General features: G+C 66.4%; 49 protein-coding genes and 1 riboswitch (1 of these 50 cut by a window edge). Of the genes, 21 read left to right on the top strand and 28 right to left on the bottom strand.

What is annotated here, in order from left to right; all coding sequences use genetic code 11:
* Positions 1–106: 106 nt before the first annotated feature.
* Both LDO41_RS03765 and LDO41_RS03760 read right to left on the bottom strand, forming a co-directional pair.
* The gene (locus LDO41_RS03765; protein WP_223982027.1) at positions 107–967 is read right to left on the bottom strand and encodes a response regulator transcription factor; all 861 of its coding nucleotides are present in this window, start codon (positions 965–967) and stop codon (positions 107–109) included.
* Positions 951–4,316, bottom strand: a complete 3,366-nt coding sequence (locus LDO41_RS03760) for a hybrid sensor histidine kinase/response regulator (RefSeq protein WP_223982025.1) — start codon at positions 4,314–4,316, stop codon at positions 951–953. Before LDO41_RS03760 ends, LDO41_RS03765 begins: the two co-directional genes overlap by 17 nt.
* A gap of 227 nt (positions 4,317–4,543) precedes the next feature.
* On the opposite strand from LDO41_RS03760, the gene urtA reads away from it, so the two are divergent.
* The 7 genes from urtA to LDO41_RS03725 are packed head-to-tail and all read left to right on the top strand — an operon-like array spanning position 4,544 to position 11,067.
* On the top strand, positions 4,544–5,833 hold the full coding sequence (gene urtA / locus LDO41_RS03755; protein WP_223982023.1) for an urea ABC transporter substrate-binding protein: 1,290 nt from the start codon (positions 4,544–4,546) through the stop codon (positions 5,831–5,833).
* A 40-nt stretch (positions 5,834–5,873) separates the two neighbouring features.
* Positions 5,874–6,788, top strand: coding sequence for an urea ABC transporter permease subunit UrtB (gene urtB, locus LDO41_RS03750; protein ID WP_223982021.1), 915 nt, complete (start codon positions 5,874–5,876; stop codon positions 6,786–6,788).
* 30 nt (positions 6,789–6,818) lie between these two features.
* Complete coding sequence (gene urtC / locus LDO41_RS03745; RefSeq protein ID WP_223982018.1) at positions 6,819–7,952, top strand: urea ABC transporter permease subunit UrtC; 1,134 nt, start codon at positions 6,819–6,821, stop codon at positions 7,950–7,952.
* 25 nt (positions 7,953–7,977) lie between these two features.
* A complete protein-coding gene (gene urtD, locus LDO41_RS03740) occupies positions 7,978–8,721 on the top strand; it encodes an urea ABC transporter ATP-binding protein UrtD (RefSeq protein ID WP_223982015.1) in 744 nt (247 codons plus the stop codon).
* A gap of 24 nt (positions 8,722–8,745) precedes the next feature.
* Positions 8,746–9,435 (top strand): urea ABC transporter ATP-binding subunit UrtE, encoded by a 690-nt coding sequence (gene urtE, locus LDO41_RS03735; protein WP_223982012.1) that lies wholly within the window; start codon positions 8,746–8,748, stop codon positions 9,433–9,435.
* 44 nt (positions 9,436–9,479) lie between these two features.
* The gene (fmdA, locus tag LDO41_RS03730; protein WP_223982009.1) at positions 9,480–10,712 is read left to right on the top strand and encodes a formamidase; all 1,233 of its coding nucleotides are present in this window, start codon (positions 9,480–9,482) and stop codon (positions 10,710–10,712) included.
* Positions 10,713–10,731: 19 nt separating this feature from the next.
* A complete protein-coding gene (locus LDO41_RS03725) occupies positions 10,732–11,067 on the top strand; it encodes an FmdB family zinc ribbon protein (protein ID WP_223982006.1) in 336 nt (111 codons plus the stop codon).
* Between the two features lie 153 nt (positions 11,068–11,220).
* Here the strand turns inward: LDO41_RS03725 and LDO41_RS03720 are convergent, their stop codons facing one another.
* From LDO41_RS03720 to LDO41_RS03695, 6 genes are all read right to left on the bottom strand, one after another.
* On the bottom strand, positions 11,221–12,021 hold the full coding sequence (locus LDO41_RS03720) for an IclR family transcriptional regulator (RefSeq protein ID WP_223982003.1): 801 nt from the start codon (positions 12,019–12,021) through the stop codon (positions 11,221–11,223).
* Between the two features lie 89 nt (positions 12,022–12,110).
* A complete protein-coding gene (locus LDO41_RS03715; RefSeq protein WP_223982000.1) occupies positions 12,111–13,007 on the bottom strand; it encodes an alpha/beta fold hydrolase in 897 nt (298 codons plus the stop codon).
* Positions 13,008–13,020: 13 nt separating this feature from the next.
* Positions 13,021–15,165, bottom strand: a complete 2,145-nt coding sequence (locus LDO41_RS03710) for an acetate--CoA ligase family protein (protein WP_223981997.1) — start codon at positions 15,163–15,165, stop codon at positions 13,021–13,023.
* A gap of 4 nt (positions 15,166–15,169) precedes the next feature.
* A complete protein-coding gene (locus LDO41_RS03705) occupies positions 15,170–15,979 on the bottom strand; it encodes an enoyl-CoA hydratase/isomerase family protein (RefSeq protein ID WP_223981994.1) in 810 nt (269 codons plus the stop codon).
* Positions 15,980–16,013: 34 nt separating this feature from the next.
* The gene (locus tag LDO41_RS03700) at positions 16,014–17,012 is read right to left on the bottom strand and encodes a tripartite tricarboxylate transporter substrate binding protein (protein ID WP_377740630.1); all 999 of its coding nucleotides are present in this window, start codon (positions 17,010–17,012) and stop codon (positions 16,014–16,016) included.
* Between the two features lie 166 nt (positions 17,013–17,178).
* Positions 17,179–18,156 carry a D-2-hydroxyacid dehydrogenase family protein gene (locus LDO41_RS03695; RefSeq protein ID WP_223981990.1) on the bottom strand — a complete coding sequence of 326 codons (978 nt, stop codon included), beginning with the start codon at positions 18,154–18,156 and terminating at the stop codon, positions 17,179–17,181.
* Between the two features lie 197 nt (positions 18,157–18,353).
* Here LDO41_RS03695 and LDO41_RS03690 point away from each other — a divergent pair, with 197 nt between their 5' ends.
* The 3 genes from LDO41_RS03690 to LDO41_RS03680 all read left to right on the top strand — a co-directional run bounded on the left by LDO41_RS03690 (position 18,354) and on the right by LDO41_RS03680 (position 22,644).
* Positions 18,354–18,827 (top strand): (2Fe-2S)-binding protein, encoded by a 474-nt coding sequence (locus tag LDO41_RS03690; protein WP_223981987.1) that lies wholly within the window; start codon positions 18,354–18,356, stop codon positions 18,825–18,827.
* A gap of 1 nt (position 18,828) precedes the next feature.
* Complete coding sequence (locus LDO41_RS03685) at positions 18,829–21,075, top strand: xanthine dehydrogenase family protein molybdopterin-binding subunit (RefSeq protein WP_223981984.1); 2,247 nt, start codon at positions 18,829–18,831, stop codon at positions 21,073–21,075.
* A 219-nt stretch (positions 21,076–21,294) separates the two neighbouring features.
* A complete protein-coding gene (locus LDO41_RS03680) occupies positions 21,295–22,644 on the top strand; it encodes an Nramp family divalent metal transporter (protein ID WP_223981981.1) in 1,350 nt (449 codons plus the stop codon).
* On the opposite strand, the gene LDO41_RS03675 is transcribed toward LDO41_RS03680, so the two are convergent.
* From LDO41_RS03675 to LDO41_RS03660, 4 genes are all read right to left on the bottom strand, one after another.
* Positions 22,645–24,351, bottom strand: coding sequence for an EAL domain-containing protein (locus LDO41_RS03675; protein WP_223981977.1), 1,707 nt, complete (start codon positions 24,349–24,351; stop codon positions 22,645–22,647). It abuts the gene before it with no gap.
* Positions 24,352–24,481: 130 nt separating this feature from the next.
* Entirely contained in the window at positions 24,482–25,402 is a 921-nt protein-coding gene (locus LDO41_RS03670; protein WP_223981973.1) for a tetratricopeptide repeat protein, read from the bottom strand.
* Between the two features lie 41 nt (positions 25,403–25,443).
* A complete protein-coding gene (gene ku, locus LDO41_RS03665) occupies positions 25,444–26,379 on the bottom strand; it encodes a non-homologous end joining protein Ku (RefSeq protein ID WP_223981970.1) in 936 nt (311 codons plus the stop codon).
* A 156-nt stretch (positions 26,380–26,535) separates the two neighbouring features.
* Complete coding sequence (locus LDO41_RS03660) at positions 26,536–27,528, bottom strand: AraC family transcriptional regulator (RefSeq protein ID WP_223981967.1); 993 nt, start codon at positions 27,526–27,528, stop codon at positions 26,536–26,538.
* A 129-nt stretch (positions 27,529–27,657) separates the two neighbouring features.
* Between LDO41_RS03660 and LDO41_RS03655 the strand changes: the two genes are divergently transcribed.
* From LDO41_RS03655 to LDO41_RS03640, 4 genes are all read left to right on the top strand, one after another.
* On the top strand, positions 27,658–28,200 hold the full coding sequence (locus LDO41_RS03655) for a carboxymuconolactone decarboxylase family protein (protein ID WP_223981964.1): 543 nt from the start codon (positions 27,658–27,660) through the stop codon (positions 28,198–28,200).
* A gap of 395 nt (positions 28,201–28,595) precedes the next feature.
* Positions 28,596–29,036, top strand: a complete 441-nt coding sequence (locus LDO41_RS03650) for a MarR family winged helix-turn-helix transcriptional regulator (RefSeq protein WP_223981961.1) — start codon at positions 28,596–28,598, stop codon at positions 29,034–29,036.
* A gap of 177 nt (positions 29,037–29,213) precedes the next feature.
* Positions 29,214–29,506, top strand: a riboswitch (cobalamin riboswitch).
* A gap of 128 nt (positions 29,507–29,634) precedes the next feature.
* Positions 29,635–31,761: a TonB-dependent receptor gene (locus tag LDO41_RS03645; RefSeq protein ID WP_223981959.1), complete on the top strand. Its 2,127-nt coding sequence runs from the start codon at positions 29,635–29,637 to the stop codon at positions 31,759–31,761.
* A gap of 8 nt (positions 31,762–31,769) precedes the next feature.
* Entirely contained in the window at positions 31,770–33,239 is a 1,470-nt protein-coding gene (locus LDO41_RS03640; RefSeq protein WP_223981957.1) for a PepSY domain-containing protein, read from the top strand.
* 13 nt (positions 33,240–33,252) lie between these two features.
* Here LDO41_RS03640 and LDO41_RS03635 read toward each other — a convergent pair whose 3' ends face one another.
* The 4 genes from LDO41_RS03635 to LDO41_RS03620 form a co-directional block, all read right to left on the bottom strand.
* Positions 33,253–35,181 carry an NAD(P)-binding protein gene (locus tag LDO41_RS03635; protein WP_223981955.1) on the bottom strand — a complete coding sequence of 643 codons (1,929 nt, stop codon included), beginning with the start codon at positions 35,179–35,181 and terminating at the stop codon, positions 33,253–33,255.
* Between the two features lie 24 nt (positions 35,182–35,205).
* Complete coding sequence (locus LDO41_RS03630; protein ID WP_223982371.1) at positions 35,206–36,471, bottom strand: cytochrome c; 1,266 nt, start codon at positions 36,469–36,471, stop codon at positions 35,206–35,208.
* 165 nt (positions 36,472–36,636) lie between these two features.
* Positions 36,637–38,139, bottom strand: coding sequence for a glycine betaine ABC transporter substrate-binding protein (locus tag LDO41_RS03625; protein WP_223982369.1), 1,503 nt, complete (start codon positions 38,137–38,139; stop codon positions 36,637–36,639).
* A gap of 12 nt (positions 38,140–38,151) precedes the next feature.
* Entirely contained in the window at positions 38,152–41,955 is a 3,804-nt protein-coding gene (locus tag LDO41_RS03620) for a DNA translocase FtsK (protein ID WP_223981953.1), read from the bottom strand.
* Between the two features lie 207 nt (positions 41,956–42,162).
* On the opposite strand from LDO41_RS03620, the gene LDO41_RS03615 reads away from it, so the two are divergent.
* Entirely contained in the window at positions 42,163–43,449 is a 1,287-nt protein-coding gene (locus LDO41_RS03615; protein ID WP_223981951.1) for an EAL domain-containing response regulator, read from the top strand.
* Positions 43,450–43,461: 12 nt separating this feature from the next.
* Here the strand turns inward: LDO41_RS03615 and LDO41_RS03610 are convergent, their stop codons facing one another.
* The 3 genes from LDO41_RS03610 to LDO41_RS03600 all read right to left on the bottom strand — a co-directional run bounded on the left by LDO41_RS03610 (position 43,462) and on the right by LDO41_RS03600 (position 45,719).
* Positions 43,462–44,031 (bottom strand): DUF4136 domain-containing protein, encoded by a 570-nt coding sequence (locus LDO41_RS03610; protein WP_223981949.1) that lies wholly within the window; start codon positions 44,029–44,031, stop codon positions 43,462–43,464.
* 45 nt (positions 44,032–44,076) lie between these two features.
* A complete protein-coding gene (locus LDO41_RS03605; protein WP_223981947.1) occupies positions 44,077–44,490 on the bottom strand; it encodes a DoxX family protein in 414 nt (137 codons plus the stop codon).
* 242 nt (positions 44,491–44,732) lie between these two features.
* The gene (locus LDO41_RS03600; protein ID WP_223981944.1) at positions 44,733–45,719 is read right to left on the bottom strand and encodes a LysR substrate-binding domain-containing protein; all 987 of its coding nucleotides are present in this window, start codon (positions 45,717–45,719) and stop codon (positions 44,733–44,735) included.
* A gap of 124 nt (positions 45,720–45,843) precedes the next feature.
* On the opposite strand from LDO41_RS03600, the gene LDO41_RS03595 reads away from it, so the two are divergent.
* Both LDO41_RS03595 and egtB read left to right on the top strand, forming a co-directional pair.
* Positions 45,844–46,464, top strand: coding sequence for an FMN-dependent NADH-azoreductase (locus LDO41_RS03595; protein ID WP_223981941.1), 621 nt, complete (start codon positions 45,844–45,846; stop codon positions 46,462–46,464).
* Positions 46,465–46,616: 152 nt separating this feature from the next.
* Positions 46,617–47,930 (top strand): ergothioneine biosynthesis protein EgtB, encoded by a 1,314-nt coding sequence (gene egtB, locus LDO41_RS03590; RefSeq protein ID WP_223981938.1) that lies wholly within the window; start codon positions 46,617–46,619, stop codon positions 47,928–47,930.
* Positions 47,931–47,954: 24 nt separating this feature from the next.
* On the opposite strand, the gene LDO41_RS03585 is transcribed toward egtB, so the two are convergent.
* The 7 genes from LDO41_RS03585 to mltG all read right to left on the bottom strand — a co-directional run bounded on the left by LDO41_RS03585 (position 47,955) and on the right by mltG (position 53,295).
* A complete protein-coding gene (locus LDO41_RS03585) occupies positions 47,955–48,650 on the bottom strand; it encodes an ankyrin repeat domain-containing protein (RefSeq protein ID WP_223981934.1) in 696 nt (231 codons plus the stop codon).
* Entirely contained in the window at positions 48,643–49,437 is a 795-nt protein-coding gene (locus LDO41_RS03580) for a TatD family hydrolase (RefSeq protein WP_223981930.1), read from the bottom strand. Before LDO41_RS03580 ends, LDO41_RS03585 begins: the two co-directional genes overlap by 8 nt.
* A gap of 16 nt (positions 49,438–49,453) precedes the next feature.
* Positions 49,454–49,972: a GNAT family N-acetyltransferase gene (locus LDO41_RS03575; RefSeq protein ID WP_223981927.1), complete on the bottom strand. Its 519-nt coding sequence runs from the start codon at positions 49,970–49,972 to the stop codon at positions 49,454–49,456.
* Between the two features lie 36 nt (positions 49,973–50,008).
* Entirely contained in the window at positions 50,009–50,455 is a 447-nt protein-coding gene (locus tag LDO41_RS03570; RefSeq protein WP_377740643.1) for a PilZ domain-containing protein, read from the bottom strand.
* Positions 50,456–50,516: 61 nt separating this feature from the next.
* Entirely contained in the window at positions 50,517–51,548 is a 1,032-nt protein-coding gene (locus LDO41_RS03565; protein WP_223981924.1) for a DNA polymerase III subunit delta', read from the bottom strand.
* Positions 51,549–51,649: 101 nt separating this feature from the next.
* The gene (tmk, locus tag LDO41_RS03560) at positions 51,650–52,291 is read right to left on the bottom strand and encodes a dTMP kinase (protein ID WP_223981921.1); all 642 of its coding nucleotides are present in this window, start codon (positions 52,289–52,291) and stop codon (positions 51,650–51,652) included.
* An 8-nt stretch (positions 52,292–52,299) separates the two neighbouring features.
* Positions 52,300–53,295 carry an endolytic transglycosylase MltG gene (mltG, locus tag LDO41_RS03555; protein ID WP_223981918.1) on the bottom strand — a complete coding sequence of 332 codons (996 nt, stop codon included), beginning with the start codon at positions 53,293–53,295 and terminating at the stop codon, positions 52,300–52,302.
* A 221-nt stretch (positions 53,296–53,516) separates the two neighbouring features.
* Here mltG and ygfZ point away from each other — a divergent pair, with 221 nt between their 5' ends.
* The 3 genes from ygfZ to LDO41_RS03540 are packed head-to-tail and all read left to right on the top strand — an operon-like array spanning position 53,517 to position 55,731.
* The gene (ygfZ, locus tag LDO41_RS03550; protein ID WP_223981916.1) at positions 53,517–54,527 is read left to right on the top strand and encodes a CAF17-like 4Fe-4S cluster assembly/insertion protein YgfZ; all 1,011 of its coding nucleotides are present in this window, start codon (positions 53,517–53,519) and stop codon (positions 54,525–54,527) included.
* Positions 54,528–54,546: 19 nt separating this feature from the next.
* Entirely contained in the window at positions 54,547–54,837 is a 291-nt protein-coding gene (locus LDO41_RS03545; RefSeq protein ID WP_223981913.1) for a DUF4936 family protein, read from the top strand.
* A gap of 27 nt (positions 54,838–54,864) precedes the next feature.
* On the top strand, positions 54,865–55,731 hold the full coding sequence (locus LDO41_RS03540) for an NRDE family protein (RefSeq protein WP_223981912.1): 867 nt from the start codon (positions 54,865–54,867) through the stop codon (positions 55,729–55,731).
* A gap of 37 nt (positions 55,732–55,768) precedes the next feature.
* Here LDO41_RS03540 and LDO41_RS03535 read toward each other — a convergent pair whose 3' ends face one another.
* Entirely contained in the window at positions 55,769–56,194 is a 426-nt protein-coding gene (locus tag LDO41_RS03535) for a GNAT family N-acetyltransferase (protein WP_223981910.1), read from the bottom strand.
* Between the two features lie 86 nt (positions 56,195–56,280).
* On the opposite strand from LDO41_RS03535, the gene otnI reads away from it, so the two are divergent.
* Positions 56,281–57,066: a 2-oxo-tetronate isomerase gene (gene otnI / locus LDO41_RS03530; protein ID WP_223981907.1), complete on the top strand. Its 786-nt coding sequence runs from the start codon at positions 56,281–56,283 to the stop codon at positions 57,064–57,066.
* Here otnI and LDO41_RS03525 read toward each other — a convergent pair.
* Positions 57,053–57,408 carry the 3' end of a LysR family transcriptional regulator gene (locus tag LDO41_RS03525; protein ID WP_223981905.1) on the bottom strand. The gene runs 592 nt beyond the window's last position, so 356 of the gene's 948 nt are visible here — the last part of the coding sequence; its start codon lies off the right edge, out of view — the gene reads right to left on this strand; the stop codon is at positions 57,053–57,055. The two genes, otnI and LDO41_RS03525, sit on opposite strands and share 14 nt — an antisense overlap.

Here is a 57,408-nt window from a genome sequence, read left to right as displayed (position 1 = left end):
CCCTCTCCCAGCGGGAGAGGGGTCGGGGGAGAGGGAGATAGAAATACCTCTTGTTTGCTCCCCTCTCCCCCGGGGAGAGGGGCCGGGGGTGAGGGCGCGCGGCGTATCAACTGGCCAGCAAGCTTCGCTGTGCCGCCGCCACCGCCGCGGTGCGCGTTTCCACGCCGAGTTTCTCGTACACGTGCTCCAGGTGCTTGTTCACCGTGCGTGGGCTCATGCCTAAAATTTCCGCGACGTCGCGGTTGGTTTTGCCGCGCGCGACCCATAGCATGACTTCCGCCTCGCGCGGGGTTAGCGACGAAGCTTCGGTGACGCGTGTCGGCAGGTCCGCGCGGGCGAGTTCCACCACCATGACGTCGGCGGTCTCGGCCGTCAGCGCGCGCAGGCGCAGGCCGTGCCATGGCGCGCCCGGCTCCGTCAGCGCCAGCGACAACCCGGCTGGCAACGGATCGTTGGCCTTGCATGGCGGCCAGCCGACCGACTCGAGCAGTGCCACAGCGCTACCGTTGATCCACGCCACACGGCCGCCCGCCGCGGCCAGCATTGGTACCGTGCTGCCGAACACGGCCTCGCGCGCGCTGCGGGCCAACCGTGCCTTGCTGGCATGCGAACGCACGCGTGCCACCACCTCGGCGATCTCCACCGGTTTCGTCACGTAGTCGCACGCACCCACCTCGAAACCACGCACGATATGCCCCGTGTCGCCGAGCCCGGTCATGAAGATCACCGCGAGGTCGCCATGCCGGTCCATGATCGCCTCGCAGGTGGCAAAGCCGTCCATGCCGGGCATATCGACATCGAGCAGCACCGCGTCGGGCGCGAAATGCGCCAGCGCATCGAGCGCGGCGTTGCCGTCCGCGGCGGCATGCACGAGCATGGCCTCGCTGCCGAGCGCGCGGGTCAGGAAGCCTCGCGCGTCGGCATTGTCGTCGACGACAAGCACACGGGTTTCAGGATCGGGTCGCATGAAGAGCCTCGCCTAGGGAAACGTTGAGGGCATGGCCATCGCTGCGCGCCAGCGCGAGCATGCGAGATGCCCACGTCGCCAGCGCGCCGCCGCTTTCGGCCATTTCAGTCAGTTGCGCTTCGAGCGCGCGCCAGCGTCCGGTGGCGCTCATTTGCAGGAGTTCGCGCACGAGGTCGCGCCCCAACTCGGGGTGCGCGACGCCATCCCACGGCAGTGAAGGCGCGGACGTCGCAACCGTGGTCAACGCACGCCGCACGGTATCCAGTAGCTCGGCCTCGCGTACAGGCTTGCTGACAAAGCCGAAGTAACCATGCGTGGCGCGCGCTTCCTCGGTGTTCTCATGCGCATTGGCGGAGACGATCACCACGCGCGGCGCATCGTCCAGCGCGCGCAGATGCCGCAACAGATCCCACCCCGACGCATCGGGCAGGTTCAAATCCAGCAGCACCAGATGGGGCCGAATCCGCCGCACCGCCGGCATCACCTCCGCCCCCACGCCGACCTCGTGCACGTTCAACCCAAGCGGCCCGAGGAATCCGCGTAACACCGCGCGATGCGCGGCGCGGTCGTCCACCACCAGCACCCGCGCATCGTCAGGCAACGGCACCCTTTGCACCGCCGACGGCCGCGTCGCGGTCACCGACACCGCCGGCAGATACAGCCGCACCGTAAAGTCGCTGCCCTCGCCCGGCGCGCTGCGCACGCGAATCTCGCCACCCATCAGGTCCGCCAGCAACCGCACGATCGCCAGCCCCAGGCCGATCCCCTCCCGATCGTCATGCGGCGTGCCGCGCTCGAACGGATCGAAGATACGCGCCTGGTCTTCAGCCGAGATCCCCGGCCCGGTGTCCGACACCGAAATCGTCGCCAGCTCGCGCTGGTGCCGCACGCTCAGCGTCACCGCGCCCTGCTCCGTGAACTTGATCGCATTGCTGACGAGGTTGATCACGATCTGCCGCAACCGCTTGGAGTCGCCATGCACATGCGCGGGCAACGTACCGCTCACGCGATAGTGAAACGCCAGCCCGCGGGCGGCGGCCAGCGGCCGGAACATACGCACCAGATCGTCAAACAGGCCTTCCAACCCCACTGCCTCCTGCTCGAGCCGCAACTTGCCGGCCTCGATGCGCGACAGTTCGAGCAGCCCGTCGACGAGGCTCGACAGATGCTCACCAGCACGGCCGATCGTGCGAATATCCTCGCGACACACGGGCGGTAACGTCGGCGCGCGCAGCAGCAACTGCGAGTAACCGAGAATCGAATTGAGCCCCGCGCGCATCTCATGGCTCATGCCCGTGATAAACCGGCTCTTCGCCTGATTCGCCTTCTCGGCGACCTCCTTCGCGCTCTGCAGCAACGCATCGGTGTGCCGGTGCGCATCGATTTCCTTCTGCAGCAGCATGTTCTGCCGCTCCGACTCCTCCTGCGCTACCGCGCGGCTCTCGTTGGCCAGCACCAGCCACCACGCCGCCACCGCCGAAAACAGCATCAGCCCCGCGCCGATCTTGAGGAACAGCCCGCCGCGCGGCAACGCGGCCACCAGCGGACTCGACAGTTGCTCCTGCGTATAGAGCAGCCACAGCAACGTGCCGAACGCGAACACCATCCCCAGCAGCACCAGACAGAACTGCCCGAGCCGCCGCGCCATCACCGGCGGCGTGCCGGCCGGCAGCACACGCGTGAGCGCGGTGGCAATCTGCTCGGGCGCGCTCGCCCCCGGCTTGCAGCGATCGCCGCAGCGCGCATCGAGCGTGCAGCACAGCGAGCAGATCGGACCGCGATAGGCCGGGCACGCGGCCACGTCCTCGCGTTCGAACGGATTGCGGCAGATCGCGCAGCGAATCACCGCATGACGCGCGCCAAAGTCGACCGGCGTGCGCGCGATGAAGTAACGGCTCTGCGTGGCCCACGCAATCAGCGGCGGCAGCACGATCGCCAACAACAGCCCCACCGCCACCGACGCCGGCCGCAGCGTATCGCCAAACGCGCCCAGATGCACGAGCATCGACAGCGCCGACGCGATCATCATCGCGCCGAAACCGGATGGGTTGATATCGAACAGATAGGCGCGCCGGAACTCGATGTCGCGCGGCGACAGGCCCAGCGGCTTGCTGATGACGAGATCGCCGCAGATCGCACCGACCCACGCCACCGCCAGATGCGCGTACAGCGCCAGCACCTGCTCGAGCGCCTCGAATACGCCCATCGCCATCAGCATGACCGCGATCAGCACATTGAACGCCAGCCAGACCACACGCCCCGGATGGCTATGCGTGAGCCGCGCGAACACATTCGACCACGCCAGCGACCCCGCATAGGCGTTGGTGATGTTGATCTTGGTCTGCGATACCAGCACGAACACGCCCGTGAGCACCACGGCCAGCCACGCGGGCGAAGACGAGCCCAGCGCGCGCGCAAAGCCGGCCAGATACATCTGCGTGGGTTCGAGCGCATGGGCGAGCGGCAGCTCGGCCTGCAGCACCACGAACGCGAGAAACGCGCCGCCCGCCATCTTGGCGGCGCCGAGCAGGATCCAGCCTGGACCGGCCATGATCAGCGCGCTCCACCAGCGCACGCGATTGCGTTTGGTGAGCGGCGGCATAAAGCGCAGGAAGTCGACTTGCTCGCCGATCTGCGCGATCAGCGCCGCGGCCACGGTCGCGGCCGCACCGAACGCGTGCCACGAGAAGCCGTCGCCGTCGGCCAGGCGGCCGTTGAGCGACAGGAACTCGCCATACAGATGCGGCTCGCGCCAGTAGATCAGCGCGTACGGCAACACCAGCAGCAGCAGCCAGACCGGTTGCGTCCATACCTGAATGCGCGACAGCAGCGTCACGCCGTGCATCACCAGCGGAATCACGACGATGGCCGATAGCAGGTAGCCGAGCGGGCGTGGCATGCCGAACAGCAGCTCGAAGGCCTGCGCCATGATCGCGGCCTCCAGCGCGAAGAAGATAAACGTGAAGCTGGCGTAGATCAGCGAGGTGATGGTGGAGCCGAGGTAGCCGAAGCCCGCGCCGCGCGCGAGCAGGTCCATGTCCAGCCCATGGCGGGCGGCGTAGTACGAGATCGGCAGGCCGGTGAGAAAGATCACGAGGCTGACCACGCCGATCGCCCACATGGCGTTGGTGAAGCCGTAGCTCAGCGTGATGGCGGCACCGATCGCTTCCAGCGCGAGGAAGGCCACTGCACCAAAAGCGGTATTCGAGACCCGGAACGCGCTCCATTTGCGGAACGACCTTGGTGCAAAACGCAGCGCGTAGTCCTCGAGCGTTTCGTCGGCAACCCAGCGGTTGTAGTCGCGCCGGATCTTGCTGATGCGCTGTACGGGCTGGGTGGCGCTTGACATGAGGGCTCTGGGCGGAGAGTGGACTGCGCTTCGATGCAAGTTGTGTGCCCTCTCCCCCGGCCCCTCTCCCCGCTGGGGAGAGGGGAGCAAAACGTTGGCCTGCGTATGCGTACGTTGAATGACGTATAGGCGTGCGCATATGCCGCACCGCATCATCCGGCCCATCACAACACCGCAGTACCTGACACCGTCTCATCCACACACCTCGCTTCCAAGGAGCGTCGATCATGCGTGACAAAGAAAAATCCGGGTCCCCTTCCCTCGCCGATGGCGATGCGGTTTCGCTGCAGCGGCGGCGGCTGATGCAGGGCATGGCGTCGCTGCCAGTGGCCGGCATGGCAGGCATGGCGGGCTTCGCCCATGCTGCCAACATCCCCACTGCCACCGCCAACACGACCAAGCTCGCGGTGACGGACACCGAGGTGATTGTCGGTCAGCTGCATTCGGCAACCGGCACGATGGCGATCTCGGAAACCGGTTCGATCCAGGCCGAGCAGCTCGCAATCGATCAGATCAACGCCGCCGGTGGCGTGCTGGGCCGCAAGATCAAGGTGATCAAGGAAGACGGTGCCTCCGACTGGCCCACCTTCGCCGAGAAGTCGAAGAAGCTGCTCGTCAACGACCGCGTCGCCGCCGTGTTCGGCTGCTGGACCTCGGCCTCGCGCAAGGCCGTGCTGCCGGTGTTCGAGAAAGAGAACGGCCTGCTCTACTACCCGACCTTCTATGAAGGCCTCGAACAGTCGAAGAATGTCATCTACACCGGCCAGGAAGCCACCCAGCAGATTATCTGGGGCCTCGACTGGGCCGCAAAGCAGAAGAACGCCAAGAGCTTCTTCCTGATCGGTTCCGACTACATCTGGCCGCGCACCTCGAACAAGATCGCGCGCAAGCATATCGAGAACTTCCAGAAGAACAAGGTGGTGGGCGAAGAGTACTACCCGCTGGGCCACACCAACTTCAACTCGCTGATCAACAAGATCAAGGTGGCCAAGCCCGACTGCATCTACGCGATCGTGGTGGGCGGCTCCAACGTGGCGTTCTACAAGCAGCTGAAGGCGGCCGGCATCACCGCCGACAAGCAGTTCCTGCTGACGATCTCGGTGACCGAGGACGAAGTGCTCGGCATCGGCGGCGAGAACATCGCGGGCTTCTACGCGGCCATGAAGTACTTCCAGTCGCTCGATAACCCCAACAACAAGACGTTCGTCGACGCGTTCAAGGCCAAATACGGCGCCAAGTCCGTGATCGGCGACGTCACGCAAGCGGGCTACCTCGGCCCGTGGCTGTGGAAGGCCGCAGTGGAAAAGGCCGGCAGCTTCGACGTGGACAAGGTGGTGGCGGCATCGCCGGGCCTCGAACTCAAGACCGCGCCGGAAGGCTACGTCAAGGTCGATCCGAACCATCACCTGTGGAGCAAGACGCGCGTGGGCCTGGCCCAGCTCGACGGGCAGTTCAAGGTGGTGGCCGAATCGCCGGACCTGATTCCGCCGAACCCGTTCCCGAAGGGTTACCAGTAAGCCTGCAGGAACGTTCCAACCACGCGCGGAGATATACGTCATGAACTTGTCCGACATGCTGAACATTGGCCTCATGCAGGGTTTTGCCGGCCTGAGCCTGTTCTCGGTCCTGCTGCTGATGGCCCTCGGCCTTGCCATCATCTTTGGCCAGATGGGCGTCATCAACATGGCCCACGGCGAGTTCATGACGATCGGCGCCTATACGATCTTCCTCGCCTCCACGCTGACGGAACGGCTGGCTCCGTCGTGGATGCCCTACTACTTTCCGCTCGCGATCCTCGTCGCGTTCGTGCTGGCCTTTCTTGCCGGATGGCTTGCCGAATGGGCACTGATCCGGCATCTGTACAAACGCCCGCTCGACACGCTGCTGGCCACGTGGGGCCTCTCGCTCGGCATGCAGCAGGTGTTCCGCTCGACCTTCGGCCCCAAGGAAGTCAGCCCGACGTTGCCCGACTGGCTGATGGGCTCGTGGGCACCGGCCGAAGGCCTCGATATCCCGATCAACGGCATGTTCGTGATGGCTCTCACGCTCGGCGTGGCCGGTCTGGTCTGGCTGGCCCTGTATCGCTCGCGCTGGGGGCTGCGCGTGCGCGCCACCACGCTCAATCGCGCCATGGCCAACGCGGCCGGCATCAATACCAAGCGCACAGACCGCGTGACCTTTGCCATCGGCTGCGGCATCGCCGGCGTGGCGGGCGCCGCATTCACGACGATCGGCTCGACCGGCCCCACCAGTGGCGCGCTGTACATCGTCGATTCGTTCCTCGTCGTCACGTTCGGCGGCGCGGCCAGCCTCGCGGGAACCGTGGCCTCGGCCTTTGGCATCGCGCAGACGCAGTCCATTACCGAGTTCTTCATGACCGGATCGATGGCACGCGTCACCACGCTGCTGCTGATCGTGACGATCCTGATGATTCGCCCGCAGGGTCTGTTCGCCCCCGCCGTCCGTCGCTGAAACTCGTCGCTGACCCTACCGGAGCCATACATGTCCCCCTCCTCCACCCTGCCCGGGCGTCTGCGTTCGATTGCGGCGTCCTCATGGAGCGGCTACGCATTGCTGGCGCTCGTGCTGCTGGTCGTCATGCCGCTCTCGCTCGATATCTTCCGGCTCAACCTCGTCGGCAAGTACCTGAGCTACGCGTTCGTCGCGGTCGGCCTGGTCATGCTATGGGGCTATGGCGGCGTGCTGAGCCTGGGCCAGGGCGTGTTCTTCGGCCTCGGTGGCTACGCCATGGCGATGTTCCTCAAGCTCGAGGCGTCCGACGCCAAGAGCACCGCGATCCAGTCCACGCCCGGCATTCCCGACTTCATGGACTGGAACCAGATCACCGCCCTGCCCTGGTGGTGGGAGCCGTTCCGTCACCTGCCGGTGGCGCTGATCGGCGTGGTGCTGGTGCCGATGGCGCTCGCCTTCCTCGTCTCGTTCGCCATGTTCCGGCGCCGCGTCGGCGGGGTCTACTTCGCCATCATCACGCAGGCCATCGCGCTGATTCTCTCGGTGCTGATCATCGGCCAGCAGGGCTTTACCGGCGGCGTCAACGGCATTACCGACCTCAAGACCATGCTCGGCTGGGATATCCGCACCGACAGCGCCCGCATGATCCTGTACTTCGCCAACGTCATCCTGCTGTTCGCCGCCATCGCGCTATGCCGCTGGATCCAGCGCACCAAGCTCGGCGTGCTGCTGCTGGCGATGCGCGACAAGGAGGACCGCGTGCGCTTCTCCGGCTACGACGTGGCGATGTTCAAGGTGTTCGTGTTCTGCCTGGCCGCCGGGCTGGCGGGCATCGGCGGCGCGATGTTCACGCTGCAGGTCGGCTTTATGTCGCCCTCCTTCGTCGGCATCGTGCCCTCGATCGAGATGGTGATCTTCGCGGCTGTGGGCGGACGCATGAGCCTGGTCGGCGCGATCTGGGGCACGTTGCTCGTCAACGCCGGCAAGACCTATTTCTCCGAGAGCTTTCCGGATCTGTGGCTGTTCCTGATGGCCGCGCTGTTTATCGGCGTGGTGGTGGCCTTTCCCGACGGGCTGGCCGGTCTCTACAGCAAGTACATCCGACGCAAGCCGGCCGAAGACGCGGCAACGCCGGCCGAGGGCGTGCCCGGCAAGACCGCCTGATACGCGCTAACGGACAGGAGCGACCATGAGCAATACCGACTTCATGCTGGCCGTGGAAGACCTCACGGTTTCGTTCGATGGCTTCAAGGCGATCGACAAGCTCACGCTGTACGTCGATCGCGACGAACTGCGCGTGATCATCGGCCCCAACGGCGCCGGCAAGACCACGCTGCTCGACCTCGTGTGCGGCAAGACGCGCGCGACCGGGGGCAGCATCAAGTTTGTCAATCGCGAGATGACGGGCCTGCCCGAATACCAGATCGTGCGCGCCGGCATCGGCCGCAAGTTCCAGACGCCTTCGATCTACGAAAACCTGAGCGTGTTCCAGAACCTGGCGGTGTCGTTCCCGCGTGGCCGCGGCGTGTTCGGCGCGCTGGCCTTCAAGACCGACGCGACGGTGCGCCAGCGCGTGGCGGATGTGGCCGCCGAGATCGGCCTGTCCGATGCACTGGAGCGCGAGGCCGCGCAGCTTTCGCACGGGCAGAAGCAATGGCTAGAGATCGGCATGCTGCTGATGCAGGAGCCGCAGCTGCTGATGCTCGATGAGCCCATCGCCGGCATGAGCGTGCGCGAGCGCGAGCAAACCGCTGAACTGCTCAAGCGCATCAGCCGCGGCCGCGCGGTCATCGTCATCGAGCACGACATGGACTTCGTGCGCGAGATCGCCGACAAGGTCACCGTGATGCATCAGGGCAAGATCCTCGCCGAGGGGTCGATGGACCATGTGCAGAACGACCCGCGCGTGATCGATGTTTATTTAGGTCACTGAGTTGGGCCATCAAGGAGAGCAATCATGCTGAGCGTCGACAACGTTGTCGTGAACTACGGACAGAGCGAGGCGCTGCACGGCATCTCGTTCGCGGCCGCGCAGGGCGAGACGGTGGCCATCATGGGCCGCAACGGCATGGGCAAGACCACGCTGTTCAAGGCGATGATCGGCATGCTGCCGGTGCGCTCGGGCCAGGTCTGCGTCGATGGCCGCGACGTCGCGCATGACGAGAGCTACCGCCGCGTGCGCGCGGGGCTCGGCTACGTGCCGCAGGGCCGCATGATCTTCTCCCACCTGACGGTCGAGGAGAACATCCTCACGGGGATGGAACAAGGCACCTCGCGCCGCATTCCCGACGAGATCTTCGCGATGTTTCCGGTGTTGTTCGAGATGCGGCGTCGCAAGGGCGGCAACCTCTCGGGCGGCCAGCAACAACAGCTCGCGATCGCACGTGCACTGGTGTCGAACCCCAAGGTGCTGCTGCTCGACGAGCCCACCGAAGGCATCCAGCCGTCGATCATCAAGGACATCGCGCGCGCGCTCAACGAGATTCGCCGCACACGCGATATCACGATCGTGTTTTCCGAGCAGGTACTCAGCTTCGCGCTCGACGTGGCCGATCGTCTGTTCGTCATCGAGGGCGGCCGCTTCGTGCACGAGACGCAGCGCAACGGCACCGATGTCGATCACATCCGGCAACTGCTGTCGGTCTGATTTTTTTCTATCCTAAATTTTCCATCTTCAACAGGAGGCATGTCATGACGGATACCCTGATCAAGGTCGACCTGGCCGAGTCGCCGTACGAGAACCCCAACGTCCACAACCGCTGGCATCCGGATATCCCGATGGCCACCTGGGTCAAGCCAGGCGACGACTTTATCCTCGAGACCTACGACTGGACCGGCGGCTACATCAAGAACAACGACTCGGCCGACGATGTGCGCGACGTCGACCTCAGCACCGTGCACTTCCTGTCCGGCCCGGTCGGCGTGGAAGGCGCCGAGCCCGGCGACCTGCTGGTGGTGGACCTGCTCGATATCGGCGCCAAGCCCGACAGCCTGTGGGGCTTCAATGGCTTCTTCTCGAAGAACAATGGTGGCGGCTTCCTGACCGACCACTTTCCGCAGGCGCAGAAGTCGATCTGGGATTTCCACGGCATGTTCACGTCGTCGCGCCATATTCCCGGCGTCAACTTCGCTGGCCTGATCCATCCGGGGCTGATCGGCTGCCTGCCGGACCAGGCGATGCTCGATACGTGGAACAAGCGCGAACTGGACTTTATCGCGACCGATCCGGAACGCGTGCCGCCGCTGGCCAATCCGCCGTTCGCGGCCACCGCGCATATGGGCAAGCTACAGGGCGAGGCGCGCGACGCGGCCGCGGCCACCGGCGCGCGCACGGTGCCGCCGCGCGAGCATGGCGGCAACTGCGATATCAAGGATCTGTCGCGCGGCGCCAAGGTCTATTTCCCCGTGTATGTCGATGGCGCGGGCCTGTCGGTCGGCGATCTGCACTTCTCGCAGGGCGATGGCGAAATCACGTTCTGCGGCGCTATCGAGATGGCTGGCTGGGTGCATATGCGCGTGACGCTGATCAAGGGCGGCATGGCCAAGTACGGCATCAAGAATCCGATCTTCAAGCCGAGCCCGATCACGCCGCACTACAACGACTACCTGATCTTCGAAGGCATCTCGGTGGACGAGGCTGGCAAGCAGCACTACCTCGACGTCCAGGTGGCATACCGTCAGGCGTGCCTGAACGCCATCGAGTACATGACGAAGTTTGGCTATTCGCGCGCGCAGGCTTACTCGATTCTCGGCACCGCGCCGGTACAGGGTCATATCAGCGGCGTGGTCGATATTCCGAACGCATGCGCGACGTTGTGGCTGCCGACGCAGATCTTCGACTTCGACATCCGCCCGAGCGCGACGGGACCGACCAAGATGATCACGGGCGGTATCGATCTGCCGCTGTCGCCGGATCTCGTCTGACCTCGCGCACGGAGCCGTCATGCCTACCTACGATTACCGCTGCGCCGAATGCGGCGACTTCTCGATGCTGCGCTCGATCTCGCGCCGCGACGATCCGTGCCTGTGCCCGTCGTGCGGCACGTCCGCGCCGCGCGCGCTGATCGCCGCGCCCGCGTTCGCCAGCATGTCCGCCGCCACGCGCACCGCGCATGCCACCAACGAACGCAGCGCGCACGCGCCACGCGAATCGCGCCAGCACGGCGCGGGCTGCGGCTGCTGTTCGTCGGGTGCGTCAGGCTCGTCGGTCAAGCTGGCGGGACGCGCCGATGCGGTCAAAGGCAATGCGGCCGGCCGACCGTGGATGATCAGTCATTAGGAAACTGGGAATTTGGGAGTTTGGGAATTCGGGAGGGGGAGAAGGGGTAGTACGCAGTGACGTAGTACCGTAGCAAGCCCGGCCTGCCCTGCGGTTCGTTCCGGCAAACAGCGGACCGCAGGGACAGGACCGTGGTGTCAGCAACCAGTTTTGCTAGCCCTGCGCGCTGGCAAAGGCGGCGTCGATGGCGCCGGCCAGGCGCATCAGGTGGGGGGCGAGTTCCGTTGCCGCTTCGTCGATCGACGCCTTGGTCGACAAACTCACGTTCAGCACATGCACGGGATAGTGGCCAAGACGCATCGGCGTGGAGATCGCCATGACTTCCGGCTGCCAGCTCGCGATGCACCAGCCGTGCGCGCGGACCTGCGCGATCGACGCGTCGATCTCCGACTGCAGGACGTCCCAGTGCGTGGCGAAACGCCGCGCGAACTGGTGCATCAGCGGTTCGCGCTCTTCGTCCGGCGCGGCGGCCAGCCAGGCGCGGCCGAGCGAGGTAAGTGCCATCGGCACACGCTGCCCCGCTGCCACATTGCGCAGCGAGGTACGGCGGCCGTAGCGGATCGACTCCAGATACACCATCTCGTCGCGATCGGCCAACGCGAGGCCGACGTTCAGATGCTCGGCCTGTGCGAGGTCGCGCATCAGTGGCGCGGCCACCTGCAGCAATGTGGAACCGGTGCGCATCGCATGGGCGAGGCTCAGTACCGGCGCACCGAGCCGATACGCGCGCAGCGTGGCGTCATATTGCAGAAAGCCGGTATCGACGAGGCTTTGCGTCAGACGGCTGACCGTCGAGCGCGCGAGGCCGGTGCGTTCCGCCAGTTCGCCATTGCCGAGAATCTCGGAACCGGGGCGAAACGCGCGCAGGATCTCGATGCCGCGCTCGAGCGAACGGTTGGCCTGCGTGCTCGCGGGACGTCCCCGGGCACGGATGCTGGCTTCCTGCGAATCCACGTGCTGATCTCCTGGCGCAACAAGAGCGATGCGCAACGGAGTCTACCGAAATCCGCCCGAGCGCGTGCAACGCCCAAACCGCGCGCCGCTCAGCGTGCCAGCCAGTCCAGCAGCAAGGCGTTGACCGCGGCGTGGGCTTCGTACTGGACCCAATGGCCGGCGCCCGGCACGATCGCGGCTTCGCGCCCTGCCCGCTTCGCCACCAGGCGCTCGAGCACGCGTTCCGGCTCGGCCGTCACGTCGTTCTCGCCGTAGGCCACCAGCACCGGGCCACCAAAGCGGTCGAGCGCGTCGGCCAGCCCGCCCGCGCGCGAGATATGCTTGCTGCGGAAGCGCGCATGACGGCACGCGTCGGTGTACGCGAGCAACGCCAGCGCATCGATCCTTGCCGGGTCCGAGATCATAAAGGCCTCGACGTTGTGGCGCATCGCCACAGCCAGCGCCTCCGCATCGGCGGCCTGGCGCCAGTCGACCAGCGCGCGCTGCTGGCGGCGCGGGCCGGCATGGCCGCCCGGCCCGAGCAGCGCAAGCCGCCGTACCTGCGGCAACGCGCTCGCAAGATGCGACGCCGTCAGGCCGCCAAACGAAAACCCGACCACATCGATCTCACCGGTGTCAGGCAGTTGCGCGTAGTGCGCCACAAGCGCGGCCACCAACACCGGCAACTCGGCACCGGGCGCATCGCCCGACTCGCCGTAGCCGGGCATATCGGGGGCCCACACCGTATGGTGCGCGGCCAGTGCCTCGATATTGCGCACCCAGTGCAGCCAGTTGCCGTGCCCGCCATGGACCAGCAGCACGGCCGGGCCGCTGCCGAACCGCCGCCATACCATCTGCGCGCCATCGACATCGGTCAGAAAAAAGCGTGCCTCGCTGGCGAGCCGATCGACTACGGCCGCCGCCTCGGCGCCGCCCACGATCGCGTCGGCTTCGGCCGCGAAATCCGTCTCCACATCCGTCGCCCCACCCGAAGTGACTTCCACCATCACGTTTGCTCCACTATGCCCGCTGTGCATCCAGTATCACCACCCCATCGGCCGCGCGCACGCCGTCACCGGCCGGCAGCACGAACACGGGATTGATCTCCGCCTCGACCAAACGCGCGCCGAGCGACGCCGCCATGTTCGAGAACGCGACAATAGCATCCGCGAGCGCGTCGATGTCGGCTTTCGGCCGGCCGCGATAACCATCGAGCAGCGGCCACGTCCTGAGTGCACGGATCATCGACATCGCCGTCTCCCGTGACAAGCCACCGGAAGCAGGCAACAACCGCAATGTGGTGTCCTGGAACAGCTCGGCTGTCACGCCGCCCATGCCAAGCAGAATCGCCGTGCCCAGCGCATCGCGATGCGTGCCGAGGATCAGCTCCACGCCCCCCTGCACCATCTCCTGCACCAGAAAACGTTCGGGCGCGCTGCCGGTATGCGCGCGCACATCCTCGCGCATGCGTTCCATGCGCGCACGCAACGCGTCCGGCGCCACGCCCACTGCCACGCCGCCCACATCGCTCTTGTGCGTGATCGTGGTGGACAGCATCTTGAGCACCACGCGCTCGCCAAACTGCCGCGCGGCAACTTCGGCCGCGTCGGCATCGCTCACCACCACCTCGCGCACCACCGGCACACCGAAGCGCGCGAATAACTGCTTGGCCGCCGCTTCATCGAGCGAGCCCGCCGGCAGGTCACTGACATCAACCTGTGCCACGGGCGACGACACGTCGTCATGCAGCGTGCGCAGGCGGCTCGCCGCGAGCATCGCCTCGCACGCTACCGCGCAGCTCTCGGGCGCGCTGAACGCCGGCACGCCGCGCTGGTTCAGCACCGCCGCCACGTGGGGCGCGTGCGGACTGACATAGGCAAGCACGGGCTTGTCGCTCTCCGGCAGGCAGTCATGGATCGCATCGGCCATCAGCTCGGGCATGGCCAGTGCCGACGACCCGACGATGATCGTCACCGCGTCATAGCTTGGGCTCGCGAGCAGCGCGCGAATCGCGCCGCGCAGCAGCTCGGGCTCCAATCCCGCGAGGGTCACGTCGATCGGGTTGCGATCGAGCGCGGCATGGTCGCCCTTCTGCAGCGCGCGCAGGCGCGCCGCGGTCTCGGCATCGGGCGCCGGAGTTTCAAAGCCCGCCACGCCGAGCGCATCGGACACCAGCGTGCCCGCGCCCCCGGTGGAGGTAAGCACCGCCACGCGATTGCCGCGCAGCGTGCGCGCCGTCGCCAGCGCGGCAGGGATATCGATCAGGTCGGCAAACGTCTGCGCGCGAATCACGCCCACTTGCCTGAACAACGCGTCATACATGCGATCGGCACCGGCCATCGCGCCGGTGTGCGACACCGCGGCCCGCGCGCCGGCCTCCGAACGGCCGATCTTGAACGCCACCACGGGCTTGCCGGCGGCCGCAGCCTTCAACGCCGCCGCGCGGAATTTCTCGGGATGCCGCACGCTTTCCACATACAGCGCAATCACCTGCGTGGCGGGATCGTCGGCCAGATAGTCGACGAAGTCCGCCAGATCGAGGTCCACCTCGTTGCTCGTGGACACCAGCTTGGACAGGCCGATGCCGCGTGCCGCCGCGCGCGACAGCAGCGCGCCGAGAATGCCGCCGCTCTGCGACACCACACCGATATTGCCGGCGGGAAAGTTCTCCATCTCGAGCGCACCGCTGGCCGAGAGCGGAATGCGGTCGGTCACGTTGACCAGGCCAATCGTGTTGGGCCCAAGCAGTCGCATGCTGCCGGCGGCCTCGAGCAACTCGGCCTGACGCCGCGCGCCCACCTCACCGGTCTCCGTATAACCGCTCGCCAGCACGATCGCGGCGGCGGTGCCGCGCTGCGCGAGTTCGCGCACGGCCAGATGCGCGCGTTCGGCACCGAGCAATACGATGCCCACGTCGGGCACTTCCGGCAGCGCGCCGATATCGGCGTAGCAGCGCAGGCCGCCAATCTCGAGGGATTGCGCGGCGACCTTCGGGTTGACCGGATAGATCGCGCCATCGAAGCCATGGCGCGTCAGGTACGACACCGGCCGGCCCGCAGTCTTGGTGGGGTCCGCCGAGGCGCCAATCACCGCCACGCTGCGCGGCCGCACCAGCCGCGCAATCGCTGTGGAGGTTGCGGCGGAAGTCGGATGATTGATGGACATCGCCTTACCCCTTCGCCGCCGCGGCTGCGGCAGCCTTGGCCAGAAACGCTTCCACCGAAGCGCGATGCTCGGCGCTGGTGTAGCAGATGCCCTGTGCCTGGCTGCCCTGCGCGAACACCTGGTCGGCGGTCAGCTCGAAGGTCTGGTTCAGGATGGACTTGCCGAGTGCCAGCGCCGTGGCGGAGCCCTGCGACAACTCGGCCGCCCATGCCACGGCTTCCGCAACCAGCGCCTCGGCCGACGTACTCAACCGATCGGCGATGCCAAGCTGTAACGCCTCGGCCGCATCGACCTTGCGGCCGCTGAAGATCAACGACTTCGCGGTGGAGAGTCCGGTGCGGCGCGGCAGAAAGTACATGCCGCCACCATCGGGAATCAGCCCGCGCTGGATATACGACCACGTAAAGCTTGCCGCCTCGGACGCGATCACGAAATCGCAAGCCATCGCCATATCGGCGCCAAGGCCATTGGCACCGCCATTGACGGCCGCGATCACGGGCTTCGGCATGTCGTGCAGCAGGCCCACCGAATGGTGCACGCGCTGCTGGCGCGTCCAGCCATTGAAGCCGACCTCCCCCGGCGGCGCGTCCATGCGCTTCTGCATGCCGGCAACGTCGCCGCCCGCGCAAAAGCCCTTGCCGCTGCCCGTCAGTACCAACGCGCGAATCTCGCGGCTGGCGGTGATGTGCTCGAGCGCATCGATCAGTTCGGTCCGCATCGCGTCGCTGATGGCATTGCGCTTGTCGGGGCGATTGAGGGTCAGCACGGCAATGCCGTCCCGCACGTCGAGTTGGATCAGGGAGTAGTCGCTCATGATGATTCGAATGGAAAATTAGGTCAGCGAGGGTTCAGTTCAACGAAATATGGGCGTCCTTGACGACCTTGCTCCAGCGCCCTTCCTCGGCGCGCACGTAGCGCGCGAAGTCCTCGGGCGTACCGGGCGCGATGGTCAGGCCCTCGGATTCGGCGCGCTTGCGAAACGCATCGGACTTGACCGCATGCGTCGCGGCCGCATTGAGGCGCGCGATGACCGGCGCGGGCGTGCCGGCCGGCACGAACAGTCCGTACCAGCTCTCGGCCACGTAGCCCGGCACGCCGCTCTCGGCAATCGTCGGCACGCGCGCGAGGTCCGCGCTGGTCGAGCGCTGCGCGGTGGTCACGCCGAGCGCGCGCAGCTTGCCGGACTCCAGCAGATTGCCCACCGCGGACGCGGTGGCGAACATCAGATCCACCTGACCGCCGAGCAGATCGGTGATGGCCGGGCCGGCGCCCTTGTACGGGATATGCGTGAGGTCGGTCCTGGTCAGGCTCTTGAACAGCTCGCCCGCCAGATGCGCGGATGTGCCCGGCCCCTGCGATGCGTACGAGATCTTGCCCGGCTGCGCCCTGGCGGCCTGGATCACGTCCTGCACGGTCTTGTACGGGCTCTCCGTGCGCACCACCAGCACGTTAGGCGACCGCCCCAGCATCACCACCGGCGCAAAGGCCTTGTCGGTGTCGTACGGCAGCTTCGGCTGCAGGCTCGGATTCACCGCGTGAGCGAAAGTCGCGATCACGAGCGTGTAGCCATCGGGCGCGGCCTTGGCCACGTTGTCGGTGCCGATAATGGTGCCGCCGCCGGGCTTGTTGTCGACCACCACCGGCTGGCCGAGCTCCTGCGCCATGCCGATACCAACCGCGCGGGCGATCAGGTCGGTACCGCCTCCGGGCGAGAACGGCACCACGAGGCGCAGCGGTTTGTCGGGGAATGCACCGCCCGCCGCGTGCGCCGCCGGCACCATCAGCATCGAGAAAGCAGCGAGCGCGGCGGCAGCGGAAAGCGCGGCGCGTGAGGCAAACGGTTGCATCGAAATGTCTCCTGTCGTTATGCGATCAGGTTAAGCAAATCGACGTTTTCTCACACCTCGTTAATTCCATTCGATGGAATCAAAGATATCCCGAAAAACCAAAAAAATAGGGCCACCACGCGGATTGCGCGCGGTAGCCCCAAGGAGTGTCCGGCGGAGGTGCGGGTCAGCCGCGCAGACGCGACAGCACCTCCGGATTGGCCAGATTTGCGGGCATGCCAGCAAAGAAGCTGTTGATATTGTCGAACGCGCCGCCGTAGTACGCCTCGTAGTTGTCGCGCTCGACAAAGCCGATATGCGGGGTACACAGCGCGTTGTCGAGTTGCAGCAGCGGATCGTCCGCGCCGAGCACGGGCTCGCGTTCGAACGCATCCACCGCGGCAAAGCCAGGCCGACCCGCGCGCAATGCGGCCGCGAGCGCGCCCGGCGCGATCAGTTCGGCGCGGCTCGTGTTGACCAGCAGCGCGCTCGGCTTCATGCGCGCGAGATCGGTCGCGTCGACAATGCCTTCGGTGTCCGCATTGAGCCGGATATGCAGGCTCACCACATCGCTCTCGGCAAAGAATGCCTCGCGCGATGGCGCCGCTTCCACGCCGTCCTGGCGCGCATCGGCGATCGACCCTTCGCGGCCCCACACCCACACCTTCATGCCGAATGCCTTGCCGAAACCGGCCACCTGCTTGCCGATGCGACCGTAGCTCCAGACTCCAAGCCGCTGGCCACGCAGTTGCTGGCCGAGGTGCCCCTGCCACTGCCCCGCGCGCAGTCGGTTGACCTCGTTGACAAGGTAGCGCCGGCTCGCGAGCATCAGCGCCCAGGTCAGCTCGGCGGTGGCCGCGCCCGAACCGCTGCCTTCCGCCACTGCGATGCCGCGCGCGGTGCAGGCGCGCAGGTCGATGTGGCCGGCCACCTTGCCGGTCTGGCTGATCAATCGCAGGCGCGGCAAGCGCTCGAGCAATGCGTCCGTGATGACGGTACGTTCGCGCGTGAGCACGATCGCGTCCGCATCGGCCAGCCGTGCCGCCAGGGCATCGATCTCCTTCACGTTGTCGTGGTAGACGGTCACCTCGTGGCCGGCCAGACGGGCGTAGCAGTCGAGGCTGCGGACGCAGTCCTGATAATCGTCGGGAATCGCAATGCGCATGGCGGGAGGGAACAGCCGTTGTCGAGTGCGCACAGTGTAGGAAGAAAAGCCCGAGCGCAAAGCCTATATTTCCGAGCGGTGGAAATAGAGCTCCCAAACAGGGGTCTATTCCACTGTTCGGCGGGCCTGCACTGGCCTAGATTCGATGCTGCGTGCCCTCCCGCGCGCAACAGAACAATGACAAGAGGAGTCCCCCCATGCCCACCTACCAGTTGCAGGTCAACGGCAAGACCCAGACCGTCGACCTCGATAGCGATACCCCGCTGCTCTACGCGCTGCGCGACAACCTCGGCCTGCACGGCCCGAAGTTCGGCTGCGGGCTCGGCCAATGCGGCGCCTGCACCGTGCTGTTCAACGGCACCGCCACGCGCTCGTGCGTACTGCCCGTGTCGGCGGTCGGCGATGCGCGCATCACCACGCTCGAAGGCCTCGGCACGCCGGAGCAGCCCCACCCCGTGCAGAAAGCATTTATCGAGGAGCAGGCCGTGCAGTGCGGCTACTGCATCAACGGCATGGTCATGACCTCGGTCGGCCTGCTCGCGCAGAACCCCAAGCCTTCGGAGGCGCAGATCCGCGACGCCCTCGCCGGCAATCTCTGCCGCTGTGGCACGCACTCGCGCATCGTGCGCGCCGTCAAGCGCGCGGCGGGTACCCCCGTCAAGGAGGCCTGACATGGATCGTCGCGCATTCCTCAAGCAAAGCGGCGGGCTGCTGGTCTCGTTCTCGCTGCCGGGCACGTTGCTGGCCACCTCCTCCAACGCGCTGGCGCAATCCGTCAGCGCCGTCGATGCCGCCGGGCAGACGGTCACGCGAGCATCGAACGCCAAGGGCGAAGTCGACGCGTGGCTGTCGATCGCGCCGAATAGCCGCGTCACCGTTTTCAGCGGCAAGGTCGACCTCGGCACCGGCGCGCGTACCGCGCTCGCGCAGATGGTCGCCGAAGAACTCGACGTCGCGTTCACGCAGGTGGACCTGGTCATGGGCGACACGCTGCTGACGCTCGATCAGGGCCAGACCGCGGGCAGCCTGACGATTCAGGACGGCGGCGGCACACTGCGCCGCGCGGCCGCATCCGCCCGGCGCGCGCTGGTATCCCGTGCGGCCTCGCAATGGGAGGTTGAACCGGCGACGCTGACCGTGCGCGATGGCGTGATTGCCACCGCCGACAACACGCGCCGCGTGGGCTACGGCGAGCTGCTCGCGGGCAAGCCGATCCAGGTCGCGCTCGACCCCAAGGTTCCGCTCAAGGATCCCGCCCGGCATGCGCTCATCGGCAAGAGCATCCAGCGCGTCGATATCCCAGGCAAGGTCACGGGCCAGTTCACGTTCATGCAGGACTTCCGCGTGCCCGGCATGCTGCATGCGCGCGTGATCCGCCCGGCCGGCCCCGGCGCGAAGCTTGTCAGCGTCGACGAGGCTTCGGTCGCGCAGATGGCCGGTGTGCGCGTGGTGCGCAAGCAGGACTTCCTTGCCGTGCTCAGCCCCACCGAATGGGGCGCGATCAAGGCGGCCCGCGCGCTCAAGGTGCAATGGGACGATCAGCCGCACTTCCCCGAACAAGCGGAGCTGTATCAATACTGGCGCAAGCTGCCGGTGGCCAGCGTGGAAACGCCGGCCAACAAGGGCGATGCCGCCGGCGCGCTCGCCGCCGCCAGCAAGCGCGTGGAAGCAACGTACGAGTTTCCGCCGAACACGCACGGCTCGATCGGCCCCGCGTGCGCGGTCGCCGAGTTCCAGAACGGCCAGTGCACGATCTGGTCGGCCGCACAGTCGACGCACTCGCTGCAGAGCGAGATCGCGCTGACGCTCGGCGTGGACAAGGCCAAGGTTCGCTTGATCTATCTGGATGGAGCGGGCTGCTATGGCCGCAACGGCCACGAGGATTGCTCGGCCGACGCCGCGCTGGTATCGCAGCTTGCGGGCGCGCCGGTGCGCGTGCAATGGATGCGCCAGGACGAGCACGGCTGGGATCCGAAGAGCCCGCCGACCGTGATCGATCTCAAGGGGGGCCTCGACGCGCAGAAGCGTCCGGTCGCATGGCAGTCCGAGTTCTTCGCGGCCGCGCAGAAAGGCAGCATCGCCGAGTTTCCGCTGCTGGCCACCGTGACGTCGGGCATCAGGCGTCCCGCCTATGTCACCGGCAATATCTCGAAGAATGCGGACATCCTGTACACGCTGCCGAACGTCAGCACCAAGGTCAATCGCGTGACCGACAGCGCGTTCCGCACGGCTCACCTGCGTTCGCCGGGCCGCTTGCAGAATGCGTTTGCCAACGAGGCGTTCTTCGACGAACTGGCCGTGGCCGCCGGCGCCGATCCGCTGCAATGGCGGCTCGACTATCTGCCCGACCCGCGCGCCCGCGCGGTGCTCGAGGACGTGGCGCGGTTGTCGAAATGGAATGCGCGTACCGCGCGGGCCATCCGTCGCAAAGGTGACCCCCGTGAGGTCGTTCGTGGTCGCGGTTTGGCGTTCGTGCGTTACGACAACGATCGCACTTATGTGGCCACGGTGCTTGAGCTGGCGGTTAATCGCAAAACTGGCCATATCCGCGTCACCGACATCTGGTGCAGCCATGACTGCGGCCAGATCATCAATCCCGATGGCACACGCAATCAGATCGAGGGCGGCATCATCCAGACCGTCAGCCGCGTGTTGATGGAGGAGCTGCACTTCGACGCGCACAAGGTGACTTCGGTCGACTGGAGCACCTATCCGATCCTGCGTTTCCCCGATGTGCCGAACATCCACATCAGCCTGATCGACCGCCCGGAGGCCCCGCCCTGGGGCGCTGGCGAGATGGCGCCCGCCACCATTCCGGCGGCGATCTCCAACGCGGTCGCCGCCGCCACTGGCGTGCGGCTGCGGACGGTGCCGTTCCTTCCTGAAAAAATGCTCGCCGCCATGAAGCGTCAGGCGTAGTCTCAGGCATACCCTCGGAGCTTCCCTCTCCCGCTCGGGAGAGGGACCCTCTAAATAGTGACTCGTGAGGCTTATTTGGTGATATCGATAGTCAAATAATAATGATTATCAATTTCATCATTAGGCATTACCAATTGGCCTTTCCGCCAGCGGGTGTACAAAATGTATTGCATGGGTGGCACCGTCACCTGACCGCTACAAAGACACCGGACACCCGACATGCCGCCGCCCTTCGATACCGCCACCCTGCAGCCGAGCCGGCCCCCCGTGGCCCAGCCGCGCTCGCGTCTGGCCTTCCTCGGTGCCGGTGCGCTGGTCGCGGTGGGCTACATGGATCCGGGCAATTGGGCGACCGCGATTGCGGGCGGCGCCAGCTACGGCTACCAGCTGCTGTTCGTCATCGCGGCCTCGAGCATCGTCGCCATGCTGCTGCAATGGATTGCCGCGCGCATCGGTGTGGTGACCGGACGCGACCTCGCGCAACTGAGCCGCGCGCGATTCTCGCGCCGGACCAGCATGGTGCTGTGGATTGCCAGCGAGATTGCGATCATCGCCTGTGACGTCGCGGAAATCGTCGGCAGCGCCGTGGCATTGCAGCTGCTGCTCGGCGTCAATCTCTGGGTCGGCGTGCTGATGGCTGCCGTCGCCACGGTGGCGATCATGGCCGTGCAGCGCGAAGGCCGCCGGACGCTCGAAGCCGTAGTCGCCGCGTTGATTCTCATCGTCACGCTCTGCTTCGTCGCGCAACTGGCGCTGGCGCAACCGGAATGGCGCGATGTATTGGGCGGCTTCAAGCCGTCGGCGGAAATCGTGCGCAATGCCGGCATGCTCTGGCTCGCCGCCGGTATCGTCGGTGCCACCGTCATGCCGCACAACCTCTTCCTGCATTCGGCACTGGTGCGCCGCTACGCGCCCGCCGCGGAACCATCCGAGGGCGCGCCCGACGTGACCCCCGAAATGCGTGCCGAGCTGCGCGCGACGCGCAAGACCGAGATGCTCGAGACGCTGCGCGGCGTGAACCTCGATACGTTCGGCTCGCTCGGCTTTGCATTCCTGATCAACGCCGCGTTGCTGATCGTGGCGGCCGCTGTATTCCACGCCAATGGCCTGACCGAAGTCAGCGACCTTGCCGATGCGCATCGCCTGCTCGCCCCGCTGCTTCATTCGGATCTGGCAAGCCTGCTGTTCGCGGTGGCGCTGCTCGCCTGCGGCTTGAACTCGACGGTCACCGGCACGCTCGCCGGCCAGGCCGTGATGGAAGGCTTTCTGAATTTGCGCATGTCGCGTCTGCGCCGGGCGCTGATCACGCGGGCCATCGCGATCGTGCCGGCACTCGCCGCAGTGGGCGTGTTTGGCGAGCACGGTTCGGCCGAGTTGCTGGTGGCAAGCCAGGTGGTGTTGAGCCTGTCGCTGCCGCTGGCTGTGATCCCGCTCGTGATGTTCGGCTCGAACCGCGAGCTCATGGGCGAATGGCGCGTGCGCGGTGGCGCGCTGGTCGCCGCCTGGGGCGCCGCCGCGGCGATCGTGCTGCTGAACGTCGTGCTGCTGGCGCAGAGCGCGTTGGGCTGATCAGCGGGCCTCCGCCCGCTCGTCCCCGGCGATCGCGCGCTCGGTCTCGCTACCGCTCTCGCTACCGCTCTCGCTCCCGGTCTCCATTTCGGCGACACGTTCAGCCCCCTCCGCACCCTCTTCTCCGTTTCCCCCATCGGCGCCGAGCACGATCTCGGCGCTGGCCGGGCGCTGATACAGATACCCCTGCGCGCAATCGACGCCAATCTCCGCCAGCAGCGCATGCTGTGCCTCGGTCTCGATGCCCTCCGCCACCACCACCAGCCGGAAATGGTGCGCCATCGCCACGATGCTGGCCAGCAGCGCCTTGGCGTCCGCGTCCACCGACTGCGTGAACTGGCTGTCGATCTTCAGGTAGTCGAACGGAAAACTTCGAATCAGATCGAGGTTGCTGTTGCGCGTGCCGAAGTCATCGACGGACAGCCGGATGCCCGCGCGCCGCAGGCGGTCGAACGCCTCCATCGCCTGCCCGCGATCGGCCAGCAGATGCCGCTCGGTGATCTCCAGCACCAGTGCCGCGCCGTGCGGCATACGCGCCTGCAGCGCGACGGCCTCGGCCTCGAAACCGCGCCGGCGCAGGTTCAGCGGTGGCACGTTGACCGCGATATGCAGCGGCATCGCGGGCCGGTAGCGCTCCACGTCCTCGACCACGCGCCGCATGACGAAGCGCGTGATATCGGCAATCAGCGGCGTTGACTCGACAGTCTCGATATACGACCCCGGTGGAATCATGCCCCAGCGCGGATGCCGCCATCGCAACAATGCCTCCACGCCCACGCGTGCGCGCGTGCGCACCGCGACGATCGGCTGATAGACCACGAAGAACTGGTCGCGCTTCAACCCTTGCCGCACGGCCTGCAACAACAGGCGGCGTGGCGCGGCCACCATCAGGAACATCGTCACCAGCAGCAGGCCGGCCAACAGGCCGATGGCACCGAACATCAGCGCATACTTGCGCGACGTCATCCCCACGAACTCCGGCGCGGCCACCACGGCCACGGTGAGCGGAAACTCGGGCGAGGTCACGCGCGTGCTCGTGCCCAGCGGACCCGGCGCGTCGCGGAATGTGCCGTCGTGATAGATCGATGCGCCGCCGACGGTGACCGCGACCACGCCCGCGCCAAAGCCGAGCCCATGCGCAAGGGCATCGATCACGTAGACCCCCTCGATCAGGTACAACACGCCGCGGCTCGCACTCTCGGCGGGCGAAGGTTCGAACAGCACCAGCGTGGGCGCCACGTCGCGAAACGGCGTGCGCCCCGCCAGCGCGATGCGAGGCCCGCCCGCCGCGCCGCCGCCCTTGTCGAGGTGCTTGCCGAAGTAATAGGTCAGCGGCACGCGCACGTTGCCGCGCGTGGACGAACAATAGGCCACGCCTTCGGTGACGGTCGCGGCCGCGCGCACATAGGGGATATAACTCTGGCGCTCGTTCAGCGCGTCGCTGATGGCGGCGCACGACTGGCCGACCAGCGATTCCAGGCGGCGCTTACCGTGCGCCTCCACCGAGGTGATCATGCGCGTGATCGAGGCCACCACGTCGGACGCCACCGCGCGCTCGCGGCTGGCGATCACCTCGTCGGCGTAGCGCGCGCCGACCCACAGCGCGGCGGAAGTCGACACTGCGCAGACGGCGAGCCCGAGCAGCAGCGTGGCAGGCGAAGGTGGCCCTCCGCCGATAAAGTCCCGCCATGTCCTGAACAATCCCATCCCTCCGACACGTTCCCCCGCTCGATTGTGAGGATGCCCGCGCGCTACGGATGTCGGCGCGCGTCCTACACCGCCACATTGCCGGGGCTCCGTTCTCATCCCTACCCCTCGCCCGAGGGAGTGACGCCTGTCAGACAGTGGGTTCGAGCTTGCGGTACTGGTTGTAGTGACGGATCGCGCGATGCGGATCACCGAGCGCCTCGTGCAACCGCGCGGCGTTGTAGTGCGCATCGGCAAAATCGGGCGCGAGGTCGATGCACGCGTGATAGCTGGCCAGCGCCTCGCGCTGTCGGCCGGCGTCCTCGAGCGCGACGCCGAGGTTGAAGTGCAGCACCGGGTGATCGGGCAGGCGTTGCAGTGCCGCGCGATAGAGTACGACGGCCTCTTCGAAGCAGCCGCTGTCGCACAGCAGGCAGCCGAGGTTCAGATAGGCATCGAGATACATGGGATCGGCCTGCAGCGCGCGGGCGTACGCCACTTTGGCGTCGTCGGGCGCGTCGGCCTCGATGGCCACGCCGCGCTCGAACTCGGCCGCCGCGTCGAGCTGTGGCACCTCAGCGGGGTCGGCCAGCTCGGACGGCAGGCACGCGCCCGGTGCCGACGCCTTGCGCGCCGCCTCGCCGCGCGTGGTCGGACGCTGCATCACCAGCACCGCGCCCGCTCCCGTCGCACGCCCGCCCCCGCGCTCGGGGCGCGTATCGGGCCGGTCGAAGTCCAGCACAAACTGGCCGGTATCCACCTGCCACTGGCCCTGCCGGTCGCGTACGGTCACATCGCGGCCGGCGGCCGCCACGCGCACGCCCGTCGGCGGTTGCCCCGGCTGACCGAGTTCCTGCAGGCGCCGCAGCGAGCGCGTAATGTGGCGTGTGGGCACATGCGAGGCGCGCAACGATTGCGCGGTACGCAGCAGCACCACATCCTGAAACGTAAAGCGATACTCGCGGCGCGGCCCGCGCCGCGGCGCCACCACACCGGCGGCGATCAACGCGGTGACCACCGTGCGCGAAATGCCGAGCAGCGCCTGGACGTCGCGCATCGTGTAGGCGTCCATGGCCGGGTCAGTTCTCCTTTAGCGTCGAGCGCAGCCTGGCTTCACTTGCGCGCGGCACGCTTCGGCGCGGCCGCCGGCGCCGGTATCGCCGCCGCGCGCTTCGCGGTCTTGCGTGGCGCCGCGGCCTTGTCGATCTTCTCGACGGTTTTCTCGGACCGCGCGGGCTTCTCGCCACCCTTGCCGGCCGCGGGCGTGCGCTTGTTGGCGCCGATACTCTTGCGCAGTGCCTCCATCAGGTCGATCACCTCGCCGCCGGACGTCGGCGGCGCCTCGGCGGCCACCGTGATCTTCTTGCCGGCGATCTTCTGGTCGATCTGTTCGAGAATGCGCTGCTTTTCGTCGTCAACGTAGGCCGTCGCGTCGTAGCCCTCGACCGAGTTCTGCGCGATCAGTTGTTGTGCAAGCGATAGCTCGGCCGGCTGGATATCTACGCGCTCCACGTGCAGGTCCGCCATCGAGCGGACCTCGTCGGCATAGAGCAACTGCTGCAGGATCAGGCCATCGTCGCCCACGCGAATCTGCACCATGTACTGCTTGCCCTTCCACGACCACTTGGCCAGCGCGCAGGTGCCGCTGTCACGCATGGCCTCGGCCAGCAGGTTGTACGGCTTGGCGCCACGCTTGTCGGGGCCGAGGTAATAGGCCTTGTCGAAGTAGATCGGATCGATCGCGCCCACTGGCATAAAGGCCACGATATCGATGGTCTGCTGCGCGGCCTCTTCGAGCGCATCGAGCTCTTCCGGCGTGAACGTGACATACCGGTCCTTCTCGAACTCGTAGCCCTTGACCATGTCCGCACGGTCGACCACCACGCCCTCTTTCAGGCAGATGTACTGCTGCCGCAGCCGCGAACCGCAGCCCTTGTGCAGCAGGTTGAAGCCGACCGCGGATTTGCTTTCGGTGGCCGAGAAGACCTTCACCGGAATCGAGACCAGGCCGAAGCTGATCGACAACGACGCGATGGAACGGGCCGCCATGGCTACCTCCCGCAATGACGATTAACCAGCAAAGCAACGTCTCTGAAGGTTATACCGCGCGATCGGCGCTCGCCACCGGATGGCCGCTGACACGCCAGGTGGCGGCCACGTCCCTTGCCGCAGGCGAAACAGCCCGCTGACCGCCCTCAGGTGGCCTCAGGTGGCCCCCGCCGCCCCCGCCGCATGCGCGCGGCGGTCGCGCTCGGCGCGTCGATATGCACCCGGTGCCACGTCGAAATGCTGCGCGAACAGGCGCCCGAAGGCCGCCTGCGACGCATACCCGCACTGCTCCGCCACCGCGGCCGCCGACAGGTTGCCCTCGCGCAACAGGCGTGCCGCCCGCTCCATGCGCAGCGACGTCACCAGCTCGAGCGGCGTCAGGCCGCCCACCTGCGTGAAATGCCGCGCCAGCGTGGCCCGTGACATGTTGCACTCGGCCGCAATGTCTTCCAGCGTCCAGGCCTGTTCCGGTGCCCGCACGATCGCCGCGATCGCGGGTGCCAGGCGCGCGTCCGCCATCAGCGCGAACAGGCTGTGCGCTACGCCGCCGCGCGCCATGATCGTGCGCATCAGCACCGTGAACAGTGCAGTGGACAGGTCGGCGACGATCGCCGCACTGCCAGGTCGCGGCGCATCGGACTCCGCATGCATCATGCCGATCAGCCCACGCAGCCACGCCACCTCGTTGCCGTGCCGGGCCTCGGGCTCGCCGTCACCGTCGGCCCCCTGGGCGGCGCCATGAGCGGTCGGCACGTGCAGGTACTCGGGCAACGTGCGCAGCAACAGCGTGGAGGCTGGGTTGAGCATGAACGTGCCACACAGGATATTCAGTGGCTCCGCCGCGCCCTCTACGCGGATCTCCGTGACCACACCATTGAAATGCTGCGTCGGCGCGTTGCGCGCACCGCGATGCATGGCGCGCATCGTATGGGCGGCGCCATGCGGAAACAGCAGCACGTCGCCGGCGACCAGCCGCAATGCCTCGCGGCCGACGGTCAGTTCGGCGTTGCCGTCGAGTATCACGTGATACGGCACGTGACCAGGCGCCGCCTGTTCATTGTGCGCGGACCAGGCTCCCGCCACGCGGCATTGCAGATCTACGGTTCCGGAGGGAGACAACAGGCGGACGAACTCGCTGAGCGTATCCATGCGATGAGACGATTGAGCAAAAAGTTGCGCCAATACTAACTCATTCGATTCGCGTACGTATCTACCATTGAGTCCATGGAAGCGCATCACACAAATCGCGCAACCCAAACGAAACCAGGAGAATGCATCATGTCCCGTCTGCAAACCATCGCCGTCAACGAAGCCACCGGCCAGACCGCCGAACTGTTCGGCGCCATCAAGAAGGCCGTCGGCAAGGTCCCCAACGCCTATGCCGCGATCGGCAGCAATGCGCCCGCCGTGCTGGCCAATGCGTTGGGTACCGGTCAGGTGCTCAAGCAGGGCACGCTGTCCGCCCGCGAACTGGAGGCGATCAACCTGTCCGTCAGCGAAGTCAGCGGCTGCGACTATTGCCTGGCCGCGCACACCGTGACGGGCAAGATGTCCGGATACACGGTCGAGCAGACCCAGCAACTGCGCCGTGGCAGCTACCCGGACGACGCCAGGACCGACGCGCTGGTTCGCTTCGCCGTGGAGATTGTTTCCACGCACGGCACGGTGCCGGCGGCGAGCGTCGAGCGCGTCAAGGCGGCCGGTTATAACGATCGTCAGATCGTGGAAGCGATCCAGGCCATCAGCGCGATCCTGTTCACCAACATGATCAATCGCGTCAATGACACCGTGCTGGATTTCCCCGCAGCGCCGGCCATTTAAACGCCCTGCGTCGTCGCGAGGTTTCGTTGCCCCCTTGCATATTTCGTTTCGCGGAATGAAGCTTGCGGGGGCAACGGTAATAAACCTACAACATAAAATCATTATGTTCGAACAATAAATACAGATTATTCACCCATTCGGGGGATTGCACAAAAGTCACCAAAAACGTCAATTAAAAGATATCTAATACGTCTCACAATAAAATTTAATTCACATTTCTTAAAGTTAAGATCAAAATGATATCGGCGATGCTGTCGCGGATGCAATCGTCAAGTGTGACAAGGTTTTCCGGGTAACACACAGACCTTTCAGTCACAACCTGATATACCGACCCGATGCTTTTACGCGAGGCCCGGTCAGAGAAGAATCCGCTTTTGACTTAAGGGGATGACGCCGTGAAGCACTACGATAGGGATAACTTCCTGCTCACTCAGAGCATTGGTTTTCACTTAAACCGGGCCCGTAATTGCCTGCTGATGGAGATGGACTGCGCGTTGCGGCCACTCGACATCAACGGTCAGCAAATGGGCATTTTGATGACGCTGATGCGGGGTTCCGCCTCCACTCCGTTCGAAATCAGCAAGATGCTCGGCATCGACAGCGGCCTGATGACGCGCATGCTGGACAAGCTCGAGGAAAAGGGATTGCTTGCGCGAAGTCGCAGCATCGACGACCGTCGGGTGGTCAATCTGGAACTGACCGAGAAGGGCCGATCCGTCGCCGAGCAGATCCCGGAAATTGCTCCCGAAGTGCTCAATGAGCGCCTGAAAGCATTTTCCGAAAACGAGTTCTCCGAGTTCGGACGTCTGCTGCAGAAATTCGCGACACGCAACTGATTGCATGGCTTGAAGTTTTTGGGGCCCGCCAGGCGGGTCCTTTTACCGCCCTCCCCCCGTTTTGCAACCACCAGTCCGCGCCCCCGGTCCCCTGGTAACAATTCCGACGCAAAACGTCTGTAGCCCAGTACAATGCGCGCCAATCGCGCCGCCACGACGTTATAGCGTTATGACGCCGCGCGACCAGGGATTGCAGGTGCCCATGCCGCGAGGCTTGGGTTAAACGGGAAACAGGTGCGCCGCGCACGCTCGGGTTATTAAACCTCGAGTATTCGGCGGTCATGCCTGTGCTGCCCCCGCAACGGTAAGCAGGATCAGGATTTCGCCACGACGGCCGCATTTACGCGGCCGGCAGTCACTGTGCGGCCATACGCTACAAGCCTATGTTCCGCGTGGGAAGGCGGCGCGATCCGGGGACATTTGGGTCCCAGCCTGCAAGCCCGGATACCGGCCTGTGGTCATCATCGTTACAGACAGCACGGGCGGGGTCGCCCGGCATTCGATGAAACACAACGCCATTTATACTTTCGGCCGCCGCCCTGCGGCCATGCCGGCACGCGCCGCTGCATCGCGCATCCCTTCCTGCCTTCCCTCCCGCATGCTCGCCATTTCCCTCGGCGCGCTGGCAACGTTTCAACTGCCCCATCACGCCCTTGCGCAGACCGCGACCGCCACCGCGGATGCCGCATTGCCGCCGGTCGTCGTCAGTGAATCGGCCTATCCGGGCCTCGCGCTCACCACGCCTGACAGCACTGGCAGCCGCCTGGGCCTGACGCCGATGGAAACGCCCGCGAGCGTCGAGGTGCTGACCGGCGAAACCATCCGCGAGCGTGGCGACCAGACCGTGCGCGAGGCCGTGACGCGCGCCACCGGCATTACCGCCAACCCGGCGCCCGGCAACGGCGGCACCTCGCTGGCCGCGCGCGGCTTTGCCGGCCAGGGCTCGGTGATGCAGCTCTATGACGGCACACGCCTGTACGTGGCGGCTGGTACGGTCACGTTCCCGTTCGATACCTGGTCGGCGGATCGCATCGAGATCCTGCGTGGCCCGGCTTCCGTCATGTATGGCGAAGGCGCGATCGGCGGCGTGATCAACGTGGTGCCCAAGAAGCCGTTCAGGGGGCCGATCCAGAACGAGTTGCAGATCACGGGCGGCTCCCAGAAAACCGCGCGCGTCGCGTTCGACAGCGGTGGCGCGGTCAACGAGAACCTGTCCTATCGTTTTGCCACCGCGTACAACCGCTCGGCCGGCTGGGTCGATCGTGGCGATTCGCGCAACCTCATGGTGTCCGCCGCGGTGCGCCTCGACGTCTCGCGCGATTTCAACCTGACGCTGTCCTATGACGACGGTAGCCAGCATCCGATGGAATATCTCGGCACGCCGCTCGTGGGCGGCAGCCTCGACCGCTCGCTGCGCAAGAAGAACTACAACGTTGCCGATGCCGATATCACGTACCGCGATCGCTGGACACGGCTGGCGGCCGAATGGACGCCGAACGAGCGCGTATCGGTGCGCAACCAGTTCTATTACCTGACCAGCCAGCGTCACTGGCGCGACGCCGAAACCTATAGCTATCTCCCCGCCACGGGTCAGGTACGCCGCACCGACTACCTCGAGATCCTGCACGACCAGGAACAGGTGGGCGATCGTGCCGACCTGACGATGAAGAGCAAGCTGTTCGGCCTCGACAACACGACCACGGTCGGTTTCGACGTCAATCGCATCAACTTCACGCACTCCAGCAATTCGCCGTATGGCGGTACGTCGACGGTGGATGCGTACAACTTCAACCCCGGCGTATTCTTCAGCCCGCCGGGCGTGTTCACCTCGCCGCGCTATCGCACGCACACCACGCAGTACGCGCTATTTGGCGAGCATCGCATCGCGCTCACGCAGCAGTGGTCGATCATTGGCGGCGTGCGCTTCGACCATGCGGACTTTTCGCGCGGCGACCTGATCGCGGGCACCGGTTTCGACAAGACCTTTGCCAACACCACGTGGCGCGCGGGCACGGTGTACCAGTTCACGCCGGACCTGGCCGTGTACGCGCAGTACGCCACCGCGACCGATCCGCTCGGCGCGCTGGTCACCACGTCCGATGCGCAGCGCAACTTCAACCTTGCGACGGGCAAGCAGGCCGAGGTTGGTGTCAAGCAATCGTTCTGGAACAAGCGTGGCGAATGGACGTTTGCGGCGTACGAGATCCGCAAGAACGATCTGCTGTCACGTGATCCGGTGAACCCTGCCATCACGCAGCAGGTGGGCGAACAATCGTCGCGCGGACTCGAAGCCTCGGCGAGCATCGAGGTGCTGCGCGGGCTGCGGCTCGACGTCAATGGCACCGTGCTGCGCGCCCGATACGAGGACTTCAACGAGTCAGTCGGTGGCCGGCTGGTTTCGCGCGCGGGCAATGTGCCGACGAGCGTGCCGCAGCAGGCGGCCAACGCCTGGCTCACGTGGGCATTCCTGCCGCAGTGGCAATTTGGCGCGGGCCTGCGTTATGTCGGCGGGCGCTATGCGGACAATGCCAACACGGTGCGGGTGCCGAGCTATACCGTGGTGGATACGGTGCTGTCATGGCGCGTGACCAGGCAGGCGGCGCTGTCACTGCGCGTGTACAACCTGTTCAACCGCGACTACGCCGAGGCCGTGGCCAACGGCGGCCAGCAATGGCTGCTCGGCCGGCCGCGCTCGGCGGAGTTGTCGGCGAACTTCTACTTCTGAGGGTCGCCATGCACGGCGGGTGGAAAGCGATCCGGCGCTGGCTCTACCTGATCCATCGCTGGATGGGTATCGCCGGCTGCGTGCTGATCGCGATGTGGTTCGTCTCGGGCGTGGTGATGATGTACGTCGCGTTTCCGTCGCTGACGGAGGCCGAGCGACTCGCGGGGTTGTCGCCATTGGTGGCCGCCGCGCCGCGGGTGACGCCTGACACCGCGATGCACTCCGCGGGCCTCGACGCGTTCCCGCGCAATCTGCGCTTCGAACTCGCCGGAGACCGGCCGGTGTACCGCATCGTCGACCGACGCGGCCGGCCGCATACGATCGACGCCACCGATGGCACGCGCATCGAGGCCGTGGACGCGGACGCCGCGCGCGCCATCGCGCAACGCTTTGCGCGCGCCCCGGCACACTGGCTCGACACCACCGACCGCGACCAGTGGACTGTACCGAATGGCCTCAATGCCTGGCGGCCGCTGCATCGCATCGCCATCGACGATGGGCACGGCACCGAGCTCTACGTCTCCGCGCGCACGGGCGAGGTCATGCGCGACACCCAACGGGCCGAACGCTTCTGGAACTGGCTCGGCTCGGTGCCGCACTGGCTGTACTTCACGCCAATCCGCAAGGACCCGCCGTTGTGGCGACAGGTCGTGATGTGGACCTCGGGGCCATGCCTCGTGGTGGCGGTGACCGGCATCTGGATCGGCATCCTGCGGCTGCGCGTGCGTCGGCGCTTTGCGCACGGCAGCGTGGGCGGTATGTCGCCGTATCACGGCTGGATGGCCTGGCATCATGTGGCCGGGCTGGCCGGGGCGTTGTTTCTGGTGTTCTGGCTGGCGAGCGGCTGGCTGTCGGTCAATCCCAACCAATGGTTCAGCGGACGCGGCTTCGACGACGCGGCACTGCAGCGGTATGCGGGGCACGCCGCGACCACCTTTCCGCAGCCGGCATGGCGCGAGGTCATGACGCGCGTGCCCGACGCGCGCGAGATCCGCATGGCATGGGTCGGCGGCCGCGCGCTGCTGCTCGTCAGCGATGGCGCGGGGCGCACGCAGACGCTCGATGCCGTCACTGGTACGCCTGTGGTCTGGCAGACCGCCGAACTCACGCGCGCGGCCACCACCCTGCTACCCAAAGCGGCGGTGACCGACAGCGCGATCCAGCACCATGACGACGCGTACTGGTATCGCCATCACTCACCGCGCACGCTACCGGTGCTGCGCGTGCGTTTCGACGATGTGGCCGGCACGTGGGCCTATATCGACCCGGCCACCGGCCTCGTCGCGGGCCGCTCCGACGACAGCCGCCGCACGTATCGCTGGCTATTCCATGCGGTGCACAGCTGGGATCTCAACGCGCTGCTGCGCCACCGCCCGGCGTGGGATATCGTGATGTGGCTGCTGTCGCTGATCGGGACAGCCATGTCGGTCAGCGGCATCGTGGTCGGCTATCGCCGATTGAAGCGCAAGGCGTCGTAGCAAGAGCAAGCCATTAGCCAACCGCCACCAGCCCATCCACCGCGCGCCAGCCCTGCTCCACGGCGGCGGTCAGCGAGGGGCTGCCCGCGCTGTCGCTATTGGCGATGCGCACATTGCCAATGCCCTTGCCCGCCTGCGCCAACGCCGTCTGCAATGCCGCATCGTCGGGCATCAGCGGGCTCGGCATATAGCTGTAGCCATGCGCCCAGCGATTGACGGTAATCGCGCGAATCACGTCGCGCGACACAAAGCCGCCCGCGCCCAGCATGCGATCGAGCTGCGCGCGCACGCCGCGTTCCAGCTCGTCATACGGCGTGCCAAGCAGCAACGCGCGCCCGGCGCGAAAACGTTCGCGCACGCTCATTCCGCTATCGGGCACGGTGGGCACATACAGCATGTGCAGCACCGCCGGATCATCGGGCGTCGCCAGCGCGGACGGGCTGCCGGCCACCGGCGGCTCGAGCCACAGATCGGTGTACGCCATCGCCGGCGCGTGCATGCGCCACGCCTTGAGCGCCGCAAACGCGCGCCAATTGTCGAGCGCCACCTTGGTGTAGAGCAGCGGCGCCTTGACCTCCGCGCGCAGCGCATCCTTCTGCGCGGCCGGCAGCGTCGGCAGAATGAATGGGATCATCATGTTGTAGCCGGCCAGCACCACATGCTGGGCTTCCACCCGATGCAGATTGCCACGCCAGCCGTAGGTGACCCGCGTGATGCGCACGTCGGGCTCCACCGCAATGGCGGTGGACTCCAGCCGGATGCGCACCGCATTGCCGTCACGATCGAGCCCGCCATAGCTGAACGCCGCGCGCCCGATGTCTTCGGGGCGGCCGGCAGCGGCTGCACCGGAGACTACCCCGGGTACCAGATCGCGCACCAGCAGGCGCGCGAGCGAGGCATTGCCATCGGCAAACCACAGCCGCGAAGCCGGCGACTTGCCCAGTCGAGGATCCAGCACGGGCGCGGGCATGCCCGCACCGGCCGGCAGCCCGATGGCGATGGCCTCGCCCACCGAGATGCCATCGGCGTCGAGCGCATAGGCATCGTTGCTACGACTGCGCAGAAAGCGCAGGCCACCAAGGCCAATGCCCGCACGCTCGCGCAGGAACGTGGCATACCGCGTGCGCGCGAGGTAGTTCGCACGATCGCCGGGCGCCATCCCCGCCAGATAATCCACCTCGCCAGCCGCAAGCTTCAGCAGCGCCGCGCGCTCCTGGGCCGCGAGCGGCGCCGCATCGACAAACCGCTGCAACACGTCTGGCGTGGGACGCGTACCACCACCAGTGGCACGCGCATCGATCAGATCGGCAAATGGGTCGCCGGCGACGAGTCCATCGCGACCGAAATGCTCGGCATCGAAATACACCGCGCGCCCCATGCCGAGCGCGGCGAACGGCGTCTGCGGCAACGCCGGCGCACGCGTGGCATCGAGCCCCACGCCGGCCAGCAACGTACGCACCGCGGCATTGCCCGCGGCGCTCGCCGGCATATCGGCGCTGCCGCCGTACGTGACGAGCTTGCGCCCGCGCACGGTGAATTCGTTGCGCTTGGCATGCCCACCGAAATCGTCGTGATTGTCGAGGATCAGGATGCGCGCCTTGGCCCCGAACTTGCGGCGATAGAACCAGGCCGCCGCCAGCCCGCTGAGCCCACCCCCGACCACCACGAGGTCGTAGGACTCCTGTGCCAGCACGGTCGGATAGGTGGCCCCTTCGCGCGCCAGACTGTGCGCCAGCGTGAACGTGCCCGCATGATTACCGCGCAGGCCGGTAAGGGCCGGCGGATATGGCGACGCGCTTCCGGTCGCTGCCACGGGCGCACTCGCGGCAGCGGCCCTCTGACTGGTCCCTTGCGCGGCCGCCTCCAGCAGCGCGGATGGCGCCAGGCCCGCCGCGATCGTCAGCGCGGTGCCGTTGAGAAAATCCCTGCGGGTAATGGTCATGACGCCTGTCTCTTGTTCTGGTATTCAGCGCGCATGCGCGGCGGCCGCGGCCGGCGTGCCCATGGCCTGACGTCGTGCCCCCACCGCGGCCTCTGTCACCGGTGCCGCGCGATTGCCCCAGCTGCCGCGAATAAACGTCAGCACATTGGCCAGCTCCTGATCATCCATGGTCCAGCCATAGCCCGGCATGTGATAGTCGGTCGGCGCGGTACTCACGCGCGCGGTCACCGCGCCATCGAGCAGCAGATTGATCAGCGACGACGGATCCGGATCGGCCACGGTCGGATTGCCAGCCAGTGGCGGGAACACGCGTGCAAAGCCCTTGCCGCCGGCACCATGGCACGGCATGCAGAACTGCGCGTACTGCCGCGCGCCGGTCCGATCGAAACGCCCTTGCTCTAGTTGCGTGGCCACGGCGGGATCGTAGCGGAACGGGGTGGTCTCGCCGCGCACGCCGGGCAGCGACTTCAGATAGGTGGCCACCGCATCGAGATCGCCATCGGCCATGTATTGCGTCGAGGTGGAGATCACCGTCGACATCGGCCCGAACGAGGTGGCATGGGCGTTGCGGCCCGTGCGCAGATACTCGGCCAGCTCGGCCTTCGACCACGCGCCCAGCCCCGTCAGTTGATCGCCGGTCAGGTTAGTGGCGGACCAGCCTTCGACGATCGCACCGGACAGGAAATGGCGGCTGCGCTCGTCGTCGCCCTTTTCGCCGTACAGCATGCCGCGCGGTGTGTGACACGCGCTGCAATGCGCAACCGCGCGCACGAGATAGGCACCGCGATTCCATGCGGCGCCCTTGGCCGGGTCCTCACGCACGGGCTTGTCATCGAGGTACAGCAGATTCCACGCGGCCAACAGCCAGCGCTGGCTGTACGGAAAGCGCATCTGCGCGGCCGTGTCGGCCTGGCGCACCGGCTTGACCTCGGCGCGCAGCCACGCGTAAAGCGCGGCCACGTCGTCGCGCGTCATGCGTGCGTACGACGGGTACGGCATGGCCGGATAGAGGCGCTTGCCGCCGCGCGCCACCCCATGACGCACCGCACGGTCGAACTCGTCCAGCGAATATCGCCCGATACCGGTCTCGGGATCCGGCGTGATGTTGGTCGAATACACGGTGCCCGCGCCCGTACGCAGCGGCAAGCCACCGGCCAGCGGCGCGCCGCCAGCGTTGGTGTGGCAGGCCGCGCAATTGGCGATGCGCGCGAGATACCGGCCACGTTCGATCTGTTCCACGGGCGTGGCGGCGGGCGTGGCGGCGCGCGCGAGACCGGTGAAGGCCAGCATGATGAACAACAGCCATCGGGCAGAGGCTCGCATGGGCATGTATGGACGATGTATGGCTTATTTTTGAGGGAACGTCGACGTTCTGCGTTGATCGTCAGCTTATCTCGTCACCGCAAAGTTCGCCACTCTGGTGCAACCCGTAGGCGGCTTGTCTCCTACCGTGGCCTACCGACGCGCCATCCGTCGCTGGCGACGATAGTCGGCCAGGCTGAAGCCCCATTCGATCAACAGCGCCATCGCCGCGGCCGGCACGGCGCCCGCGAGCAACTGCACGTGGTCGTTGAGCGCGAGGCCGGTGGCGATGCGCTCGCCATAACCACCCGCGCCCACGAACGCCGCGATGGTCGCGGTGCCCACGCTGATCACCGCGGCCGTCTTCACACCCGCGAGGATCACCGGCATGGCCAGCGGTACCTCGACATATCGCAGCACCTGCAGCGGCCGGAAACCGAGCGCGCTCGCGGCCGCGCGCATGCCGGGCGACACCTGCTCCAGACCCGTGCACGTATTGCGTACGATGGGCAGTAGCGCGTACAGGAACAGCGCCACCATCGCGGGCCATACGCCGATACGGCCCAGCAGTGGAATCAGGATCGCCAGCAGCGCCAGCGATGGAATCGTCTGCAGCACGCTCACCAGCGCCAGCACCCCCTGCCCGATGCGGCGCCGACGGTCGGCCAGAATGCCCAGCGGCACGCCCACCGCGATGGCCGCGCCCACCGCGCCGAACACCAATGCCAGATGGCGCTGCGTCAGTCGCCATGTGTCGGCACTGAACAGCGTGCGCGCGAGGTCGCCGCGCATTTCGCCCTGGCGCGGCACCGGCGTGGCGAGCGTGTTGCCGATGCGGCCTGCAAGAAAATCACGCGCCACCGCGGCAAACGATTCGCCCTCGATTTCCGCGGCCGCGTTCATGTCGATCATCTGGTCCACGTGAATCTTGCCGGCCAGTCCTTCGAGCGCGCGCCACATCGCCGGATAGCGGCGCGGCACATCGAGCCGGTACACCACCAGCGCGTCGTAGGGCGGAAAGAAATGCAGCGGGTCCGTGAGCACACGCAGGTGGTACTTGTGGATCTTGGCGTCGGTGGAGTAGATGTCGATCGCATCGACCTGGCCCTGCGCCAACGCTTCGTAGGCCACGCCGTGATCGAGGCCGATCGGTCGCTGCGGTAGATCGTAGCGACGCGCCAGCCCCGGCCAGCCGTCGGCGCGACCGAGGAATTCGTGCGACAGGCCGAGCCGCAGCTTTGGCTCGCGCGCGAGGTCGCTCAGCGCATGCAGGCTGCCGGCGCGCGCATCGGATACCGCGATCGCGTAGGTGTTCTGAAAGCCGAACAGGATCGCCGCGCCGAGTCCCATCGGCGCCAGCGCGGCGTTGATCGCGGCGAGATCGGCGCCGGGAGGAAGACGCAGGATCTCGTTGGCGAGCGTGCCGGTGTAATCGGGGTACAGGTCGATGCTGCCGGCCTTGAGCGCCTCGAACACGATCGCCGTGTTGCCGAGGCCCGGCAGGTGCCGCGCCTCGCCCTGCGTGCGCGCGGTTTGTGTGAGCACCTCGCCGAGGATGTACGACTCGGTGAAGCGTTTCGACCCGACACGGAGCGGGTCCGCCCAGGCGCCTCGCACGGTCAGGCCAATCACGGCAATCACGAGCAGCAGCGCCAGGCGTCGCACAGGCTAGTCTCCTCCGCCCGGCGCGAGCACGTCCCGCGCGCCGTTGCGTCCCATCTGCGAGACCAGCCCCGCCACTTCCATCTGCTCGAGCAGACGGGCCGAGCGGTTGTAGCCGATGCGTAACTGCCGCTGCACCGCGGAGATCGAGGCGCGGCGCGAGGTCACGACAAACGATACGGCTTCATCGTAAAGCGGATCGGCTTCGACATCACCGCCACCGTCACCGAACATGTCGGCGCCACTGCCTTCAGGCGTATCGCCGGCGAGGATCGCCTCGTCGTAGTCCGGTTCGCCGAACTGCTTCCAGTGCTCGACCACGCGATGCACTTCCTCGTCCGCGACGAACGCGCCGTGCACGCGTTGCGGATAGCCGGTACCCGGCGGCAGGAACAACATATCGCCCTGCCCCAGCAAGCTTTCCGCGCCCATCTGGTCGAGAATCGTGCGCGAGTCGATCTTCGACGAAACCTGAAACGCCACGCGTGTGGGGATATTGGCCTTGATCAGGCCCGTGATCACATCGACCGACGGACGCTGCGTGGCCAGAATCAGGTGGATGCCGGCCGCGCGCGCTTTCTGTGCCAGCCGCGCGATCAGTTCTTCGATCTTCTTGCCGGCCACCATCATCAGGTCGGCGAGCTCGTCGATGACCACCACGATCAGCGGCAGCGTCGATAACGGTTCCGGTGCGTCCGGCGTCAGCGAAAACGGATTCGGTACCTTGCGGTCCGCGGCCTGCGCGGCGCGGATTTTCTGGTTGTAGCCGGCCAGGTTACGCACGCCCAGTGCGGACATCAGGCGGTAGCGCTTTTCCATTTCACCGACGCACCAGTTGAGCGCGTGCGCGGCCTGCTTCATGTCCGTGACCACCGGTGCGAGCAGATGCGGGATGCCTTCGTACACCGACAGCTCGAGCATCTTGGGGTCGATCATGATCAGGCGCACGTCCTCGGGGGTGGCCTTGTACAGCATCGACAGGATCATCGCGTTCACGGCCACCGACTTGCCCGAGCCGGTGGTACCGGCCACCAGCAGGTGTGGCGCGCGCGCGAGGTCGGTCACCACCGGATTGCCGGTAATGTCCTTACCCATGGCGATGACCAGCCGCGAAGCATGGTCGCGGAAGGCGTCGCCGCTGACGATCTCGGACAGGCGGATCATCTGGCGTTTGGCATTGGGCAGCTCCAGGCCCATGCAGGTCTTGCCCGGAATCGTCTCGACCACGCGAATCGACGTTACGCCGAGCGCGCGCGCCAGATCTTTCATCAGGCCGACGACCTGCGCACCACGCACGCCTACGGCGGGGTCTACCTCGAAGCGCGTGATCACCGGACCCGCGCTCGCGCCGACCACGGACACCGGCACTTTGAATTCGGCCAGCCGCTGCGCGATCAGTTCGCTGGTTTGCTGCAACTCGTTCTCGGAGACCTGATGCGTATGCTCGCTCGTCGGCTCCAGAAGCGCGGTGTCAGGCAGACGGTAGTCGACGGGCGGGCGCGGGGGGGCGGGCGGCGGCACGGGCACCACGGCTGGCGGCGGCGCGAGCGGCGCCAGCGAAACGACGTTGCCCACCACTGCCGGCAACACGATGCGCGGCTTGGCCGCCACGGCAGCGGCTTCGACCAACGCGTTGGCGTCGAGCAACGCGCCTTCGTCGGTGTCAGCCGGGAGGGTATCGATTGATTCGACCAGCGCGTGCGCGTCAGCCGCGTCGACGACGTCAGCCACCGCGGGCACGTCAGCCGCTTCGGCCACGACAACTGCCTCGGACATGTCAGTCGCTTCGGCCACGGCAACTGCCTCAGGCATGTCAGCCGCTTCGGTCGCGGCAACTGCCTCGGGCATGTCAGCCGCTTCGGCCACGGCAATTGCCTCGGGCATGTCAGCCGCTTCGGCCACGGCAATTGCCTCGGGCATGTCAGGCGTTTCGGCCACTGCAACTGCCTCGGGCATGTCAGCCGCGTCAGCTACGCTAGCCACCTCGGCGGCGTCGCTGGCGGCGAGCAGGGTTACCGCTTCCTGCACGGCCGCCGCCACGGCAGACGTTTCCACAGCGGGCACGGGCACCACCGCTTCGGCGGCGTCCGGCGCGGGTGCATCGGCTTCGATCACCGGCAGCTGCACGGCGTCAGATACGGCGGCAGGCTCGGCGGCAAGCGCCGGCGCAGCCGATTGCCTGCCGCCGGCCCGAGCAGCCAGTTCGCGCAACTCTTCCAGCAGCTCGAGCGCTTCCTCACGAATAGCTTCGATCGCGGCGGTGGCGTCATCAGGGATGCCCGCTTCCAGCGGCACGAGGGCCGCTTCAGCGAGGGCCGGCGCCTCGACCGGCGGCACGGTAGGCGCCGCCATCGCGGCGCTCGGCGCGTCGTCTCCGTCAGTCGCCGGCACGGCCTCGACCACCTCGACCACCTCGACCACCTCGGCCACCTCGGTCGCCGCGACCACCGGCGCCACCTCGGGCAAGCCGGTCGCCTCGACGGCATCAGTCACGCCTGCTACATCGGCAACGTTTACCAACTCCGCCACAGCGATCGTCTCAACTGCCACCGCCGCAACGGCAGGCGCAGGCGAGGCCACGACTGGCGCGGCAACTGCCGGCGCCGCAGCCTGCGGCTGCGCTTCGGGCAGCGTCGTAATGCGCGCGCGGAAACCAATCTGCGGGTCGCGGAACGGGCTGCTGATCACCGTGCCGCGCTCTGCAACCGACGACGCAGCCGACGACGCAGCGGAGGCCGCTGCCGTGGCCGCCGGCAAAGAGGCACGCGCCGCCGGCGCCCCCCCCGTGGACACATGCGCCGCCGCGCCAGCCGCCATCGGCGTGCGTGCGGCGAGCGCTGATGCATGCGCCGCGCCCCCTTGCGCCGACGTGGTCGGCGCGCGTCCCGCAGCCGCGGGCGTCGCAAATGCAGATGCAGATGCAGCAGACGCATGCACTGCCGCTCCCGCGGCAGCCGAGCGCACTGCCGCGGCGGACGCCGTGGGCGCATGCGTCGCGCCTCCGGACGCCACCGACGCGCGCGCGGCCGGCGCGGATGCGGCCACACCGGCAGCCACAGCGGCCCTTGCCGGCGCTGGCGTGGCACGTACCGGCTCGCCCCTCAAGGCCTCCGCCGGCGCGGCGTCCTGAATCCAGATTTCACCGGGCTGCGGCGGCGATTGCCGCGTGCGCGGGGGCGGCTGCCATGTCGGTTGCTTGCGCGCGGAGATCGCTTCGATCCCCTTGTGCCGCGTGGCGCCACTGGCCGTGTCCGGCGTCCAGCCAGACGACAATGCCGACAGCGTTGACACCGACGGCATCGACACCCCGGCGGCAGACCCGGCGGACGTACCATGCGCCGGCATCTCGGCCCGGCTCTCGTTCCGCACCTTCCTGCCGGCCTTGGCCCGCGCCTCTTGACGCGCGCCGCGGTAAAGATCGTTGCGCTCGGCGCCCTCGGCATCGTCATCGCCCGCCGCACGCGGCTTGCGCAACAGCAGCAGCGTGCCCCAGGTTTCACCGAACACCATCGGCGCGGCCAGCACGAGCACCGCCAGCATCAGCAGCAGCGACGCGGTCCAGCCCAGCAGATTGGTGATCACGCCAGCCAGCGCGTGCCCCGCGCTACCACCCGCGAGCGCACCTCCGCCCTCGCCTCCGGTCAGCGACTCGAGCGCCGCGCTCACACACAGCACGATCACGGTACCCAGCAACACGCGGAGCGTGCCACGGCCGAACAGCGGACGCTCGCGCGCGAGCACGCGCATCGCCAGTCGCCAGACAAGCGGCGCGATCCACAAGGTCGACAATCCGAACCAGCCCAAACCCATGTTCGCCATTCACGTTAAAACTACGGGCAGCGATTGTAGCGGTTATGCGCCCCACAAGCCCGCGTTGATTGTCATGAGTTTGCAACGAAAATGCATGCGACGGTCAATCCCTCGCCCGCTTTTCACACTATCAATCGGCGTCAATCGGCGCAATCGAGTCGTCGGCCATAGAGTACTATCGCAGCAGACCTCCCTCCCCTGCCACTCATGCCCACCGCCGCCACGTTACGTTGCCAGTCTTTGCGCATCCTCGTGGTCGATGACGATCCGTTCCAGCGAACGGTCGCCGCCGATCTGCTGCGGGAATTTGGCATCGTGCATCTCGATTTCGCCGGCAATGGGCTCGAAGCCGCAGAGCGGCTCGCCGCCACCGCATTCGACGCAGTGCTGTGCGATATCGAAATGCCAGTGGCCAATGGCCCCGAACTGATCGCCGAACTCGGCCGGCGCGGCGCGGGCGCGCTGGCAGGGTCGCCACCCGTTTGGGTGTGGCTCACCGCGCTGGCGGACGACATCCTCGACTCGCATCGCGACCTCGTCCTCGCGCTCGGCTTTACCCGCGTGCACGCGTTGCACAAGCCGCTGCAACGCGCGGCGCTGATGCCCATCATCGACGATGCGCTCGCACGCCACCAGGACCCGCCACCGCAGTCCGACACTGACGATGAGCGCCCCACGCCCGACGACGCGGCCATCCTCGCGGCCGTCCGTGCCCTGGGCATCGAGAGCGGCGGTCCCCATGACGCGTCGCTGGCGGATGGCGAAACGATCGACGCTGGCGAGTTCGAAATCGAATGGCAACCGCAGTTCGAAATCGCGACGGGCCGCATTGCGGGCGCCGAAGCGTTATGCCGCTGGAACCATCCGACCCTCGGCCGCATCGCGCCAGACCTGTTTATCCCGCGGCTCGAAGCGCTCGACGCCGCCGACCCGATCCTGTTCCTGGCCACCGCGCGTTGCCTCGCCGTGCAACAGCGACTGCTGGCCAGCGGTCTCGAAATCCCGATCGGCATCAACGCCTCGGCCCAGACGCTCTGCCGGCCCGGCGTGCTCGATCGCATCGAACGCATGGTCGCGGCCACCGGCCTGCCGCGACGGCTGCTGACCATCGAACTCACCGAAGGCTTTCCGGTGGCGGACACGGTGGCGCTGTCGGTCGCGCTGAACCGCCTGCGCGTATTAGGCTACGGCGTGGCCATCGACGACTTCGGTGTGGGCATCGCCACGCTCAAGCTGCTAGCCGACCTGCCGTTCACGCAGATCAAGCTCGATCGCTCGTTCGTCTCGAGTGTGGATGCGGGTAGCCAGCGCGCCGTGATCTGCCGCAACATCATCCGGCTGGCGCTCGACCTCGGACTCGAATGCATCGCCGAGGGCATCGAGACCGAGGCACAGCGCGCCGCGCTGCAGGCGCTCGGCTGCCATCTCGGTCAGGGCTATCTGTGGTCGCGCCCGCTCGCGCTCGACGCCTTCGTGGCGCGAGCGCTGGCGTAGCGGTAAGAAAAACTACTGGCCCGCTCTAAACGGGTATTTCGCAAAGATCTCCGCCACCACCTTGTCGATCCCCTGCGGATTGGCCTGCGGATCGGCATCCTCCGCCGCCCCGCGCGCGATCCCCTCCCATACCAGCTGGTTCTTGCGCGCATCGACCAGGTCGATATTCAGCGTGCCCTCGGTGAAGGTATAGGTATCGGTATAGAAGCCATACCCGGGCCACGGTCCATACAGACCGCCACGATAGCCGTAGTAGCCGATATAGCCCGGCGGCGGCAGTGGCGCCGGATCGGAAACGATGCGCTGGCGCAGCCGCGCATTGAAGTTCACCAGCAGATCAGGCGACTCCTGCTGGTACTGGTAACCGCGTTCGGTCATCTGACGCGTCACCGCGGTCTTCAGGTACTGCGTGGTCAGACTCTCGTAGCCCTGCCGATCGGTTCCCGGGCGCGCGACGAACCCGAACGTGCGATACGCGGAGAAGTTGGTACTCGGATTGAAGTCGGTACGAATATCGGGCCCGGTGGCACAGGCGCCCAGCATCAGGGACAGGGTGAGGCAGGCAAGCAGTCGCGCAAGCATGTTGGCACTCCAATCAGAGCGGTGGTTGATAAATCTTAGCGTCCTTCAGTTCCATTTGCCGTCGAGACCGCCCATGCTGAACCGTCCGGCACCGAGCAGCGCCACGGCGAGCGCGGCCGCCAGGTACATGCCCTGCAGCTCGAGCGCCCAGCCGCCGGAGTCCGCCATCTGGCCAAGCTGCTTCGCATGCACCAGCGCGAATGCGAACAGCATGTTCGCGGCAACAATCAGTCCCGCCAGCCGCGCCCACAATCCGACGATCAGCAGCAATGGCGCGAAGATCTCGCCGATATACACCCCGTAGGCCACGAACTCCGGCAAACCCGCCTGCGTGACCACCTGCACCACGAATGCCGGCCCCGCCATCAGCTTGGAGATACCGTGCAGCAGAATCAGCACGCCCAGCACGATGCGCAGAATGGCCTTGCCCAGATCCTGATCGCCTTGCGTACGAGCCATCGTCATCCCCTTCTCATAGGTAAAGGTACCGCTTGAAAGAAGACTGCCGGTGCGCCATCGCCCACTCGGGCGGTCACGCTCAAGTACCTTAGTGCGCGGTAACCGGAAGGTAAAGGGTGAAGGTAAAGGCTCAGGCGAACCATCGTATCGCCTGATACCCGCGCCCATGCACGATGGCGCGACGAAAGATTGCAGCAACGAACGATGGCAGCGCCCGTACGGTGTCCAGACCGGGGACGGTCTTAATCGGGCGCCACATGCCAGTCGGGCGGCGGCGTGGCCACCGCGCGATGCATGCCCGGTGGCGGTGGCACGCTGAACATGCCGAAGCGCTCCGCGTTCTCGGGCAGGATCTCGCCGAGGAAATCGAGGAACAGCCGCAGCGCATGCGTGACGCCCTTGCGCGAGGGGAACACCGCGTGCAGCACGCCCATCGGCAGATCCCATTCGGGCAGCAGCACCTCGAGGTCCCCGCGCGCGATCTCGTCACGGCAATACATGCGCGGCAGCATCGCCACCCCCATGCCAGCCAGGCACGCCTCACGCAGCAGCGCGAACTCGTCGCTGATCAGCTTCGGTTCGTAGGCCACGTACATCGACTGCCCGCCCTTGCCGTACAGCGTCCACTCGTGCTTGCCCTCGTGGGGTTTCTGCCCGACGCCCGGCATCCCCTCGAGCGCCTGCGGCGTGCGCGGCCGGCCGATGCTGTCCAGCAGCGCGGGCGCGGCCACCAGCATCAGCTGGCTCTTGCCGAACGTGCGCACCGCCAGGCTCGAATCGTCGAGCACATCGCGTACCCGCAGCGCGAGGTCGATGTTTTCGCCAATCACGTCGACGCGACGGTTGGTCGCTTCGATCTCGAGCGTGATGCCCGGGTTGGCCTTCATAAAGCCGCCGATCGCTGGAGCCAGAATCACCTGCGCGATCACCACCGGGCAGGTCACGTGCAATCGCCCGCATGGCTGCTCGCGCGCCATCTCCACGATCTCGCGCGCGGCCTCGGCCTCGGCCAGCATGGCGCGGCACCGTTCGAAGAATGCCTCGCCGAGTGGCGTTACGCGCACCTGACGCGTGGTTCGACGCAGCAGCTGCACGCCCAGATCCTTCTCCAGCTGGGCGATGCGCCGGCTCAGGCGCGACTTGGGCACCCCGGTGGCACGGCTGGCGGCGGAGAAACTGCCGTGCTGCACCACCTGGGCGAACAGATAAAGGTCGTTGAGATCCTGCATGAGTGTCTTGGGCTAGGCCGTCGTTGCACTGGTAGAACGATAATTTCCATTTTGCCTCACTACCGCTACCAATGGTCAATCGCTATTGTTCGTCTCAACCAACCTTTGATGTGGAGTGACGAACATGAACATCCTGCAGATCGACTCGAGCGTACTGGGCGACAACTCTGTTTCGCGTGGCCTGACCGCCAGTGTGGTGGCCGACCTCGTGGCCAAGAACCCCGGCGCCACCGTGACCGTGCGCGACCTGGACCAGGACGCCCCGGCCCACCTGACGCACCACCTGCTGCCGGTGCTCGGCGGCCCCAAGGACGGCCTGACCGCCGCCCAGCAGGCCGAACTCGACCGCACGGAAACGTGGCTGGCCGAATTCCTGGCCGCCGACGTGATCGTGGTCGGCGCCCCGCAATACAACTTCGGCATTCCGAGCCAGCTCAAGGCCTGGATCGACCGCGTGGCGCAGGCTGGCCGCTCGTTCCGCTACACCGAAACCGGTCCCGTGGGCCTGGCCAACGCCAAGCGCGCGATCGTGGTGTCGTCGCGCGGCGGTGTGCGTCAGGACCCGAACGCACTGGATCTGCATGAAATCACGCTCGACACCGTGCTGCGCTTCCTCGGCGTGCCCGAAGTCACCGTGGTCCGCGCACATGGTCTGGCCATGGGCAACGAAGCCCGCGAAGCCGGCCTGAACGCCGCCCGCACGGCCATCGCCGCCCTCAACGACGGCACCCGCGCCGCCGCCTGATCTTCCGCCCGGAAGCTTCCCTCTCCCGCCGGGAGAGGGAAAGACCACCACGTCAGCATCCTCCTACACCCTCAACAGGGTTCCCGCCGCTCGCCGGGGGTCGCGTTCGCGACTATGATGGTCGGAATCCAGTCCGAAACCCGGGAGCCTGCATGACCTCAGCCCTGCTGCCTGCCGCGGCCGAACACGCTCATCGCACCGCTCATCATCACGGCGTCCAGGAACCCACGCTCGTGGCGCAGTATCGCCATGTGCGCGCGGCCACCGAGGCGCTGGTTGCCGATCTGTCGGACGCCGATGCCACCGTGCAATCGATGGACGATGCGAGCCCCGCCAAATGGCACCTGGCGCATACCACCTGGTTCTTCGAGGAATTCGTGCTGGCGGCGCGCATCCCGGACTACGAGCCCGTCGACCCGCAGTACCGTTTTCTCTTCAACTCCTATTACGAAGCCGTCGGCGCGCGCCATCCGCGCCCGCGACGTGGCCTGCTGACACGGCCCTCGCTTGACGAAATCCTGGCCTATCGCGAAGCCGTCGACGAAGCGATGCTGTCGCTGCTCGCCGACGCGCAGACCGATGAAGAAGCCGCGCTGGTCACGCTCGGCCTGCATCACGAGCAGCAGCATCAGGAATTGCTGCTGACCGACATCCTCCATCTGTTCGCGCAAAACCCGCTGCGCCCGGCTTACGCCCCCGAGATACTGGCCCCGGTCATCGCCGACCCGCGCCCCGCGCCCGAATGGATTCGCTTTACCGGCGGCGTGGTCGCCATCGGCCACGGCGGCGATGGGTTCGCTTTCGACTGCGAAGGCCCGCGCCACAACGTCCTGCTGCAACCGTATCAATTGAGCTCGCACCCCGTCACCAACCGCCAGTGGTTCGAGTTCATCGAGGACGGCGGTTACCAGAGCACCGGCCTGTGGCTCTCGGACGGCTGGCGCTGGGTCTGCGACCACGGCATCCAGGGGCCCGAATATTGGGAGGAGCGGGAAGGCACGTGGTGGCAGATGACGCTGCACGGCATGCAGCCCGTCGACCCGGACAGCCCGGTCACCCACGTGAGTTTCTTCGAGGCCGACGCGTTCGCGCGCTGGGCCGAACGCCGGCTACCGACCGAAGCCGAATGGGAACATGCGGCGCGCAACCTGCCGCCGACGGGCAACTTCGCCGAGGGCCATGCCCTGCGTCCGCTGCCCGATCGTCAGAACACCGCGGGCGTGCTGCGGCAGATGTTTGGCGATGTGTGGGAATGGACCGGCAGTGCCTATCTGCCGTATCCGGGCTTCCGCCCGAGCGCGGGCGCGGTCGGGGAATACAACGGCAAGTTCATGAGCAGCCAGATGGTGCTGCGCGGCGGGTCGTGCGTCACGCCCGAATCCCATATCCGCGCCACTTACCGCAACTTCTTCTACCCGCACCAACGCTGGCAGTTCACCGGCGTACGACTGGCCGACGACGTATAGAGCGAAAGCGAGGGAAAGCGGGGATTATTTCGGCGCTGCCGGCTTGACCGGCGGGGGCGGCTCCGCGCTGTAAACCTTGATCCAGCGCGAACGCAGCCCGTCCGCGATTTCCTTCTGGTTGTACAGCAGCGCGAAGTCGATCACGTTCATGCCCTGCTGATTCTTGAGGCGCATGTCCGCGCCTTCGTCGAGCAGCAGCTTGACCGTCTCGATATGGCCGCCACGCGCCGCCATCATCAGCGGCGTGCTGCCATTGGGGCTTTCGGCATCGATATAGGCGGCATGGTCGACGAGGTACTTGACCACGTCGTTATGGCCGTTGGTGGCCGCGTAGTGCAGCGGCGCCCAGCCCTTCTTGTTGATCTCGGCTTCCTCGCCATCGACCATCAGCTTGATCGAGTCGAGGTCGCCCTGCAGCGCCGCCATCATCAGCGCATTCTCGCCAGCCGGATTGGTCTTGTCGAAGTCGATGTTCTTGGCCTTGATCAGTGCCGCGGCCGCCTTCTTCGATTTCTCGCGCAGGGCCACCACCAGCATCGGATTGCCGCGATCGTCCACGAGGTTCGGATCGACGCCGCGCGAGATCAGCTTCTGCACGGTATTGGCGTCGTCGAATTCCACCGCCTTGCGCATGTCGGAAGCCGGCGTCGCGACAGCACAGCCTGCCAGCGTCAGTGCGGCAATCGCCAAACCCCGGCGAACAATCTTGACATCAAACATGAGCATTCCTGTCTATATGCTTGAACAGATTGAAAAAATTATCCGTCGTCTGTTCGGCCAGCTGCGCGACGGGAATGCCGCGCAGGTTGGCGATGAATTCGCCGACATGGCGTACCCAGGCCGGCTCGTTGGTCTTGCCGCGATACGGCACCGGGGCCAGATACGGGGAATCGGTCTCGATCAGCATGCGGTCCAGCGGCACCTTGCGCGCGGTTTCCTGCAGATCCGCCGCGCTTTTGAACGTGACGATGCCCGAGAACGAGATATGAAAGCCCTGGTCCAGCGACTGGCGCGCGACGTCCCAGCTCTCCGTAAAGCAGTGCATCACCCCACCCACCTCGCCCGCATTCTCTTCGCCCATCACGCGCAGCGTGTCCTCGGCCGAGGAGCGCGTATGGATGATCAACGGCTTGCGCGTCTGCCGCGCGGCACGGATATGCGTGCGGAACCGTTCGCGCTGCCACTCCATGTCCGCGATGCTGCGGCCATTGAGCCGGTAATAGTCGAGACCGGTCTCGCCAGTACCGACCACGCGCGGGTGGTTGGACAGCGTCACCAGCCGTTCGAGCGTGGGTTCTTCGCCCTCTTCGTGATCGGGATGGACCCCGACCGATGCGTACAGGTTCGGATGCTGCTCGGCTAACGCCAGTACGCGCGGGAAGTCTTCGAGCGTCACCGAAATGCAGAGCGCATGCGTGACGTGGTTGTCGCGCATGTTCTGGAGCAACTGCGGCAGCCGCTCGGCGAAGTCGGGGAAATCGATATGGCAGTGGGAATCGACAAACATGGCTCAGGGGCTCCGGTCAGGCCTGGTCCGCAAGCCGGCGGCCCAGGATGATCAGGTCGCGTTCGACGCCATCGAGCACTGCCACGCGCGGCAGCGAACCCCACCGCTCGAAGCCATAGCGCGCGAACAACCGCAGGCTCGGTTCGTTGTGGCCAAAAATAAAGCCGAGCAGCGTGCTGACGCCGAGCTTGGGCGCATGCGCAATGGCCTGCTCCAGCAGATACCGACCCAGCCCCTGGCCGCGACGCGTCTCATCGAGGTAGATCGAGACTTCCGCGGTTCCGCCATACGCCGGCCGGCCGTAGAAATCCGAAAAGCTGATCCAGCCGGCCATACGGCCTTCCGCATCCTCGCATACCCACAGTGGCCGGCGCTCAGGCAGATGGGCGTCGAACCACGCTTCGCGCGAAGCCACCGACACCGGCTCGGTATCGGCGGTCACCATGCGCGACGGCACCGTGCTGTTGTAGATCGCCACGATACCGGGCAGGTCCTCGCGCTGCGCCAGGCGCAGCGTAAATTCAGAAATACTCATAAAAACAGCAACCTATCGTTCAAACTTGAAGTTCTACTACAACGTTTGCGTGGGCCGGCCCGACTCGATGGCCTTGCCGAGGATTTCCTCGACCGCGCGCTTCAGGTTGCGGCCATTGTCGTCGTCGGGCAGATGCACGCCCACGCCCGGGGTCTTCAGCGGTGTGCCAGCCGGCGTGATCCACGCCACCTCGCCGGCGACCTGAAACTTCTGGCGATCCAGCAGCGACAGCACGAGGAACACCTGCTCGCCCAGCCGGAACGGCCGGTTCGACGGCACGAAGATGCCGCCGCGCGAGAGGAACGGCATATACGCGGCATACAGCCCCGCCTGATCCTTGATCGACAGCGACAGCACATTGGGCCGCGACGCTCCCGCGGGCATGGGCGTGGTGGCCGGGCCGGTCGCCGCGGTGGACGCCGGTGTGGCAGCGCCTGTCGAGGGAGCAGGACGCGGCTGCGTCCCCGTGACTGCTGTATTCATATTGACCCCAGGTTATGGCTGGCCGCTTGTGCGGCCTATAGAAATATCAACAACCAGATAACTACCGAAAAAGCTGCCGGTAGTCGAGAAACACCGACTCCATGACCAGACGTGCCGCCAGCGGATGATTCTCATGCCGGCGATGACCGACCAGCCGCGCCGCGAAGCCCTGCAGACGATGCGCATCGGTGGCCTGCGCGCAGCGCGCCTGCGCGGTGCGCTCCTTCGGAAAATACCTTGTGCCCCGCTGCCCGCCCGGATCGGACTGCGATGCGAGCTGCAATGCCAGCAGATCGTACGTCCAGCGCTGCAGGATGCCAAGCACGGCCGGCACCGGAAGCTTCTGCAATTGATCTGCCGCAGACAAGGCGTCGAACGCGCCGCCGGCGCCAAGCTGGCCCACCAGCCAGCGCTGCAGCGGCTGCTCCTCGGCTTCCGCCGCGTGCAGCGCCGTCAGCGGCGAGCCGCCGGCCAGCGCGAGCTGCGCCTCGGCATCGGCCACGCCCTGGCTGCCGAGCCACGCCAGCGCCTGCGCCGAGGTGGGCCGTGTCACGCCAAACTGGCGGCAACGCGACAGGATCGTCGGCAGCACGCGATCGAGCCGATCCGTCACCAGCAGGAACACCGTTGATGGCGGTGGCTCCTCAAGCGTCTTCAGCAGCGCGTTGGCGCCTTCGGTCTGCAGCGCATCGAGCGGATAGACCACCACCACGCGCAACCCCGCGCGGTGCGTGCCGACGCCCACCGCCTCGATCAGCGCGCGCACCTGTTCCATGCGAATGATCTTGCTGGGCGCCTTCTTCTTGCTGCCAGCCTCGGTGTCGCCATCCCCCTCGGCGCCGCCCTCGAGCGCCTCGGGCCGTACCACCGTGAAATCGGGGTGATTACCCTGGCTGAACCAGTGGCACGCGCCACAGCTGCCGCACGGCTGCCCGTCGGGCCGCGGTGCCTCGCACAGCAGACCCTGCGCGAAGTGCAGGGCGAGGTCGCGCTTGCCGATGCCTTGCTGCCCATGCATCAACAACGCATGCGGCAGCCGGTCGCGTAACGCGGCCAGCCGTTGCCAGTCTTCTCGTTGCCAGGGATAAAGCATTGCGATGTAAAGCGTTGCGGTTCAGTGGGTTAGCAGCACTTCCTCATGTTTTATCCAAACCCATGAGGTTGATATCACAGCAGCAATATACGCGTTTCAAATCAACGTGTTGCAATAAATTCCGCAACGATGTTCTCAAGCTCGTCACGGATCGCCTCGATCGAGCGCGTGGCGTCGATCACGCGGAATCGCCCGGGCGATTGCGCGGCGCGACGCAGGTACTCGGCGCGGGTCCGCTCGAAAAACGCGCGCGACTCCGCCTCGAACTTGTCGGGCGAACGCGCGCCAGCCAGACGTTCGCTCGCGGTCTCCAGCGGCACGTCGAACAGCAGCGTCAGGTCGGGCTGAAGCTCGCCCTGTACCCACTGCTCCAACGCCTCGAGCCGCGCGGTCGGCAGACCGCGACCGCCGCCCTGATAGGCGAAGGTGGCATCGGTGAAGCGATCCGAGATAACCCAGTCCCCGCGCGCGAGCGCGGGCTCGATGACCTCGGCGATATGTTCGCGGCGCGCCGCGAACATCAGCAGCGCCTCGGTTTCCAGATGCATCTTGCGATGCAGCAGCAGGCCGCGCAGGTCTTCGCCCAGCGGCGTGCCACCTGGCTCGCGCGTGGCGACCACGGGCGTGGCGTTGGGCCGCGCGCGCAGGCGTTGGGCCACCCACTCGATATGGGTGCTCTTGCCGGCGCCGTCGATGCCTTCGAAGGTAATGAATGTTCCGCGTGGTGCGTGTGTGGCGGGCATGAGACGTCTTATTTGCCGCGCTGGTACTTGTCGACCGCGCGATTGTGTTCGGGAAGCGAATTGGAGAAATGGCTGCTGCCGTCACCGCGCGCCACGAAATATAGCGCGTCCGACGGTGCCGGCGCCGTCGCCGCGGCCAGCGAGGCCAGGCCGGGCAGCGCGATCGGCGTCGGCGGCAGCCCGACGCGCGTGTACGTATTGTACGGGGTGTCGGTCTGCAGATCGCGCTTGCGCAGATTGCCATCGAACTTCTCGCCAACGCCGTAGATCACGGTCGGGTCGGTCTGCAGCATCATGTTCTTGCGCAGCCGGTTGACGAACACCGCCGCGATCATCGGCCGCTCGACCGCTTGCCCGGTCTCCTTCTCGACGATCGAGGCCATGACCAGCGCTTCGTACGGCGTCTTGTACGGCAGGTCCGGCGCGCGCGCGCTCCAGGCGTCGGCGAGCCGCTTCTGCATGGCGCGATACGCATGCTTGTACAGCTCGATGTCGCTGCTGCCGCGTGCGAAGAGATAGGTGTCGGGGAAGAACATGCCCTCGGGCGAGGGTTCCTCGGCGCCGATCGCCTTCATCAGGTCGGCATCGGACAGGCCGGTCGTATCGTGGCGCAGCGCCGGGTTGGCGTCGACCGCCGCGCGCATCTTGCGGAACTCCCATCCCTCGATCACCGTGACCACATAGTGCGTGACCTCGCCGCGCGCGAGCTTGTCCAGCACGTCGAGCGGCGTCACGCCGGTGGCGAATTGATAGCCGCCGGCCTTGAGGCTCGCGCCCTGCCCCGTGATCCGGGCCAACGCCACGAACAGGCGCGCGTCGATCGGCACGCCGCCGCGCTGGACCTGACGGCCCACGCTGACGACGCTGGAATTGGGCTTGATCACCACTTCGACCGGTGAGGTGGCCAGCGTCAGGGGCTGATGGGCCCACCAGGCAAAACCGCCCGCGGCAGCGAGTGCCACGATCACGGCCAGTCCGACCAGGCGCAAAAAGAAACGTTTCATTGATTCAGTATCTTGGAGGCGTCATGTCCCTACCGTCGGGTCGGGTTCGCGTCGGGTTCGTATTCGGTCCGGCCGACATGGCGCAAGCCCCATATAATACCGGGAGCCCTGCGCCCTCACGAGCCCATCACGCCACATCCTTCCGCCCTTGCCGCGGACGATTGTCGAACATACAGGCCATCCCCATATGCGGGAGGCGCCAAATACTCCACCCCTATCGCATGACAGCCAACGCCAATCCGTCTCTCTCGTCCAGTGTGGACGCCCTGCGTAGCCCGGGAATCGTCGCGCCCATCGCCGGCCTCGGCCTGATCCGTGTGAGCGGCGACGATGCCGCGACGTTCCTGCATGGCCAGCTGACCAACGCCACCGAAGACCTGTCGCCCGCCACCGCGCGGCTGGCGGGCTACTGCTCGCCCAAGGGTCGGCTGCAGGCCAGCTTTCTCACGTGGCGCGATGTCGAGGGCATCGTGCTGCAACTCTCGGCCGAGATCCAGCCCGCGTTGCAAAAGCGGCTGACCATGTTCGTGCTGCGCGCAAAGGCGAAGCTCGCGGATATCTCCGCGGCGTATCGCCTGCTCGGCGTGGCGGGCCCGAAGGCCGCCGAGGCGCTCGCCGCCGCGGGCCTGCCGGCGCCGCAGGCACTTCTGGCCGCGGCCGCCGCTGACGGCAGCACCGTGATCCGCCTGCACGACGCGGCCGCGCAGCCGCGCTGGCAGGTCGCCGTGCCGGCCGAACGCGCCGACGCCGTACAGGCCGCCCTCTCCGGCGCACTGTCGCCAGCCGGTAGCGAGGTGTGGGACTGGCTCGAGATCGAAGCCGGTATTCCGCGTATCGTCGCGGCTACACAGGAACAATTCGTGCCGCAGATGATCAACTTCGAATTGATCGGCGGCGTGAATTTCCGCAAGGGCTGCTATCCGGGTCAGGAAGTCGTGGCGCGCAGCCAGTATCGCGGCACACTCAAGCGACGCATGTGGCGCGTGCACGGCGACGGCGCGGCCCCCGCGCCCGCTACAGAAATCTTCCGCCCGGACGATGCCGAGCAGCCGTGCGGCATGATCGTCAACGCCACCGCGTCGCCCGAGGGTGGCTGGGATGGTCTGGCCGAGCTCAAGATCGATGCGGCTGGCGGTCCCATGCATCTGGGCGCGGCCGATGGTACGCCGGTCGTCACGCGTGCGCTGCCGTACGAAGTGCCGCTGTCCGGCGAAGGCCAGACGGCCGGTTGACACACATCTGGGACGGGCCATGAGCGATCATCTGTTTGTGTATTTCCGCATGCCGGACGATCACGCGATCGACGCGCTGCCGCGCTGGCATCGCTGGATGGAGACCGTGGCCGAAGCAACCGGGATTGGTGGTACGCTCATGCGCAGGCCCGAGACACGGGACGGCCTGCAGACGTGGATGGAGTGTTATGCGGACATTCCGCCGGCGTTCGATGCCACGCTCGATGGGCTGTGGCGTCAGAGCGGACTCGATGGCTGGATTCACGGCGCGCGGCAAGCCGAGCGTTTCGTGGATCTGGACATGCTTTAGAAACGCACGAAGTAAAAGGGAAGCAATATGTGCCTGATTCTGGTCGCATGGCAGTCGCACCCGGACTATGCCCTGGTGGTTGCCGGCAATCGCGACGAGTTCTACGCGCGCCCCGCCGCGCCCGCGCACTGGTGGCAGGATGCCGCGCACGTGCTGGCGGGTCGCGACCTGGCGGAGGTGATCGGCGACGCGGGCACCTGGATGGGCATTGCCAGCGGCGGGCATGACGCCCGGTCGCGTCGCGACCAACCCCATGGGGGTGCCCGATTTGCCGCGCTGACCAACTATCGTGCGCCGTCCGAGAAACGCGTCGATGCGCGTTCGCGCGGCGAGCTCGTGGCGCGCTTCCTGCGCGGCCAGCAAACCCCCGAGGATTATCTGGACACGCTGTCGCAGGCCAACGGCATGTACAACGGCTTCAACCTGCTCGCGAGCGACATGGAGGAACTGTGGTGGTACAGCAACCGGTCGCCGTCGCGCCAGCCGCAGCGGCTGGACCCCGGCCTGTACGGGCTGTCCAACGCATTGCTCGACACGCCGTGGCCCAAGGTGCGCAGTCGTGTGGGCGCGCTGTGCGAAGTGCTGGCGGCCGATCGCGGCGATGCAAGCGCGAGTGCGGAGCCCTACCTGCAGATGCTGGCCGATGACCACCGCGCGCTCGACTCGGAACTGCCATCGACGGGCGTGTCGTACGAATGGGAGAAGGTGTTGTCGTCGGCGTTTATCCGCTCGCCGAGCTACGGCACACGTGCGAGCACGGTGCTGCGGGTCCGTCATGACGGCCGCTTCGACTACAGCGAACGCAGCTTTGGCGCCGACGGCCAGATCGGCGACGTCCGTTACGGCGGCCAGCTGGGCGTGTCGCGCGACACCAACGTGCCGGCCTCGCGCTGAGCCAACTATCCGAGGGCGCCCTGCCCTCGGCCCCGCATTATCCGAGCGTCTTGCGCATCTCCACGTGCGGAATGCCGGCTTCCTCGAATTCTTCCCCCACCTGTGCGAAACCCGCGCGCGCATAGAACGGCGCCGCATGGGTCTGCGCGTTGAGCACCAACGCTTCATAGCCAAGCGCGGCGGCCTTGGCCATCAGCGCTTCCAGCACCTTCGCACCAACGCCGGTGCCGCGCGCGGACGCGAGCACCGCCATGCGGCCGATATGACCATCGGGCAGCAGACGGCCGGTCGCCACCGCGGTGCCGTCGTCCCGCAACGCCAGCGCATGCCAGCTTCGCGCGTCCCATTCATCGAGTTCGAGTTCCTGCGGCACGCGCTGCTCCTCCACGAACACGTTGAAACGAATGGCGCTTGCGCGCGCCTGGGCTTCGGACCAGGGACAGACGACGACGGAAATGGACATGACGGCAAAGGCGAGTGAGATCGAAACGAGGCGTCATGATAGTAGAATCGTCCGATCATGACATGAGGTACACAAGGAGACTTCCCATGCCGCGCTTCGCCGCGAACCTCTCGATGATGTACAACGAGCACGGTTTCCTGGACCGCTTTGCCGCTGCCGCCGCCGATGGTTTCCAGGCCGTCGAATACCTGTTCCCGTTCGAGCATCCGGCCGCGGAGATTCGCCAGCGGCTCGACGACAACGGACTGGTGCAGGCGCTGTTCAACGCCCCGCCGGGCGACTGGGCCGCCGGTGAGCGTGGCATCGCGGCGCTGGCCGGCCGCGAAGCGGAGTTTCGCACGGGGTTTGCGCAGGCGCTCGAATACGCGGCCGTGCTCGGCAACGATCGCGTGCACGTCATGGCGGGCATCGTCCCCGCCGATGCGGATCGCGCGCGCGCTCGCGCCGTGTATCTCGAGAACCTTGCCTACGCTGCGGCGTCGGCGGCCGCGCATGGCATTACCGTGCTGATGGAGCCGATCAACACGCGCGATATGCCGGGCTATTTCCTGAGCCGGCAGGACGATGCGCATACGATTCGCGCGCAGATCGGCGCCGCCAATCTGCGCGTGCAGTTCGACTGCTATCACTGCCAGATCATGGAGGGCGACCTCGCGGTCAAGCTCAAGCGCGACTTCCCGGGCATCGGCCATATCCAGATCGCGGGCGTGCCCGAGCGCCACGAACCGGATCTCGGCGAGCTCAACTATCCGTATCTGTTCGACGTGATCGACGGCCTGGGATACGACGGCTGGATCGGTTGCGAATATCGCCCACGCGCGGGGACCTCGGCGGGACTGGGCTGGCTGAAGCCGTATCTCAAGCGCGCGTGATGTCCGCTTCTGACGGCGCGGGATCAATCGCCAAACCCGGCGCCGAACCCAGCGCCGGGACCAGCAGCGCGGCAAAGCGGTCGGCCAGCGTCGGCCGCGAGCGCGTGGGCCAGATCGCGCTCAGTTCGAATGGCGGCAGATTGTCGTCATCGCGCACGTCGTAGAAGCTCACCCCCGCGAATTGCAACGCCAGTACCGAGCGTGGCAGCAGCGATGCTCCGCATCCTGCCGCCACGCAGGCCAGCACGGTCAGCGAGCGGTTGGCATCCTGCACCACGTTGGCCTCGCAGCCAGACTTGCGGAACGCGCTCAGGATGCCGGCCCGGATCACGGGCAACTGAT

The sequence above is a fragment of the Cupriavidus pampae genome (assembly GCF_914271485.1).
GTDB lineage: Bacteria > Pseudomonadota > Gammaproteobacteria > Burkholderiales > Burkholderiaceae > Cupriavidus > Cupriavidus pampae.
This window is presented reverse-complemented; position numbering and strand designations above follow the sequence as displayed.

Coding starts and splice junctions, on each gene's coding strand:
- LDO41_RS03765 (WP_223982027.1), bottom strand. CDS start 967: ATGCGACCCGATCCTGAAACCCGTGTGCTTGTCGTCGACGACAATGCC.
- LDO41_RS03760 (WP_223982025.1), bottom strand. CDS start 4,316: ATGTCAAGCGCCACCCAGCCCGTACAGCGCATCAGCAAGATCCGGCGC.
- urtA (WP_223982023.1), top strand. CDS start 4,544: ATGCGTGACAAAGAAAAATCCGGGTCCCCTTCCCTCGCCGATGGCGAT.
- urtB (WP_223982021.1), top strand. CDS start 5,874: ATGAACTTGTCCGACATGCTGAACATTGGCCTCATGCAGGGTTTTGCC.
- urtC (WP_223982018.1), top strand. CDS start 6,819: ATGTCCCCCTCCTCCACCCTGCCCGGGCGTCTGCGTTCGATTGCGGCG.
- urtD (WP_223982015.1), top strand. CDS start 7,978: ATGAGCAATACCGACTTCATGCTGGCCGTGGAAGACCTCACGGTTTCG.
- urtE (WP_223982012.1), top strand. CDS start 8,746: ATGCTGAGCGTCGACAACGTTGTCGTGAACTACGGACAGAGCGAGGCG.
- fmdA (WP_223982009.1), top strand. CDS start 9,480: ATGACGGATACCCTGATCAAGGTCGACCTGGCCGAGTCGCCGTACGAG.
- LDO41_RS03725 (WP_223982006.1), top strand. CDS start 10,732: ATGCCTACCTACGATTACCGCTGCGCCGAATGCGGCGACTTCTCGATG.
- LDO41_RS03715 (WP_223982000.1), bottom strand. CDS start 13,007: ATGGTGGAAGTCACTTCGGGTGGGGCGACGGATGTGGAGACGGATTTC.
- LDO41_RS03710 (WP_223981997.1), bottom strand. CDS start 15,165: ATGTCCATCAATCATCCGACTTCCGCCGCAACCTCCACAGCGATTGCG.
- LDO41_RS03705 (WP_223981994.1), bottom strand. CDS start 15,979: ATGAGCGACTACTCCCTGATCCAACTCGACGTGCGGGACGGCATTGCC.
- LDO41_RS03700 (WP_377740630.1), bottom strand. CDS start 17,012: ATGCAACCGTTTGCCTCACGCGCCGCGCTTTCCGCTGCCGCCGCGCTC.
- LDO41_RS03695 (WP_223981990.1), bottom strand. CDS start 18,156: ATGCGCATTGCGATTCCCGACGATTATCAGGACTGCGTCCGCAGCCTC.
- LDO41_RS03690 (WP_223981987.1), top strand. CDS start 18,354: ATGCCCACCTACCAGTTGCAGGTCAACGGCAAGACCCAGACCGTCGAC.
- LDO41_RS03685 (WP_223981984.1), top strand. CDS start 18,829: ATGGATCGTCGCGCATTCCTCAAGCAAAGCGGCGGGCTGCTGGTCTCG.
- LDO41_RS03680 (WP_223981981.1), top strand. CDS start 21,295: ATGCCGCCGCCCTTCGATACCGCCACCCTGCAGCCGAGCCGGCCCCCC.
- LDO41_RS03675 (WP_223981977.1), bottom strand. CDS start 24,351: ATGGGATTGTTCAGGACATGGCGGGACTTTATCGGCGGAGGGCCACCT.
- LDO41_RS03670 (WP_223981973.1), bottom strand. CDS start 25,402: ATGGACGCCTACACGATGCGCGACGTCCAGGCGCTGCTCGGCATTTCG.
- ku (WP_223981970.1), bottom strand. CDS start 26,379: ATGGCGGCCCGTTCCATCGCGTCGTTGTCGATCAGCTTCGGCCTGGTC.
- LDO41_RS03660 (WP_223981967.1), bottom strand. CDS start 27,528: ATGGATACGCTCAGCGAGTTCGTCCGCCTGTTGTCTCCCTCCGGAACC.
- LDO41_RS03655 (WP_223981964.1), top strand. CDS start 27,658: ATGTCCCGTCTGCAAACCATCGCCGTCAACGAAGCCACCGGCCAGACC.
- LDO41_RS03645 (WP_223981959.1), top strand. CDS start 29,635: ATGCTCGCCATTTCCCTCGGCGCGCTGGCAACGTTTCAACTGCCCCAT.
- LDO41_RS03640 (WP_223981957.1), top strand. CDS start 31,770: ATGCACGGCGGGTGGAAAGCGATCCGGCGCTGGCTCTACCTGATCCAT.
- LDO41_RS03635 (WP_223981955.1), bottom strand. CDS start 35,181: ATGACCATTACCCGCAGGGATTTTCTCAACGGCACCGCGCTGACGATC.
- LDO41_RS03630 (WP_223982371.1), bottom strand. CDS start 36,471: ATGCTGGCCTTCACCGGTCTCGCGCGCGCCGCCACGCCCGCCGCCACG.
- LDO41_RS03620 (WP_223981953.1), bottom strand. CDS start 41,955: ATGGGTTTGGGCTGGTTCGGATTGTCGACCTTGTGGATCGCGCCGCTT.
- LDO41_RS03615 (WP_223981951.1), top strand. CDS start 42,163: ATGCCCACCGCCGCCACGTTACGTTGCCAGTCTTTGCGCATCCTCGTG.
- LDO41_RS03610 (WP_223981949.1), bottom strand. CDS start 44,031: ATGCTTGCGCGACTGCTTGCCTGCCTCACCCTGTCCCTGATGCTGGGC.
- LDO41_RS03605 (WP_223981947.1), bottom strand. CDS start 44,490: ATGGCTCGTACGCAAGGCGATCAGGATCTGGGCAAGGCCATTCTGCGC.
- LDO41_RS03600 (WP_223981944.1), bottom strand. CDS start 45,719: ATGCAGGATCTCAACGACCTTTATCTGTTCGCCCAGGTGGTGCAGCAC.
- LDO41_RS03595 (WP_223981941.1), top strand. CDS start 45,844: ATGAACATCCTGCAGATCGACTCGAGCGTACTGGGCGACAACTCTGTT.
- egtB (WP_223981938.1), top strand. CDS start 46,617: ATGACCTCAGCCCTGCTGCCTGCCGCGGCCGAACACGCTCATCGCACC.
- LDO41_RS03585 (WP_223981934.1), bottom strand. CDS start 48,650: ATGTTTGATGTCAAGATTGTTCGCCGGGGTTTGGCGATTGCCGCACTG.
- LDO41_RS03580 (WP_223981930.1), bottom strand. CDS start 49,437: ATGTTTGTCGATTCCCACTGCCATATCGATTTCCCCGACTTCGCCGAG.
- LDO41_RS03575 (WP_223981927.1), bottom strand. CDS start 49,972: ATGAGTATTTCTGAATTTACGCTGCGCCTGGCGCAGCGCGAGGACCTG.
- LDO41_RS03570 (WP_377740643.1), bottom strand. CDS start 50,455: ATGAATACAGCAGTCACGGGGACGCAGCCGCGTCCTGCTCCCTCGACA.
- LDO41_RS03565 (WP_223981924.1), bottom strand. CDS start 51,548: ATGCTTTATCCCTGGCAACGAGAAGACTGGCAACGGCTGGCCGCGTTA.
- tmk (WP_223981921.1), bottom strand. CDS start 52,291: ATGCCCGCCACACACGCACCACGCGGAACATTCATTACCTTCGAAGGC.
- mltG (WP_223981918.1), bottom strand. CDS start 53,295: ATGAAACGTTTCTTTTTGCGCCTGGTCGGACTGGCCGTGATCGTGGCA.
- ygfZ (WP_223981916.1), top strand. CDS start 53,517: ATGACAGCCAACGCCAATCCGTCTCTCTCGTCCAGTGTGGACGCCCTG.
- LDO41_RS03545 (WP_223981913.1), top strand. CDS start 54,547: ATGAGCGATCATCTGTTTGTGTATTTCCGCATGCCGGACGATCACGCG.
- LDO41_RS03540 (WP_223981912.1), top strand. CDS start 54,865: ATGTGCCTGATTCTGGTCGCATGGCAGTCGCACCCGGACTATGCCCTG.
- LDO41_RS03535 (WP_223981910.1), bottom strand. CDS start 56,194: ATGTCCATTTCCGTCGTCGTCTGTCCCTGGTCCGAAGCCCAGGCGCGC.
- otnI (WP_223981907.1), top strand. CDS start 56,281: ATGCCGCGCTTCGCCGCGAACCTCTCGATGATGTACAACGAGCACGGT.